Below are 57,671 nucleotides of genomic sequence, written 5' to 3'. Positions count from 1 at the left end.
ATTAACAGTGTCAAAAATAATACTGTTAAAATTCATCATAAATTAATTATAGCAGGGATGGATTAATTATATTGAATGCAATTATTAGACTCAGAATAGGGATGAAGCTAATTATTTATCACCGGTAAACCTAAATCAAAATGGACAACTATAGATTAGGATTTTTAGAGTAAACCTTGTCCTAGGCTTAGGGCTTAAGGTTAGGACAAGGACAAGGTTTACTTGTATTTGGCTAACCTATGCTACTAACAACAGCTGTTATTCCATCTATTAGCATTTGAACTCCTATTACTGACAGAATTAGCCCCATCAGGCGAGTCACTATGCTCAGTCCATTCTCACCGATTGCAGCTATGATCTTAGAGGAAAAAACAAAACAGATAAAAGTGATAATACACAGGGCTGCAAACGCGAGAACTGTAACCGTAATTTCTCCCCATCCTCCAGCCGCCGAATAGTTCATTGCGGTAGCAATGGTTCCTGGCCCTGCAAGCAACGGCACTGCCAGCGGTGATACCGCGATATCTGATTCGCTATCTGCTGCAGCGGTATGCAGCTTTGAGCTTTTTCCATGCAGCATATGGTATCCGACTAGAAATACCAGAATACCGCCCGCGATCCGCAATGCTGGCAGGGTAATTCCAAACAGGTTGAAGATTGATTTACCTAAAAGCGAAAAAAGTACAATGATAATAAAAGTGATGGTTAACGACTTTATTGCGGTTTTAGTTTGCTCAGATTTGCTCATACTGGCAGTTAATCCAGCAAAGACGGTTGTATTTGCAATCGGATTCATAATGGCAAAAAAGGCCATGAAAACCGCTAATGAATGCGCAAGTAATTGACTCATTTGTTTCTCTTCCTTGGTTTGTTAACGGCCTAAGTCGTTCTGTGGTATCAGTGTAAAAGCGTTGCTTTCTGAAAGAGTAGGCAGTGGTATTGATACTCTTATAGAACACCCATAACGGGAGTGAAAGTAAACTCTATTCTATTGCTTTAAAGGAAGCTAGTCGGCGACCAATATTAGCAAATTGTAGGGATGCACTGATTATTAATGGCGGATGACGACTTGAGATGCAGAGTTAGCCGCGGATGTTTAGCAATCGAGAGCTAAAAAGTCACTGATATAATACCCGTTGCATTAAAAGTTTGACCATTCAGCGGGAATTAAAAGCCCTGTAGGCGAGATGGGGGATTGAAGCTAATAGTTAATCCAATTGGTATAAATCCATAACTGCACAATATAGCGTTCTGCAGTCGTTACTCTTTATATGGAAATAGGACTCGCGGCCAGAGAAGCCGCTTACCTGTATCTCTTGGGGGAAAGTCCTAGATTAGCAAGGTATGGAGGCTAGGTGAGCTCAGTATTTTACGCTGAATTCACCTATGACCGCTTATGATGAAGCGTATTAGCGTTAGCAATTGATGATTACTTCCACCAGATGCTTATCTAGGGAGGGCATTGCTCACTTCTGCGCTGCTGCCGAAGAAACGCTCACGCAGCAGGTCATAACACCAGTTGTAGACAATTGCGTATACCAAGAAGAAAATGACAACGCCGATATCCATGATAAATACGGTCCAAAAATCTAGCTGTAGCACCCACATCATCAAGGGGAGTGTGACAACAATCATGCCTAACTCAAAACCAAGCCCATGGCCTATGCGCATTTTAAATGTACGCTCAATACGATTGTTTCCGAATATGCGGTCAAATCCTAAGTTGTAAACGTAATTCCAACACATGGCTATTAACGACAGGCCGATAGCTAAACCGGTCACCGATGTTACCCCTGCATCGGTAAAAATGCTGGCGGCAGTGATCACAAATACTAAGGCAATCGCTTCAAATAATATGCTGTGGAAAATACGCTCTTTTGTGTTCATAGTCAGTCTCATTTAGGTTGTTCAATGCTTCTTGGTTGCTATAATCATCAATTATTGCGTAAGAATAAAGTCAGTTACTATCAGGAAAAGTGATATGTATAATTTAGAACAGCTAAGAATGTTTGTTGAAACGGCACAATCAGGGTCATTCTCAGCATGTGCTCGTAAGCTGGGTAAAGTGCAGTCAGCGGTGAGTCAGGGGATCGCAAACCTTGAGATTGAGCTCAATACCACGCTGTTTGATCGTAGCAGCCGCAAACCCTCATTAACGGCTCATGGTGAGAGGCTATTGCCGTTTGCTCAAGCTATCCTGCAACAAACTTATGAACTCGACTCTGTGACTAGCGCCTTAAATTCATCACATGAAACACAGATAAAAATGGCAGTAGATGATGCGTTACTGCCGGTGGTGACGAGTTTGTTGAACACTTTTGCAACGCGTTTCCCAGGTACCATCTTGGAGCTTTATGCCGTTTCAACCCCCGATGTGTTAACGCTAGTACATACGGAACGAGCTGATTTAGGTTTGATGTTTGCCAGTAACGATTTTCCTCAAGAGGTGGATTTGTGTTACGTCGGTAGCTTGCCGTTCAATGGCGTAGTGAACCCAGCGCATCCACTGGCAAAAATGGATATCATCACTGCGGCAGATTTGATCCCACAACGTCAATTATTGATCCGTGGCCTTGAAGGACAAGCCTTGGCACACAGTCCTGAGATCTCTGCACATATCTGGTGGGGAAATAGCTTTAATGCGATTAACAGCATGGTAAAGGAAGGGCTGGGATGGAGTTATATTCCAGCTTATATGGCAGAGCGATATGAGCATCAGGGAGAAATGGTGCGCATGAATTTAAGCTTTGATCATAAGCCATGGCGAGTGCCGATTGATCGTGTGATGGCAAAACAAAAAGCCAGAGGCCCTGCTTTAATGTGGTTGGCTGATGCGGTCACTAATTTGTTGGATGAATAGGGGCTGCACCAAAAAGTAGATTATTGGCATTCTCGTCACAAGGACTTATCAGGGGGACTGCACTCGATCATAGACAATTGATAAATGACTTAGGTAACGGATAATCTAACACTCGTTAAACCGAAAGTTTGATATTCGCTTCGGTAAACGTTTCTCGTAATAACTGTACTAATACACGGGTTTTCTCTGGCAAAAATTCACGTGATGGATAGATCAAAGTCAATTTTATATCAGTGAATTTTTCCCGAGGTAGAATCGTCACCAGTTCACCGGCTTTGAACGCATCTTGGAGTAAAGATATTGGCAACAAGGCCACCCCTTTACCAGAGGTTGCCATGTGCTGTATCAATCCTAAATCATCGGAGCAGAGTCGGATCTTCAGATTGTCTGGTAACGCTGTCATGTTATATCGGCTCACCATAATGGGATGGTCATACAGATGAGATAGCTCTGTAATTGCAGCATGACTATTGAGGTAATCGGCAGAGGCGACTAAGCAGCTCGGAAACCGCAACAAATTTTGTTGAACATAATCCTCATTGGTCACTTTTACCCCTTTAGGTAATAGCTGCATATCGATGTTTTCACGCCTTAAATCGAGACTTTCCTGACTATTAACCACATCGAGCAATACATCGGGAAAGCGTTCGAGATAATCTTCCAATAAAGAGGTAAACAGATTGGAGGTGATGAGTGCAGCAGGAACGGCTATGCGTAACGCACCTTGTAATGACTTATGTTGATTTGTCAGTAAGTTCGCAGCCTGTGCCACACTGCTGAGTGGCTGATTAACTTGTTCGTATAGCAATCGACCATCTTCAGTTAATTCAATTTTGCGTGTGGTGCGGATCAATAATTGACAACCTAACGCTTTTTCAAGTTCTTGTAAGCGTCGACTCACTTTAGAACGTTGAAGGCAGTGGTGTTTCGCCGCCGCGCTGATCCCACCATGTCGAACCGTGAGTACAAACAGGTATAGATCATCCATACTTAGCTTCATTGTCCTGCCTATAGGTTGTAAGTGTCTTGTTTGTCATTCTACTTAATCTAATCCACTGTTTCTATAATAGCGTCCCTTTCAGGTTACTGTGGACCGTTTAATGCAAACTGCCGAACATGCTTTTCGCCGTTGGATGCAAAGTCTTATTATTCTTTTTATTGTTCTTCTTGGCTATATTGTGATTGCCGATCGTTATGCCCCGTTAACGACCGAGAGCCGAGTACAAGGGTATGTCATTCAGATAGCATCTGAAGTCAGTGGTAACGTCATCGGTGTACAGGTTGAAAATAATCAGCAGGTCAGTAAGGGAGATAGCCTCTTTACGATTGATAAGCGTAAATACCAACTGGCAGTCAATAAGGCCAATGTGGCGCTAGAGCAGGCCCACGAGCAAGAAAGTGCTTTATACGCCAAAGTTGAAGCGGGTGACGCCAATGTGGCTACCACCCAAGCGGCATTTGATAATGCCAGCAGTGAATATCAACGTATTCGGCAGCTTGCTGGTAAAAAACTGGTATCAGCCTCGCTGCTTGATAGTTCTCTGGCGAATAACAATGTGTCGTTATCTAACCTGCATGCCGCTCAGCAAGAACGACGAGCACTGCGCGTGCAGTTAGGCACGTCACCTGGGCAAAGCAGTATGGTACGCGCAGCGAATAACAGCTTAGAGCAAGCAGAGCTCAATCTATCACATACACAAATAATGGCCCCCAGTGATGGCGTTATTACCAATCTACAGCTAGAAGTCGGCAGCACAGCCAGTACTAACCAGCCCTTAATGACCTTTATCCCGACGGGTTCATTGTGGATAGCGGCTGATTTTCGCGAAAAAGCGGTGGCACTATTAGATGAGGGAACCGCTGCATTAGTGGCTTTCGATGCTTTTCCTGGTGAAGTTTATTCGTTGAAAATACAGAGCCGTGATTTTGGGGTCGCAGCAGCGCAGCAAAGCCCGAATGGTCAATTGACCAACATAGAAACCAACAACCGCTGGGTGCGTGATGCGCAACGAGTGCGGGTCAATTTAGTCAGTAATATTGCATTGCCTAAGCAACTGTTTATCGGTTCGCGCGCCACTGTCGTGCTGTATCCCAGAGACAACTGGCTATGGGCATTGTTAGGCCAAGCTCAAATTAAGACGGTGAGTTTTCTGCATTACATCTATTAATCTATCTAGCGCCAAGGAACCCCTCTTTTGAAAGTAGATACTTTAAGAAAAACCCAGCGTATATGGTTTGGCAGTGTGACAGGCTTAGCCGTGACGCTGGTTTTTGGTTGGTGGTATGGTCTTTTTGCCGCATTGTTGCCAATGTTCGTCCTGACTAAAATTGATCGATGGAATAGTGGCATTATCATGCAATTGATCATTAGCGTTGTTTGGATCTGTATTCAAGTGACGTTAATCGTTGGTTTTTTACAACCTTATCCTCTGCTTATGACGCTCGCGGTAGGGCTGATGCTGATGTTTAAATGTATCGCGATGACCCATAAAAGCACTTATCTTTTCGGTTATATCGGGCTATTAATCGGCTCTATTTTACTGAATTTTGCTAGCTACAATGGATTTGATCTTGAAGAGTTCGTTATGGGGCTGATTGCGTCAACATTAGTCACAGCGCCCATTGTTGGCTTGGCGTTTTATCTGTTTCCTGAGCAAAATATATTGCCTGCTTCGGCGTTCACTGCTGAACCTACAGCAGCAAAGAGCAGGGCACATGTTGATACCCAGCGTAAAGATCACAATGGTTTGGTGCGTCAGGCGTTATTAGGTTGGTTGATTGCAATGGCGGCATTCATTCTGTTTCAAGTTGCAGATTTAAATGATTCGCTGTCAGCACAGGCATCAATCTTTATCGTGCTAACGCCTATGACGTTGATTGGATCATTAGCGGTCGCAAAGATCCGTATTATTGGCACGTTTCTCGGCTGCTTTGCGGGAATGTTGATCCAACTGACGCTATATACTTGGTCTAATAATGCGCTATTGTTTTTGTTAGCCTATGCCATTGCCGCCGGGATTTTTTGTCGATGGCTAGCGTTAGGGGACATCAAAGCGGGTATCGGTTTTTCAGCCATGTCGGCCTTAACGGTGCCACTGACAACATCGTTTGTTCCCGAGCAAAAAGATGCATTCTTCTCTATCTGCTACCGCTTTAGCTCCATTTTGATGGCGGTAGTCTGCACTTCTTTGGCTATTTGGATTACTCATCATTTTCTGGTACGTATCATTAAAGCTAAGCCTCTAAAGAAAGCGACGGATAACGGAACGCTGCGCTCAGGGATAACGGAACGCTGCGCTGACGGATAACGGAACGCTGTGCTGACGGATAACGGAACGCTGCGCTGACGGATAACAGAACGCTGCGCTGACGGATAACGGAGCGCTGCGCTGACGGATAACGGAACGCTGTGCTGACGGATAACGGAACGCTGTGCTGACGGATAACGGAACGCTGCGCTGACGGATAACGGAACGCTGCGCTCACGGATAACGGAACGCTGCGCTCACGGATAACGGAACGCTGCGCTCACGGATAATAGACTCTGCTATTGAGCTTCTGCTGTGGTTGGCCGAGGCGTAACAACTTGTTCAATAACTTCATTCTCTAACATCGGTTGAGATGTTTCGGCAACGGGGGCTGGTTCACTGAGCATATACCTAGCGAGCCAAGCCGTAAGAGGAATCGTTAATACAATGCCGACACTGCCAGCCAACGCATGAATGATACTCAACGCGATAATGGGGGTATTGATAAACTGAGTCAGTGGCATATCCAAACCCCAAACCATCATAATGGTGGTTAAAGAGCTACCCGCAAAGGCGAGTATCAAGGTGTTGGTCATGGTGCCCATGATATCTCGTCCGATATTCATACTGGCTTTCATCAGCTGCTTTGGGCTGAGCTTTGGATCGGCAATTTTCAGTTCGTTATAGGCGGAGGCAATAGAAATGGCCACATCCATCACTGCGCCAAGGGCTGAAATCATGATGGCGACAAACATTAACCAGCGGATCTGAATTGGTTGAGTGGCCAAATAGATAACATCTTCGCCTTTATCTAAATAGATGCCGGAAAGGTGAGCAAACTCGCCAAATACCTGCGCCATAATGCCGGCCGCAATGACGCCAAGCAAGGTGCCACCCATGGCGCAGAAGCTCTTTTTGTTATAACCAGATACCAGAATGAAATTAACTACAATCTTCAATCCCATCAGGATGATGGTGATAAGTACTGGATTCCACCCGGCAAAAATAGCCGGGATCAAGACTCCGATGATCAGTGCCGCGGTAAAGTAGAGCGACACCACAGAATTTAATCCCTCTTTCTTGCCGAAAGAGAGCAGCAACAGCAGGAAGGCAAAACACATCCAGTAGATAGCCGTCGATCGCTTGTGGTTGTAGGCCCAATATACGGTGCCGTTAGAGGTATCTCTTATCATCATGATAAAGACGTCGCCTTCAGCGACCAGTACATTATGTTGCCTGCTAAGGGGGTTTTGCACTTCGACCACTTTACCGCTTTCTTCTCCCTCTAATATTTCGGCGGTGATCACCTGTAGGCCCGTCAATATGGAGGGCACTCTGGCATCAGGGGCCAGATTGTTTGAGAGCACAGCGACAACGCGAGCTTCTACAAATTCTTGCTGCAGCGGCGTCTTAGGTTTCAAGCTGTCGCTCAAACTGGGAGAAATATAGAAAATTAAGGTTGAAACAATGGCGATGAATAGGGTGAATCGATAGTCTTTTAACATAAGTTTTTTAATATAGATTGTCAGTAACTAAGTGAGCAAAAATATCTTAAGGCCGTCTAACACACCAGTCATTACCGATAATGACAGATTAGCCTGAACAGAAAAAAGGCCTGTTACCAGGCCTTTGTTGAGTGCGATTTAATCAGTGACACAACCTGCATAATCTTGAGTCGGATTGACAAAGTATGAGTTCACGTCATTAACATTGACCGCGTCCAAAATCCCTGGATATTTAGGGTTGTCTGGGTCAATGTTGACACAGATTTCTTTGCTAATCAGTCTATTCCACAGTGCCTGGCCTTCGGCCTTGTCTGTGCGTAGTAAGGTGATAGCGCCATTATCCTGATACTGTTTAATTTCCCAGTTAGGATTGGTGAAGTCGCTGGCATCAACGCCTTTATTGTCCTCAACATATTCAGTTAGCATGTCACGGATAGCGTAAACAGACTCGTTGACTGAGTCATAATAAACATCGTCACCCGTTGCCCAACCAAACTTCTTGATGTTTGAGCCCCAACGATAGCTGTTTAAAGCAACCTTGTATGTCGCAGTCGCATCGAATGGCTTACCATCGATTTCGATGATCTCGATACGGTTACCTTCATTGGTGACTGTATTGTTTTCATCCATGGTTAATGCATCGCCAGCGAGGTCGACAACGAAGTCAATCTTACCGTCGAACTGATCATACATGTAAGCTTTAGCACCTTTCTTAAACGATACGGTAATGTCGCCGTCTTCATAGGTATTAAAGTAAGTGTAAGACCACTCCATATAACGCTTCAGGTTTGCACCCGTCATGTTTATACCGATAAGGGTATTGTCATATTTGTACAGATTAGTGGAATCTTTCTTCGCGTACTCTTGACCGTCAATCAGGTTAGAGCTATCAGAGAATAGAGATGCTGCAGAGACCACGGCTTTAGATTTTTTAATCTGGATTTGGTTAATGAAGTCCATCAACGGCGTATCCATGACTTTAGCAGTATGAATCGTTGAATATAGACGACCCGCTTCATGGTCGTAATCTTCATGCACGGCTTCATCGGCGCCAGTACCCGGGGTAAAGTCACCACCGACTAGACCCAGAACCAATTGAGCATCGGCCTTAGACATGTCATGAACATACTGGAACTGCGAACTTGTTATCTGACTTTCTTCGATATTTTTAGAGGTGACATTGCTCAGAGTTGTATCCACCATCTCCCACTTACCATCGGTGTTCTTCTTAAGCTTAATGTCAGCCTTAGCCAGAGCCCAACCCCACTTGCCCGGCTCGATGATCTTCACACTCTGGCCGCGGTTTGTTTCGTCATAAGTGCCAGACAGTGTCTTATCTTCAGCGGTATCACCGCCTTCAACAGAGATATCGGTTGCAGTGATCTCTTCGCCTGCTGCCGCTTTTTGGATGCTTTCGATATACGTTGCGTGTTCGTGTCCGGCAATAATGACATCGAACTTATCAGCCATTTCAGCCGCAATCTTATGGACACCGGCTCCACCTTCAGAGCTACGTCCGATATGGAAGGCACCAACGATGACATCAGGATTGAATTTTGCGATTAACTTATCAACTGCAGCGCGTGTGGATGCCAGCTCTTCATCAAATTTAAGACCTGCAAAGTGTCCAGGTGCAGACGCTTCCCAGTTAGGGATATTTGATGGGCTCACACCCACGATAGCAACTTTAGCACCATCGACTTCGAAGATTTGGAAAGCACGAATGTAGTTAACATCGTTTTCTTCCCATTTAATGTTGTTCGATACCACGGCACCATTGAAGTGATTCAGGTTACGGTCGATGAAGCTGCGTTCGAAGTTAAATTCATGGTTACCAGGAACCCAGAGATCGTAACCAAGTGAGTTTAAGGTAGACACGACAGGATGCGTTGGATCATCGTTGAACAGTTGAGCTGAGTTGCCTTGAACGGTATCACCGATATCGATCAAGATCATATTTGGGTTTTGTGCTTTTGCCGTCTCAAGCAAGGTAGAAATACGGGTTAAACCAGCATCAGAATCTACCGCATCGAGCGCATAATCATAGCCAAAAATACGGCCGTGGAGATCCGATGTTGCACCAATAGTGATGGTGACTTCGTCGACTTCGTTTTGGCTCTTTACAATGATGTCGGGTGTATTCGTGAGTGTTTTACCTTGTGTGGCTACTGGCGCATAACCACTGTCGGTATTAATTATTGTCTCATCATCGCTACAGCCAGCTAAAGCAGCAAGTACCGCTAAACACAGTACACTGCGAGTAGTTTTTTTCATATTCAACCCCGTATTATTTTAATTGTGCATTATTTGCACATCTATTGACTGAGGCGAGTGGTGACTAGTATTAATAATCAATCCCAATAAGTGATTAAAATTTTCGGTAACCAACCCATAATAAAATTATTTAAACTATTTATAGATAACCCATCTATAAGATAAAAGTGTCTAAATAAATCATTACACTATGTTGTTCCAAATATTTTAATAAAACGCCTCAGTATTTCAGTAAATTACTAAATGGTTAATTAGCTACTTTTTAATAACTTTTAATTAACTGAACTGAATTGTATCGGCTTCAATATTAATGGTCGTGATCAGGTTCACACATAATACGTTACAAAAAGAGACATCTAAGTTGTAAAAGCACACAGTTGAATATTGGGTAACTGATATTTAGTGCTTATAGGAAATTTTAGCGTAGCAGCGATGATATTAGAGCTAGGTGAACATTTGGTAATATCTCTAACATCACTCGAGATTTTTATTCATACATGCATAATGTATTAATTGCTAATATAGTGAGCGGGTATATATACTAAAACATGTACAATATACTATCTTCATAACGTCTGCGGAGTAAGCTGAGAAGCAACGTGTGGTGCATTACTGATAAGCCTAAATATTAAGTTGAAATAACGAGTTTGGGCTTATTAGCAGCTATTAAAAAAGCCAGACGGAGAGACCGACTGGCTTTTTTAATGGATAAATTCAAGTTATGGCAGTTTCAAGCTAACCATATCTTAATATCATCATTTTAACGAATGCGTCTTCTTAGCCCCAGTAACACCAATACCCCAATCCATAATGATCCCAGCGCCCCGCCTGATGACTCAGTGGTAGGTTTAGTGGGTTCTGTTGGCGTGGTTAAATCAGTATTTCTCACGGTGAGATTCACTGTTTTAGTGATCGTTTGATCGAGAGAGTCTTTAACGGTAAGGCTAAAGCTCACCATTGAATCAAGGCTCACACTTGGTGCAGTAAAAACTAACTCTGCTTGAGTGGTACTTGCCAAATTCACTTTAGGTCCAGCAGTCTGAGCCCATTGATAAGTGGGCTTATCGCCGTTACTTGAGCCAATAAGACTCACTTGCTGTGCTTCACTCACAACCGAAACGGCTGCAATATCTAATCTAAATGGAGAGGCTATAAACTTGTCTTTTACGGTAATACTAATTTCATTATTTGCTTTAGCATCCTGACTATCGGTAATCGTGACTTTAAATCCGAAATCCGTATCCATTGTCACTTTAGGTGCAATAAAAGTCAGCGTAGCACTGTCGGTATCTACAGGCTTAACATCAGCGCCTGATGTTTGCTCCCAAAGGAAGATGGCATCAGTAATATTTGCCGTCGCCGTTAAGGTCACGCTATCACCTTCAATCACAGGTTCTGTTGCTGCAATACTCACACTCGGAGTCACAGCTGGAATGTCACTACACTTGTTCTTATAAACAAAGTCAGTCCATTCTGGATGGTCGACATAAGGGTTACGGTTACCTTGATATTCAAATACTACATCATTACGATTGCGCTCAAAATTATCAACAGGATCGTTAGCATGCCACTCAAGCAAGGTACATAGTTTACCCATTTCGCCAGGTTTGGAGTTGTCACTGTTTGTGGCAGTCCCCGTTCTATCGACCAAGACAAGGTCAGGCATATCTGTATCACTGCCGACTTCATAACGAGTGTCCATATAGAACATCATGCGTGCGACATCACCTTTAACCGCTTCTCTTGGTTCCCACGAAATAGAGCCATTTTTAAGATTATCAGGCGCTTCAGCGACCGCACTGCCACCGTTATCAAAATCATTGTTACTACGCTGAGAATTCATCGACGTATCAGAAGGGCGCAGGTGATGAATGTCGGTATAGCCATGCTGAGAACTCTTAGGAAAACCATGACTCTTAGCCCATACGTGCTCACGGTTCCAGTAATCTGGATTATTAACACCTGATGCATTTTGATTTTTAGGAATAGAGTTGCCTTTGTAAAGCAAAATAACGTTATTGGCATTAGCAGGATCTTCATCGGTGAAGGTCAATGCCGTCCACACTTCAGCATAACTTAACTGCTTATGACGGGCAGAAATATCCTTGTTAATGGCCTTTTTAAATTCAACCATATCAGTGTTATCAGCGGCATTAGCTGACGCATAATAAGTTGTTATATCAAAATCGGCACGATTAGCAATAGGAGTAATATCAGGGCAATTGGTACAGATATCCCCTTTCGCTGCATAGGCTGAGCTGACAGAGAGAAAGGCGGTTAACAATAATAGTCTTTTCATTATACAGAATTCAGTGTTTCCAAATTGAACAGTAATTAAATCATAATTGAGAGGCTAAAGTAGGCCTTAAGACTGATAACTAGGGGCATATTTGTGAAATAGATCCCACTTTTAGAACGCAAACCTCAACCTTAAGCTGACATGTTAAAAACAATTACTATTAATTAGTTTTACCTAATGACATTCAAGCGGTTACGTGGGCAACATTATGGTAACGCTATTTATCTATTCAGCCGTCGCTAAAGAGAAAAAGAGCACATAAAATGGTTTGTAGGTGTTTTGCTGTAAATTAACACTAAAGGTTTTTTTACCGCCATCCTTGCTTCAGATGGCTTTAGGGATTGTGGTTGGCCGCTGAGAATGGTGTTTTAAACATCTATCCGTTGACGTTCTCAGCGAGCGGAGGGGTATTTTTGCTGCGCTTGTGTTGGTACATACGTGCATCGGCAAGGGCGAGGCATTCAGATTGATTGCTACTTTCCCGCGCGTGCGCTATTCCATAACTGATCCCAGAGTGTGGCCATTTCGACTGCATTGCGCTTTGACAATGCATCATCATCCGGCCAATGTCCTCTACCGCTGACGGCATATCGCTAAACAATTGAGCATTGAGTAACCACACAAACTCATCACCGCCAGTACGAAATACTTCACCTTTACTATCAAGGGCATTTGTCATGGTTTTAGCACCATAGCGTAATAAGGCATCGCCCTGGTTGTGGCCGATCTCGTCATTAACTAATTTCATTCCATCGTAATCGATAAAGGTAATAATGTAGTTGTCATCGACCTTAGCTAATGCTTCGCTCAGGGCGTAGCGGTTGCCTATATGCGTTAAGGGGTCGATTCTGGCTTGATAATAGGTGCGGGAGTAATCTTGTTTTTTCTGTTGTAACCAAGCCGCTAGAGAGAGCAGTATACAAAAACAATCGCCAGTTAAGGCCAGCATAACGATGAGTTCGGCATGTCGTTGTCCCGTTAATACATCGCTATGAGACAAGATATAGTAAAGCATGGACAGGCCATACATGAGGTTACCCAGTAGATAGTATTTGGCTCTGAAATCATTAGAAGCCAGCATTTTTATGCCAATAACAATGGCAAGCGGCACCCAGATTAGCGCGATGATATGGGAAATAGTAAATGCGATTGAAAAGCTTAACAACGGCAAGATAAAGCCAATAATCAGGCAAACGATAGACAGGCCATTAAAGAGTTTTTCCAGACGCTTATGCAGAGAGTCAAAGTTAAATAATAACTTAGTAAATTGACTGGCCGAAGCGATGGCAAAAGGAAATATCACGATACCAAGATAGCTGGTATTAATAGTTTGGATGTTAAATATATCATCGATTAAGCCTGAGGCTGCAGCCCAACCTAAACCGTGTAACCCAATATAAGCCGAACAGGCAAGGGTGACGATTAAGCGTGTTTTGACATACAGAATTAAAGCAATGGTGGCCAGCGTGAGCATGGTGGCAATAGAAAAGAGTGTCACCGTGTTAGTGATAAATTGCTTGTGGTAAAAACTGGCGCTGTTAGTGATATCAACCGACAGTGGCAACGCAAAATGCTCAGCGTTAATGTAGAGCCAAAGGTAACCACTCTCTTGCTGACTTAAAGGTAATTCAAACGCCTGAGTGTGCATTAGCACAGGGGTGTTGTTATCCCCATGTTGTGAAAAGTTAATCACTGCAGTATTTAGGTATTGTTCAGACTCCCAAAATCCAAGCCCCTGATCGACAAAATTAGCATTGATCCTGACGAACCAGTTTGCTGGTAATGCAGCCTGATTATTCAGCTTTAGCCGGGCGGCATAGGTACCCGATTGGTTAACCAATGAGGTTTTGATGGGAGTTGATGCTTGGTATAAATGTTTAAGCGTTTCAAGTGATACAGGGAGAGAGTCAGGCACTGTGTTAATTTTGCGCCAAATCGCAGTATCTTGAATGACAATGTCTGTGGTGTTTGTTAGCTGGGTTTCAAACTCAGCAGAGTTTGAAAAAGAGCTAAAAAAAACCATTATCCAGAGCAAGATTAATGCCGAGACACGCTTGATTTTCATGTTGTTATTTTGTTGCTATTAAGTGTGTAGTCACATTAACATAGATGCTCAACGACCAAGTAGTGTTTAAAGACAGAAAGTGCCTTATCGAGAGACTAAAATGGCATGTCTTTTAGACCATCCGCCGTCAATCAAAAAAGCGCCGCGTTTTAGGGGCACTTATTGCTAGGCTAACAAGGATAGAATTGGACTGAGTGGCCTAATGATTTCTTTTTTAGAGAGAACGATATGAAAAAAATAGCCTTCAACTTAATCGTCGCTAGCCTCCTATATGCCGCGACTCCCGCTTTAGCAGGCGACAGTGCAGTTTTATTAGACAAGGATGTAGCTGTAGGCGAAAACACCCCCAGTGATTTTTTCTCTCTGAGTGAAATAAAAACCGCACCGCAGACAACCATCCCCTCGCTCGACTATGTTGCCGCCAGCGATGATGAAAAACTGGCACTACGCGCTTACTTACCTAGCGACCCCAAAGCGGTGGTGATCTTTTATCATGGTGCAGGCGCCCACAGTGGCCTTATTTATCCCCATGTTGGCGCAGGCTTACGTGATGAATTTAACATTGCGGTATTCACACCGGATCTTCGTGGTCACGGCTCATCATCTGGTCCTAGGGGCGATGCCCCCGATAAGGAACAAGTGTGGCAAGACATTAATAGTGTCATTGAATATGCACGCCAACGCTACCCAAGCTTGCCACTCTATATGGCTGGTCATTCATCGGGATCTGGGCTAATACTCAATTACTCAAGCTGGGATCAACACGCCTCTGTCGATGGCTACTTCTTTATTGCACCGTATTTTGGTTTCCGTTCAGAAACGGATCATGATGAACCAAAGCCGTTTTCGTTTAGCACTGTCAGCGTTTCCTCTTTTGTGACTAATGCGATGAGTGGCGGTTTATTGATGGGGCATTCAAAGGCGGTTCAATATCATTTCCCGCAACAGGTCTTAGATGACAACCCTAAGATCGTATCGTTTAATACCGTTAATATGTCTAATGCCCTGACTCCCGAAGCGCCCGATGAACAGCTAGCACAGCTTCAACGATACGATTTATGGATTGGTGATAAAGACGAAGCCTTTGACGCTAATAAAGTCATCGCCTTTGCCGAGGCCAACCCTCCACAATATGCCGCTCATACATTACAAAAAGTGACTAACGAAAATCATTTTTCTATTCTGTTAAACGCTCATCAATATATCGGCAACTCAATTTTAGACCGACTTAAAGCGAGTGAAATAGACGTTAAAAAACAGAAGTAGCCCAAGAGTCAGGATTGTTGGCGCTCATTTTATAGTGAGTGAGCCGCCTTGGCTGAACTTTGGCAATTCCATCCCCACAACAATATTGGGACTATAAAAGCGACGGCAGATAGGTTAATGGCTAATTCGACTCCCAATATCTAAGTTTACTCTCGCTCCACTTAATACAAGCGCATGAGTTATTACAAAGGGGTCTATCTAAAACACGCTATAGCGATAGACAGAAACAGCTATATTCACCACAATCTGCAACCTAAATGGCAGGAATGCCAAAGCGTTTGAAAAATATAACGTTTTGTTTGTTTTTTGTTTGAAACTTGTTATTAAATATAGTTGGTTAGTGTTGTGGTTATAAATAAGAATCAAGCGGTGATGGCCGTAACAATTTTACTGTTGACGTTAGTGGTTGGCGCGACTCAATTAGCCAATGACGGGCTCTTTTTACGCTTGTTATTAGGGCTCAGTTTAGGCTTTGCCTTAGCCAAAGGCGCCGTTGGTTTTGCCGGTAGTATTAACCGAGCTTACCGCCGTGGTTCAACGCAGTTACTGCAAACCCTAATGTTTATGTTTGTCATCACAGCAATCATCAATGCCGGTTTACTGCTTAATGCTGGCAGCCAGCAATATGATTTATGGATTAATCCTATCAATGCAGGGCTGCTTATTGGCGGCATCATGTTTGGCGCAGGCATGAGCTTATCAAGCTGCTGCGCAACCGGCATGATGGTGGAGTTTGTCAGTGATGTCCCAAGAGCTGCAACGACACTGGTGTTTTTTGGTGCCGGCGTCTTCTTTGGTTTTCCATTACAAAGCAGCCAAAGCTGGATAACCGATTCGTGGTTTTCGTCAGCAAGCTATCAAGGTAAAGGCGTGTTTTTACCGGACTTGTTTGCTGGTACACCGCTGAATGGTTATTTTATGTCTATATTAGTGACCCTGTTTTTAGCATTAAGCGTGGTGGTTATTGCCAAAAAGTATGAAAACTATCGCCGTCGCAATGGCTCATATTTAGGTGTGTCGGGTGAAATTGAGCGACAGAATATTCAACGCCAAAGTAATCAAAATGGCGAAGATAACTCATTCACATTATTCAGCCGTGAAACATATCAAAACTGGTTCGCTAACCTCTGGCAAATGCGCACCACCGCGTTAGTCATCGCGGTTATCTTTGGCATCATGATGGCAAGTACCGGCGCAGGCTGGGGAGCATCGACACCCTTTGGTATTTGGTTTGCAAAGGGATTGATGTTATTTGGGGTTGAATTAAACACCATTACTGAGATAAGCCAGCGACCAGAGGCGATGTTTACCACGCCGTTTTTTGAACATGGCGTGTCAGTGCAAAACTTTGCGATTTTATTAGGCACCTTAATTGCGGTGTTGTTTATGGGAAAATTTAAGTTTTCATTTACTCTAAACCACTCCGCTAAACAGCTGGCGCTTTTTGCTTTAGGTGGATTATTAATGGGATTTGGTACTCGTTTTGCCAATGGCTGTAATGTCGGAGCATTGTTCACCCCTATTGCTAACTTCTCATTATCTGGATGGGTGTATTTACTGGTAATGATTGGTGGTGCTATCGCTGGCAACCGTTTCCAACAAGCAGTGATGAAGTAACATCGTTAGAGTGCTATTGAAGTATATTAATGGTTGATGAAGCAGGCTGAATCATCAACCATTAAAGATATGGATAGGGGAGGAGTAAACGGCTCGAATGCCATCTTGCCTTTTCGAAAGGACAGTGCTTCGTGGTAAGAATATTCTTTCTCTTTGTTACACATCATGCAAAAGCGATTCGCTAGGAAGAGCATGTGACAAAGGCAGAAGATATGACTGTTCGTCTTTCACTTTGATTGTAATTCAGGGTAATGGATGTAGTGCATTGCTATAGGCCTTTCCTTTACACCACTTCCCGTTTTGATGCTGCCTTTTAAACTCACACATCGCGTCCCAACGACCGCTAATACCACTGTATTGACGACGAAACTCTTTCGCTGACGTTATCCAGGTATCAGGTGAGATACCTAGACAATCGAGTAGTTTAGGGCGACTTGAGTCTATAAACCCTCTCTTATCTGGTCTGATAGCTTTGCCAGTCCAATCGATAAGTTCCAGATAATCACAAAAGTGAAATGGAATACCTGATTGAGTTGTAAGGTGGGTTGAACCATTAAATTCGGCGAGGGGCTTTAATGATTGCTCATTTGAATGTTCTGAGTGCTTTGCAGAGTCTGTCTCGGTCGTATTAAGTTCAGTCATTCGCTCTTGGATTGAGGTGAAGTCAGAGGTTTGCACGCTATCAGCAATCCCTGCTCTGATGGGGTTTAAATCAACATACATCATGCATGCTAGCAGTGCTTGTTCATCGAGTAAGGCTTGAGATTTGAAACGTCCCTCCCAGAAAGCGCCTTTACACTCATCTTCTCGATTTGCCCTGCGGGCTATCTCTTCATTTAGGCACCTCATAAACCAAGAAATGCTAGATAAACGCTCATGCCACTCAGCAAGTAAGCCATCAAGGAGCATACGTTCCCCTTCAATCAAGGTGTCACCATTCAAATACTTAGTCGCTACATCATGACCTTTGGTCACCTGACACCACCGAGTAATGACTTCGCGGTGACTCAAAGACTTGGCTTTATCAACGTCAATCTTAAGCACTAAATGGTAGTGATTGTTCATTACGGCATAAGCGCATATATCAATACAAAAGATGTTTGAAAGCGCTTTAATTTTATCAATAATCCAACCCCGCCTATGCTCGAAGCTCTTACCCGAGACTTTATCTTCACCGCAGAGATAGGCTCGTCTGACACAACGATTAATGATGTGATAAAAAGGCGTCGTTTCAGCATCTATTAGGGTTCTTCTTGCGGAGGTCATAATGACAATCCTTCACTAGGCAGTACCAGTTCGGTCATTAAAGCCTAGTAGAGGATGGTTTAAAGTACAAAAGATATGGCTGTCCTGTCTTTTCCTGTCTTTTACTGTCTTTTCTGATAATTGGTATCACAACACGGCTTGATAATTTGAACTGAGGAGTTTACGGCGAAATATTATGCTACTGATATTTTATTTTATTTATACAGCAGAACACTAAAGGTGATAGTCATCTTTATTTACAATAGCTTGATGATATTCGAACTCGCAGCCCCTATCCAATAAGGGGTGAAGGGTTTTACAGGAAATTAAATTGTACCTATAGTTATTGAATAAGCAGTTTATGAAGTGTGTTGTTTGTGTTTAACCTGACGTTTTTATAACGAATAAAGACGATAGTTAATTTATCAACTGATAAGCCTGATACAAACAACAAGTTTATTAATTGGAGCTGTATATGACTTCTAACAAAAGTAAGGTAGAGCTATTCCCCTTACTTCATTTACTTGATGATTTTAGCCAATTTCAGCTACAGGGTGGCTTCGTCCAAACATTAGCTGAAAAAGACTTACGCCTTCAGGCTCCGCCCTCAGCTAGGGGTGATGAATTATCAAATATCCCTTGTGTGAGTGTTTATGATGCTCCACTTCATACCGATATTGCTGACTTACAACGGTATTTTTGTGCCAAAAGTAAAGATAACCAATTAGTCAGCCATGAGATATTTAAAAATCTTGTATCTGTTAACCCTATATCGCGAAATAGGCATCAAAGACAATATCAATTAGTGGCTTTTTTAGAGGAGAAGAAGCAAACACCAGTGGCATTTGTGACCTTTAATGTTGGCTTGCTCGACTCTTGGTATACGGATGGTCAACCCAGTGATGAGAGGCATGTTGGTGTTTGCTGCTATTTATTGTATGCCTACGTCGTACCGGAGTTCCGTCATCTTGGTATCGGTAGCTGCCTTTTTCACCTGATTTCGAATTTATTTTGGTCTCAGCTGCAGTTCATCGATGCACAGACGCAGGCTCATGAACTCACGATGGTACCTTTGGTTTATGAGAGTTCGGCAGCAAAAGGAGCCGAAGGATTACTGCATCAAGTTGAAAGAAATATTAATCAATATAAGGCACTACTATTAACTAATAATACCTCTTTGAAAATTGACTCTTGCATGAGTAACTTTTCTTAGTTTATGGCGCAGGAGTGCATAGCTAGGTTTTTCCTTAGTGGATTTCGTATGCAGGAGAAGTGATGATGTGAGGGCGTTTATTGCTAGCCTAGAGCCCCATAGCAAACGGGTTGCTTTGAGGTTCTAGACTCGCTCCGAAATTACTCTGGATCATAATCCAACACTGGTGCCAACCACCTCTCCGTATCCTCAATACTCATCCCCTTACGCTCAGCATAATCCTCAACCTGATCGCGGCCAATATTGGTCACGCCAAAGTAACGCGACTTAGGATGGGCAAAGTACCAACCCGATACCGCTGCGGTTGGGAACATGGCATAGCTTTCGGTGATGTTAAGGTTGATAGTCTCGTCAGGCTTGAGTAAATCCCACAGCAAGCCTTTCTCAGTGTGATCTGGGCAAGCGGGGTAGCCTGGTGCAGGACGAATACCTTTGTACTTTTCACGAATAAGCGACTCGTTATCGAGTACCTCGTCGCTTGCATAACCCCAAAACTCTTTACGTACTCGCTCATGCATACGCTCGGCAAAGGCTTCGGCTAAACGGTCAGCCAAGCATTTGAGCATGATGGCGCTGTAGTCATCGTGATCTGCTTCAAAACGGGCGACATGCTCGTCAATGCCATGACCTGTCGTGACGGCAAAGCCGCCCATGTAATCGGCCACGCCGCTGTCTTTTGGCGCGACAAAGTCAGACAGACAGAAGTTGTCGTTGCCGACGCGTTCAATCTGCATCCGCAGGTGATGAGTGGTTAGCTCAAGCTCGGTGCGCGTCTCATCGGTGTAAAGTTCAATGTCGTCATGGTTAACGGTATTGGCTGGAAACAGGCCGATAACCGCTTTAGCGGTGAGCCACTTTTCATCGATGATCTGTTTAAGCATGGCTTTGCCATCGGCAAATAGCTTAGTCGCCTCTTCGCCAACCACCTTATCGGTTAATATTTGCGGGAAATGACCGTGTAACTCCCAGCTGCGGAAAAATGGCGTCCAGTCGATACGTGCCACTAAATCCTCTAACGGATAGTCATCAAACACTTGACGGCCAAGGACGTTAGGCACAAACGGGGTGTAGTTTTCCCAGTCATGCTGACAGCGATTTTCACGCGCCGCTTCAATGGAGGTGATGATCTTACGTTTGGTTTGTGACAGGCGCTTTTCGCGCATCACGTCATATTCTTGATAAGCCGCGTCGATAGTGGCTTGACGCGTTTGGTTATTAATCAGCTTCGACACCATAGGCACGGCGCGTGAAGCATCGGCGATATAGATGGCGCCTGTCGGTGCATGCGGCGCAATCTTGACCGCAGTATGGATTTTAGAGCAAGTTGCGCCACCAATAATCGACGGTATGGTTAAGCCCGCTTTATGGAAGGCTTTAACGTTATGCACCATTTCGTCGAGACTCGGGGTAATGAGCCCTGACATGCCGATGATGTCGACGTTTTCACGCACGGCGACATCGATGATCTTCTCAACCGGCACCATTACGCCTAAATCAATGACTTCATAGCCGTTACAGGCTAATACCACGCCGACAATGTTCTTGCCGATATCGTGCACATCACCTTTTACGGTGACCATTAAAATCTTACCGTTTGACTGCCCAGGGGTTTTCTCGAGTTCGATATAGGGGTTAAGGTACGCGACTGCTTTTTTCATTACGCGGGCAGATTTGACCACTTGTGGCAGGAACATCTTGCCGGAGCCAAACAGGTCGCCAACCACGTTCATGCCGTCCATCAAGGCACCTTCAATGACATCCAGTGGGCGCGTGGCAGCGGCTCGAGCCTCTTCGGTGTCTTCATCGATAAAGTCAGTAATGCCTTTAACCAGCGCATGAGACAGACGTTTGTTCACGTCCCAGCTACGCCACTCTAAATCTTCTTTCTTAGCGACTTGGCTACCGTCGCCACGAAACTTTTCGGCAACTTCTAACAGCAGTTCGGTGTTGTTGGTCAGTTCACCGTTGGCATCGAGTGCAGTGCAAGGTAGGTTTTGCACTATGGCCTCGACTCTCTCCTTTAACTCGGGATCAATATCATCATAAATTGCCAGCTGACCGGCGTTAACAATCCCCATGTCCATGCCCGCTTGAATAGCGTGATAGAGGAACACGGCGTGAATGGCTTCGCGCACTGGGTTGTTACCCCTGAACGAGAATGACACATTCGACACACCGCCGGAGATCATGGCATGGGGCAGGGTGCGTTTGATTTCGGCTGTCGCTTCAATAAAGTCGACGGCGTAGTTGTCGTGCTCTTCAATCCCGGTGGCGATGGCAAAAATGTTGGGGTCGAAGATAATATCTTCTGGCGGAAAGCCCACTTTATCGACCAGCACGCGATAGGCGCGGGTACAAATTTCAATTTTACGCGCTTTAGTGTCGGCTTGGCCCTGTTCATCGAACGCCATGATAATTGCCGCGGCGCCATAGCGTTTGACTAAGGTGGCTTGCTGGATAAACTTGGCTTCGCCCTCTTTAAGGGAGATGGAATTAACGATGCCTTTACCCTGAATACACTTAAGCCCGGCTTCAATCACTTCCCACTTAGAGGAGTCGATCATGATCGGCACCCGTGATATGTCGGGCTCAGAGGCGATAAGGTTGAGGAATTTGTGCATCATCTCGGCACCATCGAGCATGCCTTCATCCATGTTGATATCGATGATCTGCGCGCCGCTCTCGACTTGCTCGCGGGCAACACTGAGGGCTTCTTCATATTCGCCAGTTTTAATCAGCCGCAAAAATTTGGCAGAACCAGTGACGTTGGTACGCTCACCGACGTTTAAAAACAGCGAGTTTTCATCAATGGTCAGCGGCTCAAGCCCTGATAAACGGCAAGCCACTGCGATGTCTGGTAGTACGCGGGCGTCATGCCTAATCACGGCATCACGGATAGCGCGGATATGCTCTGGCGTGCTGCCGCAGCAACCGCCAATAATGTTTAAAAAGCCCTCTTCAGCCCACTCTTCAATGACTTCTGCCATCTGCTCTGGGGTTTCATCGTAGCCGCCAAATTCGTTGGGTAGACCGGCATTAGGGTGCGCCGACACATAGCATTCAGAGATTTTTGATAGCTCTTCGACATAAGCGCGCAGCTCTTTTGGCCCTAATGCACAGTTAAGACCAATCGATAGTGGCTTAACATGGCGCAGTGAGTTGTAAAAGGCTTCGGTGGTTTGTCCGGTTAAGGTACGCCCTGATGCATCGGTGATGGTGCCTGAGATCATGATTGGCAGGCGGAAACCTTGAGTGTCGTATACGGTTTCAATGGCAAACAGTGCGGCTTTGGCGTTAAGGGTATCGAAAATGGTCTCAACCATAATGATATCCGCGCCGCCAGCGATGAGGGCATCTATCGATTCAACATAGGCTTCAACCAGCTCGTCAAAACTGACGTTACGGTAGCCGGGATCGTTGACATCGGGGCTGATTGAACAAGTGCGGTTGGTTGGGCCGAGTACACCCGCCACAAAACATTGGCGACCTGTTTCTGCTTCAACTTCATTGGCCGCTTCTCGGGCAAGGCGCGCTCCGGCTAAGTTTATCGCGGCTGAATGCTCCTGCATGTCGTAGTCAGCCATGGCAATACGGGTTGCATTGAAGGTATTGGTTTCAATGATGTCGGAGCCAGCCAATAAATAATCTTTATGGATCTGCTTAATCGCAGCTGACTGAGTGAGCACCAGCATGTCATTGTTGCCCTTTACATCGCAATGCCAGTCTTTAAATGGTTCGCCGCGAAAGTCTTCCTCTTCAAATTTGCGATCTTGGATCATGGTGCCCATTGCACCATCAAGCAGCAGGATCTCTTGCTGTAATTTTTGGGTTAGCACCGCTAGCACTTTTTTAGCCGTGTCTTGAGTATGCGGGGCAGTTGTTGGGGTACGTGTTGCCATAGAATATTCCTACCAATTACAGAGTCGCAAAATATAAATTTCAGTAAACGTTGTCCGTGTTTATCAGTTAAGTATTTGCGATACTTGCGTGACATTATTTTGTTTGGACATTTATACGTATAGACGTCCATAATACGTGAGTCGATGTCAGAAGTGCAAGTACTAAAAGTTGATAATTTTTCAGTGTGAATTGATGATAATTTTTATGTAAGTCACTGATAAATATAATATGTGGAATGTTGCAATGCAAAATACTAGAGTGGTTTTACTGCGGCACGGTGCTTGTGAAGGTGGTAATATTTTACGCGGTCATACCGACGTCATGCTGAATTTAGCCGGAAAAGAGCAGCTAAATAGGGCTATATCGAGGCTGTTAACAAGCAAAACCGGGGTCGCGGCGCAAAACAAGATAGCGGATCTGGTGGTCAGTTCGCCGCTATTGCGTTGTGCTTTACCCGCGAAGATATTTGCACAGCAGTACGGTATCGATTTTATTGAGCAGGCCGCTTTTATGGAGCTCAATTTTGGCGATTGGGATGGCCAATCTTTTAGCGCACTTTATCAGCAGTATAGTAGCGAGCTTGATGCTTATTGGGCTAACCCTTGGCAACATACTCCGCCCAATGGCGAGACGATGCAGGTCTTTGAAGCTAGAATTGATACTGCGTGGCGGTCACTCGTTGAGCTGCACCAAGGTAAGGTGATTGTATTAGTGACTCATGGCGGCGTGATCAGGCACTTAATGGCAAAATCGTTGCAATTAAAACAGTGCGCGGGGATCTACAGCGCGTTGAAACTGCCCTATGCCGCAACCGTGGTGATTGATGTATTGCATGATGGCGAGCAACAGCACTTAAGCCTTAATTGGGGGCTGGAATAGCGACTTATATGGGATAAGTTTGATGCAATAGCATGGAAATTGAGCCATCAGCCAAATAGTAATTGATCAAGTTCAATTACTATTTGGGTGAGCGTGGTAAACTGCGTGATACTCGCGTAAAAATACGCTAGAGAACACACTTATTAAGTGGGTCATTAAGAACGAGTCATCAAGTTAGGTGCTTAACCGCATCAATTGGGAACCGGTAGCTTAAGCAATACAAGCTAATAGTCCGGACTGTACCCGCAACTGTATGAGCGCTAGAGCAATATTTTAGCCCTCAAGTCAGATACCAGCCTAACTTTTGATAGATAAGCACTTCACACTAGATAACAACTTGAGCGGGCGTCTCAAGGGAGTTTATTCAATAATGTTTTATGGTTTATTCAATGTCTAAGCAGGCATTAGAAACAGTACTGGCAGTGAGCGGTTTAGGCTGGCAGTTAAATGGCCAAGCCATTTTGTCTGACATCAATTTTAGTTTAGCGAAAGGGCAGATGCTGGGCATTATTGGCCCTAATGGCGCGGGTAAGTCGAGTCTGCTGCGCTGCCTATATCGTTTTATTAAACCGACCACTGGCCACATTCAGCTGTTTGGTGAAGATATCTCGGTGTTATCTGCCAAAGCATTTGCCAAGCAAATTGCCGTGGTGCTGCAAGACACGCCACATCACTTTGAGATGACAACCACTCAGTTGGTTAGCCTCGGGTTAACACCGCATAAGGGCGCCTTTGAATTTACCAATGCCAGCGATCGCCAAGTGGTGACGCAGGCGCTGGTTAAAGTCGGCTTAACGCATAAAGCGCATCAAGCGTATGAAAGCCTATCTGGCGGTGAAAAGCAGCGTGCATTAATTGCTCGTGCAATAGTACAGCGACCACAACTGCTTATATTAGATGAGCCCACCAATCACCTCGATATTCGTTATCAAATCCAAACATTAGAGCTACTGCACACGCTTAATATTACCGTGATCACCTCTATTCATGATCTCAATTTAGCGAGTGCGCTTTGCGATGAGTTATTGCTGCTTGATAAGGGCCGCTGCTTGGCAAAAGGGACGCCCAAAGCGGTGTTGACTGAACAACGTATTGGTGAGGTATTTGATGTGTGCTGCGAAGTTAAAGCCCATCCGCAACATGGTAATCCTTTGATTAGTTACTTTTATGGTTATACCCGCAGTGACGTTATATCGGCCGCTGAAGCAAAAGCCGTTGCGAGTGCAGTGACTCATTCAGTGACCGTAGATAAAGGAACAACTGATGCCTAGGTCATTAGGAGTGGCTCCGCAAGCGACGGGTTGGAAACAGCCACTTGATGTATTGCTGCTGTCTGGCTTGCTGTTGCTGGGGTTAATCACCCCGTTCGCGGCAACCAGTTTTGGCGCCGCAAGTATTACCAGTGGCGATGTGTTGCAGGTCTTCAGCCATAAGATTTTTGGAATGGGTGGCTCCATGGGCGTGACCGAACGCATTGTGTGGGAACTGAGATTACCGCGAGTAATATTGGCGTTTATTGCGGGGGCAGGATTGTCGATTGCCGGCAGCGTACTGCAAACCGTGACCCGTAATCCGTTAGCCGACCCCTATCTATTTGGCATCTCTTCTGGCGCATCATTTGGCGCGGTAGTGGTACTAACCCTTTTTAGTCAGAGCATATTGTGGCTGAGCTTGCCGTTGGGCGCATTTATCGGCGCTAGCCTGTCGGTATTAATGGTGCTCAGTTTATGTGGCCGCAATTTAACGACTCAGGTTGAGCGTATGCTGCTCTCTGGGGTGGCGATATCCTTTATGTTTGGCGCGATGGCGAGTCTGTTGCTGTATTTTTCAAGCCCTCAAGCTGCCGCTTCGGTGCTGTTTTGGAGCTTAGGCAGCTTTGCTAAAGCCAGTTGGTTTGGATTGATATTACCGGCGATTATCGTGTCGGTATGTACTGTGATTATTCTGCTTTTTAAACGTCAAATTGTGGCGATGCGTGCGGGGGATGAAACCGCGCATACGTTAGGGATTAACGTAGGACGATTGCGTTTATCGATGTTGCTACTGTGTTCACTCATCACCGCCATTTTAGTCGCCAATTGTGGTGGCATTGGTTTTATCGGTTTGATGGTGCCACACACAGTACGATTACTGTTTCCAGGAAGATATCCGCTATTGCTTACCGCCGCGGTTGGCGGATTATTTATGGTGTGGGTTGATGTATTGGCGCGGACTTTATTGAGTTACCAAGAGCTACCAGTGGGCATTATAACCTCGGTGATGGGTAGCGTATTTTTCCTATTTATTTTAGGCGGCCGCAGTGCAAAGCGGATTTAAGCTGAGCCGTTGTATTAATTTGTCCTTGTTCGGGATGATGGGAGTATAAGATTAGATGTTTAATATTAAGCCATTGAGTGCAGAATTTGATGCCGAAATTCAACACAAGATTGACACGAAAACCAAGCCCCTTGGCGCGCTTGGTGATCTAGAGGCGCTTGCATTACAGATTGCAAAAGTGCTCGGTAAAGATAGTCCCAGCATCACTAATCCTAAGTTGATTGTATTTGCAGCCGACCACGGTATTGCTAATTCTGGTGTATCGATAGCGCCAAGTGAAGTGACCTGCCAAATGGTGAGAAACTTTATGGCCGGCGGCGCCGCGATAAATGTATTTACTCGCCAAGTGGGCCTAGATCTTGAGGTGATTGACTGTGGTGTTTTACAGCCATTTGATCGCGACAGCGGTGTTATTGATCAACGTTTAGGCGCGGGAACTGGGCCTATCCATAAACGTGCAGCCATGACGCTTGGCGCCGTGAAGCAAGGCTTTGACATGGCGACGGCGCGTATTCAGCTGCACCATGAAAATGGCTGTAACTTAATTGCGCTGGGCGAGATGGGGATAGGTAACACCTCTTCTGCAGCCGCGATTATGTCGGTGTTAACCGGAATTCCGGCGGCTGAATGTGTAGGGCGTGGTACTGGGATTGATGCGTCGACATTTAAACGCAAGCAGATGCTCGTTGAGCAAGCGATGCTATTACATCACAGCGAGCTTGACGATCCAATGCAGGTGTTGGCTTGTATCGGTGGCTTTGAAATTGTGCAGATGACGGGGGCAATTTTGGCCGCAGCCGAGCGGAGTATGCTGGTGGTTATTGACGGCTTTATAGCCTCTGCGGCGGCATTAGTGGCGATTAATATCAATGCTGCTTGCCGCGATTATATGATCTTCTCTCATCAATCAGACGAGAAGGGCCACTACTTAATGCTGGAGTGTATGCAGGCCAAACCCTTGCTCAAATTGGGCATGAAATTGGGCGAAGGCACCGGCGCAGCATTAGCGTTCCCATTGATCCAAGCGGCTGCAAATTTTTACAACGAAATGGCCAGCTTTGAAGAAGCAGGGATAGAGATTTAAAAGTCGATTAAGAGCCGGATAGTGCTGAGACGGTGATAATCGATTAAGAGCCGATTTAAAGCCGGATAGTGCTGAGACGGTACGAGCAGAGACGAAACAGGCTGAGACGGTACAAGCTGAGACGGTACAAGCTGAGACGGTGATAATCGATTAAGAGCCGGATAGTGCGAGCAGAGACGGTACAGGCTGAGACGATTCAAGCTTTTTAGGTCTTTTCTCGGCTCTTCCTCGTCTTTGCTTTTATCGGCTCTTATTCTGCTCTCAACCGTCTTCTAATCGGCTTTTAATCTATTACTTTAAGGATATTTCTAAATGCAGCCTTGGCTCAAACAGCTTAATCTGTTTTTTATCGCGATGGGGTTCTTTACTCGGATCCCGATGCCAAAATGGATTGAGGTAGATGCAGATAAACTCAATCAAGCCAGTCGCTATTTTGGGTTGGTGGGTACCTTAATTGGGGGACTGAGCGCGTTAGTTTATAGCGTGATGCTCTATTGGGTGTCACCGACGATTGCGATTGTATTTGCCATGATTGCTAGCGTCTTGCTAACGGGTGGGTTTCATGAAGATGGTTTAGCCGATAGCGCCGATGGTTTAGGTGGCGGCTGGACGGTTGAAGCAAAACTGAGCATCATGAAAGACTCTCGCTTAGGCAGTTACGGTGCGTTAGCACTGGTATTGGCATTGTTACTCAAGTGGCAATTGCTCAGCGAATTAGCGTTATTTTCCCCTAGCAGTGTCAGCTTAGCGTTGATTATCGGTCATACCCTGAGCCGAGTCACTGCGGCCAGTTTAATATATTCAGAGCAGTACGTTTCTGAAGATGCCAGCAGTAAAAGCAAGCCGTTGGCCATGCATCAAGGCGTTAATGAGTTATCGATTTTATTAGCTAGCGGCGCAGTATTGCTGCTGCTCTTAACGCTGATGCAAGCAATTGTGATTGTTTCCGGTCTATTTATTGTGCGATTTGCCTTGGCGGGATGGTTTAGAAAGCAGATTGGCGGTTATACCGGCGATACCCTCGGCGCTACGCAGCAGATAGCTGAGCTGGCTTGTTATCTGCTGCTGTTAATTTTAGGAGTGTCTTGGTGATCCATTTGGTTTTGGGTGGTGCCCGCAGCGGCAAAAGTCGCTTTGCTGAATCACTCGTGATTCGGCGTCTAGCGGAGAGTCAAAATGGCGCTGAGTTAGAGTGTCTCTATTTTGCGACCGCTGAGGCGCTCGACAGTGAGATGAGCGAACGTATCGCTCAGCATCAATCTCAGCGTAATAACCATGCCATAACGTGGCGCACGATTGAGTCGCCATTGGCGCTTTCGGCGGCATTAACAGCCAATGTAAAGGTCAATAGTATTGTGTTAGTTGACTGCTTAACGCTGTGGCTGACGAATCATTTACTGCAATCGTCTAGCGATTGGCAAACGACTAAAACTGAGTTTTTACAAGCTATTGCCGCGCTATCTGCAGAGGTTATTTTAGTCAGTAACGAAGTGGGCTGCGGTATTGTGCCCATGGGCGAGATCAGTCGTCGCTTTGTTGATGAAGCGGGTTGGCTGCATCAAGATATTGCTGCTATTGCAGATAAAGTCACTTTGGTAACAGCGGGTTTACCGCTGAGTCTGAAAGGCTAAAGGAGAAGTGTTGTGGCGACGTTAGATAACAATAATAACAATAAAAAAGCCAAAGTATTAATGGTGCAAGGGACGACGTCCGATGCGGGTAAAAGTACCTTGGTCGCAGGTTTGTGCCGTTTGTTTGTTAGAGCTGGGCATAAGGTTGCCCCATTTAAGCCGCAAAACATGGCGCTTAATAGCGCAGTGACAATCGATGGCGGCGAAATTGGCCGCGCGCAAGCATTGCAAGCGGTGGCCTGTAGACTAGAGCCTCAAATCGATTTTAACCCGGTATTGTTAAAACCCAGTTCAGATACTGGTTCGCAAGTGATTGTGCACGGTAAAGCCTTAATGAAGATGGAGGCGCAGGACTACTTTGGCAAAAATGCCGACGGTTATCGGGTCAAAGCGATGGCTGCGGTTAAGCAGTCGTTTCAGCGCTTATGTGATGATTACGAAGTGGTGTTTGTCGAGGGCGCTGGCAGTCCGGCTGAGATCAATCTGCGCGAAGGCGATATCGCCAATATGGGCTTTGCCGAAGAAGTTGATTGCCCAGTGATTATTATTGCTGATATCGATAAAGGCGGTGTGTTTGCACACTTAGTGGGAACATTGGCGCTATTAAGTGAATCAGAACAGGCTCGGGTGAAAGGCTTTGTTATCAACCGATTTCGCGGCGATATTAGCTTGTTGCAATCGGGCTTAGATTGGCTGGAAGATTACACCAAAAAGCCGGTGTTGGGAGTTCTGCCATATTTGCACGATCTGCATTTAGATGCCGAAGATGCGCTAATCGCAGCGCCAGAAAAGAGCGCTCAAACAAGATTAAAAGTACTGGTGCTAGTGTTGCCTCGCATCAGTAACCACACCGACTTTGACCCATTACGACTCAACCCCCAGATCGATTTCAATTATGTGTCACTGCAAACTCAATCTCAAAGCCAATCGCAGAAAAATGACCATACGGCCCACTCATGTTTACCGCCTGCTGATTTAATCATTATTCCAGGCAGTAAGAATGTGCGCGCCGATCTCGACTTTATTCGAGAGCAAGGTTGGGACAGTGAACTAGAAAAGCACCTACGTTATGGCGGCAAGGTGTTGGGCATTTGTGGTGGTTATCAAATGCTAGGGCATTTGATTGATGACCCTGATGGCGTTGAAGGCAGTATTGGCTGCTCTGAAGGCTTAGGTTTACTGCCGCTGGTGACTGAACTGACCAATGATAAAGTGCTGCTGCAAGTTGAAGGCGTGTTGTCGCTGCTTGAACAGCAAGTGGAGGTCAAGGGATATGAAATTCACTGTGGTCGCTCTAAACCGCTAATGACATTGGAGCAGCCATTAACGCTAACGCGGCGAGTCAATGACGCTGAACAAACCCAGCCTCAGCGTTGGCAGAGTGAAGGTATGTTATCTGCTGATAATCAAATTCTTGGCACCTATATGCACGGTTTATTTGATTCACCTGCAGCTTGCCAACTGCTACTGCAATGGGCGGGGATGCAAGATGCCAACAGCATTGATGTTGACCAGATAAGAGAGCAGCAGCTGAACCGTTTAGCCGACGTACTAGAGCAACATTTAGATGTTGATGCGTTGACTGATATTTGGAATTAGCGGTATTTGAACACCGCAGAAATAAACAGTATTGAACATCAAAATTCACTTTTTAATTAACACTATGTGCAAATGAAAATGCACAAGTAACCCTATGCACAAGGATATGTAATGAGCGATTCAAACGAGCCTGAAAGCGGCGAAAATAAGTCCGTAGAAAAGATTAAAGCAGAGCGTCACAAAGCGCGTCAGCAACGCCTTAAAGAGGGTGTTGATGCCAAAATAGCTAAAGCTCAAGAGGAGAAAGGTATTCTTCTGGTGCTAACCGGTAACGGTAAAGGTAAATCGACTTCAGGGTTTGGCACCGTAGCACGCGCCGTGGGTCATGGAAAAAAAGCGGCTGTAGTACAGTTTATTAAAGGCAACTGGGAGTGCGGTGAACGTACCTTGCTAGAAGGCGCTGGCGTCGACTTTCATGTAATGGGAACCGGCTTTACTTGGGAAACCCAAGACAAAGAAAAAGACACCGCAGCCGCAGTGAAAGCATGGGACCAAGCTGAAAAGTTACTGCAAGATGAAAGCATAGATTTGGTCATGTTAGATGAACTGACCTACATGGTGAGCTACCACTATTTAGACGTGGAACGGGTGATTAAAGCATTACAAAATCGCCCTAAAATGCAGCATGTCATCGTGACGGGCAGAGCCTGCCACCGAGCGATTATAGAGATAGCCGATACCGTGAGCGAAGTGCAGCCGATAAAGCATGCGTTTGATGCAGGCATCAAAGCCCAACCCGGCTTCGATTACTAAATTTCTTCCTGTTTGAAATGATGACTGCATTGTCTTCTTTTTCCTACCCCATCACATACTACTCGTATGCTCAGGGGGAGCACGGTTTAAAGCCGAAATGAGCTAAGACGGTAGAAGCTGAGACGGTTTGAAGCCGGGAAAGCTAAGAGGGTAGAAGCAGATTAAGAGTCGATTAGAGGCAGATTAAGAGCCAATTTGAGGTCGATTTGAAGCTGGAAAAGCTAAGATGATAGAAAGCCGATGAAAATACTTTGTATTTTTCATCTTTGCCGTTATCGGCTCTTCCGTCTTGGCTAGTATCGTCTTAGCTTTAACCGGCTTTAATCAGTTTTAACCTATATTTAAAAGGATTTTATGAACATCTTGTCTAAATTTTTATTAGCGGTTGTGGCTGGAGTATGTGTATCCACTGCTGCGTTATCAACGGTATCGGTTGCCTATGCTGCGGATTCTGAGCCGGCTAAACGCATTGTGGCATTATCGCCACATGCGGTTGAGATGCTGTATGCCATTGGTGCTGGGGAGTCGATATTGGCGACCACAGATCATGCCGACTATCCAGAAGCGGCGTTACAAATCCCTCGTATTGGTGGTTATTATGGTATTCAAATTGAGCGGGTGCTTGAGCTAAACCCTGACTTGGTTGTGGTGTGGCAAGACGGTAATAAAGCGGAAGATATTGAGCGTATCAAAGAGCTGGGTTTCAAGGTGTTTAATAGTAATCCTAAAACTCTTGAAGCGGTGGCTGCTGAATTAGAGGCGTTAGGTGAGCTGACGGGTCATAAAACTCAGGCGCATAGCGTGGCAACCAATTACCTCAAACAGCTTAAATTACTGCGCAGTGATAACGCTGCTAAACCTGAAGTAAAAGTCTTCTATCAGCTTTGGTCAACTCCCATGATGACGGTCGCTAAAAACAGTTGGATCCAACAGATTATTACGGTGTGCCATGGTGATAATGTGTTCGTAGACTCGGCTAATGATTACCCTCAAGTGAGTTTAGAAAGCGTTTTGCTTAAAATGCCGCAGGTGATTTTACAGAGCCAGGATGAAGGTAACATCATTGGTGTGGATTGGAGCCAATGGCCGGAGATCCCTGCAGTAAAGAACCAACACATCTATCAACTCAATGCTGACTTGTTGCACCGGGCTGCACCACGGGCACTGCTGGGCGTTGAAGCGTTATGCGCTGCACTTGATAAAGTGAGATAGTGAGATAGTTTACAGCTGAACAGAGCGCCGACATAAAGAACGATCTGTTGTGATTCAATGTTGTCATTAACGATTGTGATTAATGCTGCTGATTCAATAGCGAGGCGCCGTGAACAAAATTATAGGGGCTTTGCTATCATATTTAGGATGATGCTAATTCACCTTAATCGATGCAGCTAGTTGATTTTGTTTTTTGTAGGCGTTGTGGTTTAAATTTAAAAAAATAGCGCCTTATAAGGCGCTATTTTTATGGGCGAACTTAAATTTTATTGAAAGACTCTCGGGCTTGTTGGCACTTTTTAAGCGTAGCCTGTAGAGGCTTGAGCGCCGAGTGCAGCTTCCTTTTGGTGTTGTTTGCATACATTTTTGCGACAACTAACACGACAACAAAAAATAGACTAAATAGCACCATAGGTGTGTAGTTAATGGGCAGAGTGAGTAAATTAGTTAAACCAAATACCAAATTCCATATAAGCTCAGGCACCAGTGGGCCAACAATATTCATTATATCGTGGAAGTAAATAGTACTAGCAACTGCAAGCGCTAACATCAATATGACGATGGTTTGGCTTTTACTCGATACTCGCCCCCAACTGGTTAGAGACTCTGGTTCGATAAGGTTATCTTTGCTGATATTATAATAGAACTCATCATAGCCAATTTTGTCGGTTGTACTTTCAATTTTACTGGAGCCTAACAGTATCCAGTCACCGACATCGGTAGAGCCCAGCAGCGATCTTACCGCTTTAAAGCTATGCACTTCACCTTCGGGAGTTTCAACGATAAGTTCACCGTATAAATTGGAGTTTCTTTGCCTATGGCTTGATGTCTCTGTTTTATATTCAGAGCGCACATTGCCGTAACCATTTCTGTAATCGGTACGGGTTGTTGTTGTGGTGAAATTGGTATCATCACTCACGCTAGTACCAACCTCTTTGTCTGTTACGCGAACAATGTTTGATGAGGTTGATAAGACACATTGATAGTTCTTGGCGAAGATGTGCTTATGTTGATGCTCTGTTTTTTCAACAGTGGCGAACGGTGCACAGACTTGAATTATCTTGTCGCGTCGAGTCATACGTTGACCGTTCGCTTTTGTGATTGGGGTGACGTTTACGCTATTGGCTGCTAATGCATGGGATTGTATAGCTACGTTTGTATCATTATGCCCAAGGTTTGTTTGGTTTTCTAAGGCATTCTGAGCTAATCGCGAGGGTTCTTCAGCCATAACTGAAACTTGAGATTCACCACAGCAGTGACAATAGTGGTAGTTGCTGTCTAGCAGGTGTTCGCATCGAATACAGTAAACATCGCTATGGTTACTGGGGCGGTCTCTACGGTCGTAACCCATGCCGGTGACAGAGACACTCAGAATGCGCTTGATGGTGCATTCAATTTCATCAAGCCTTGTGGTTTCAGCCTTAAATGTTTTAGTTTTACTGCTGATACGGTAGGTAGACCAAACCAGCGTGACGAGGGCGGCGAGAGTTGCAGCTATTTCAATAGTATATAACTCAAAAAACATGCCAGAAGCTGCAGCTGCGCAACTCCAGAAGAGTGTGCTGAGTAAGATTGAAAACGTCGAAAACTCTTCAACGTCATAGGCAGATTCAAGGATTGACTCTTGTCCTGAATCGCGATGGAAGACAACGGCAGTGGCAGCTTCGTTATGAGTGACTATATTACGGTCAGCATCATTGGCTAACTTGTAATTTAAGCTATAGCTGGTGGGCTGCAAAAACGTCATGACATCGCCCTTTGCGACACTATCAAATGAACTGTCTTCAGAGCTAATACTGATGGTCATTGGCTCGTTTTGTTCGTTATTCAGCGTTAAAAACCAGTATGAATAGTATAAGGTTTGGCTATCGTTACCTCCGCTGCGATAAACTCTTTGGTAGTGGTGTGTTTTCTCTACCCAACCAGTATAAACACTGGCATAGGGGCAGTGAGTTTTTAAGTTATCGAGGATATCAGGGATCTGCTGAGTGAGCGGCTTAATCGACGGTGGAGTTTCAATTTTATCACCACAATCTGGGCAAAAAATGTCATTAATAAAAAGTGGGCTAGAACAGTGTGGCATCGATAGTCCTTTAAATATTGTTTATCCGTATAAAATGGCTTTCGTCGCCATTATACTGCTTATAGACTTTGAGCTAGATTCAGCTAGGCATTTATAGGGGCTCATTATTAATCCTTTGGAATAAAAGTCAATAAAACTAGTCGCTTTAGCTGTTTATTGTTTATTGAAATTTGATGTTTGTCATAAGAGGCAGGTTTAATGCTTAGCGGTGTTTAATACGCTTGCCCATGTTATGGTGCTGAGTAGATTGAAAATATACAATAATAACTTTGCATTTTAATCTTCGTGAAATAGCATTCAAGTGTGGGTTTGTAAATATGGGCATTAAGCTTTCAAATATTAACGCTCAACAACATTAGCGTTCAAATAAAAATTAAAAAAGGGATTTAAGCATGACCACTTTACTTATCTGTTTACTCATTGGCATGTTGTTGCCTTACTTTGCCAAGGGGCCGGTGGCTATCGCGATGGCGAAACTCGGTGGGTATGACAATAGCCACCCGCGTGACCAGCAATCAAAGTTAACGGGATTTGGTGCTAGAGCGGTTGCGGGGCATCAAAATGCCTTCGAATCATTGCTTATTTTTGGCATTGCGGTGTTAGCAGTATTAGCGACGGGAAAAGTCAATATGGTCGCCGAAATTGCGGCTATTGTGCATGTTATTGCACGTGTGGCTTACCAAATACTTTATTTAAAGGATAAAGGCACATTAAGAAGTTTATCTTGGTTTGTTGCCATTATTGCTAGCTTCACTATTTTTTGCCAAGCATTTTAAGGTTGTTGATTTAAAGCTCTCTATTTGAATCTTATCTATTTCAAAGATCAGCTGCTAATGGCTTTAATAAGCTCACGATCCTTATTTCAGTAAGCTGATACCTTTTGTTTCAAATATAAAAACTGAAGCCAAGTGCTTCAGTTTTTTTATGCCTGCTACCGTCCGTATGTAAACGGACACTTTCCTCATATCGGACAATCAAATTGATGAGCGGACACTTTTAAGCAGTGACCGCGGACACTTTCAGCTGTCCATCTCTAACTGAACCCATCTTAGCTCATGTTATTAAAGACTTTTTGTTTTTTGGCACGGCGTTTGTATTAATTAGCCTATTGAAACAGTTTTTGTAGATAACGGACACCATAGGGAAAGCAGATGATTCAGGATACCAGCGCACAAGATACAGTTAAGCAGCCAAGTAAGGTGAACCAGTTTAAACGCCCTGCAATGCTAGGTATTGCTGCGCTATTGGTGTCAGGTTTAGTTTGGTCAAGTATCGACAGTGATTCTGTGGCAACGTCAATCAAGCGTTCTGAACTTAGGTTCGCCACGTTAGAGCAAGGCACTCTCACTCGGGATATCGCCACCACAGGTAAGATTGTTGCGGCCAACGCCCCTATCCTTTACAGCACAGACCAAGGCACGGTGACTCTGCTGGCAAATCCGGGCGACAGAGTCGAGTTAGGTGATGTGGTTGCGACCATAGAGAGCCATAAATTAACCAACAGTCTTAAGCAGCAAGAAGCTTTACTGGAAGGTATGCAGAGTTCATTGGAACGAGCCCGTCTTGATGCCCGCCGTCAGCAACTTAAAGCACAACAAACATTGGATATCGCCAAGGTCGACCTTGAAGCCGCCGACAGAGAGAGTCGTCGTGGCGATGAGTTGATTCAAAATAAACTCATCTCAAAAATAGATTTTGAAAAAAGTAAAGATGATCTGCATAAGGCCAAGCTGCTTTCTGCCCATGCAAAACAAGAAGCTGAGCTGATGCGAGATACCTTAGCGTTCGAAATAAAAAATAAAGCCTCTGAGGTCAATCGTCAAAACTTGGTGGTGAGTGAACTTGTGCGTCAAGTGGCTGCATTAAACATTACGGCACCGGTTGGCGGCATTATCGGTAACTGGTTAACCGAGCAGAAAGCCCGGATCGGTCAGAGCCAACCTATATTAACCGTGGTTGATTTGAGTGCTTTTGAAGCTGAATTAGCCGTGCCGGAGTCTTATGCCGATGAGTTAGGACTTGGCATGAATGTGGAACTGAGCTTTGGTGCCTTGACCTTGATTGGTGAGTTGTCGTCGATTTCACCTGAGGTGAGAAACCGTGAAGTGACCGCTCGAGTTAGATTTAAGCAAGATGACCGCCTCCACCTACGTCAGAACCAGCGTCTATCAGCGCGGGTACTACTGGAAAACAGACCCAATGTGTTGATGGTGAAACGTGGCGCATTTGTGTCAACGGGCGCGGGTATTGAGGTGTATGCCATGCACGAAGATATCGCGGAGCAAACAAGTATACAGCTTGGGGCTCGCAGTATGAGTCATGTCGAAGTGCTACAAGGCGGTAAGGCCGGTGATGTTTGGGTTATCTCGAGCATTCAAGCCTTCAAAAAAGCAGAACAAGTGCTAGTACGTTAAGGAGAGCAAGATGAACATATTGAATAAAAATATTAACCAGAACAGCTTCAGCGTCGCAACAGCCTTGAGTGTGTTAAGAGCCGTTAGCGTACAAAAAGTGATTACGGTAGCAGCATTATTACTCTTGCTCATTGCGGTGCAGGTTTCGACTCAGAGTGCTGGTGACTGGTTTGTATTGGGATTGAATGTATTAGAGATGGCAGAGCCCGTTAATTTGCTCGTTAGCGATATCTCCAATGTCAGCATGCATTTAAGCGAACAATTGGATGCCGTATTTGCGAATGGCTTGGGTCACTTAAGCGAAATAATTTGGCAGCAACTCAACGCATTCATTGACTGTACGTTCGGCTAGAGCCGCTGCTACTCAGTGCTATAACGAATTAAACGATAAAAAATTAAACGATAAAAATAGGGAATATTAATATGTTATCGATGAAGAATATCAGCAAAGTTTTTCAAACAGACCTAGTCGAAACTCATGCACTGCGTGATTTTAATTTAGAAGTGCAAGAGGGCGAGTTTGTTGCGGTAACAGGCCCTTCAGGATCGGGTAAAACTACCTTTCTTAATATTGCGGGCCTATTAGAGGGCTTCACCCACGGTGACTACTTTCTCGATGGTGTGAACATCTCTAATTTGAACGATAACAAGAGTGCGACAATTCGAAATGAGAAAATTGGTTTTATTTTCCAGGGCTTCAATTTAATCCCAGACCTTAATTTAGCCGAAAATGTCGAAGTGCCTTTACGCTATCGCGGTTTTAACGCGGCGGAACGTAAACGCCGAGTACAGCATGCACTTGAGCAAGTCGGCCTTGCTGCGCGTATGAAACATCTTCCTTCACAGCTTTCAGGTGGCCAGCAGCAGCGCGTGGCGATTGCTCGTGCACTTGCCGGTGAGCCAAGATTCCTGCTTGCCGATGAGCCAACGGGTAACTTAGACAGCATGATGGCGCGTCAAGTAATGGAGCTGCTTGAAAATATTAATAAAGCTGGCACCACGATTATCATGGTGACCCACGATGCCGAGCTTGCGCGCCGTGCTCAGCGTAATATTCAAATTGTCGATGGCCAAGTCTGTGATTTTACCATGTACCAAGGTGGAGCAGGGCAGCAAGGCATGGGCACTAAAGCAGACAAGCCGCATTTAGTGACAGATGCAGATAAGCCGAGTGATGAGTCTGAGCAGGCTCAAACTGAACAAGCGGCAAGCTAAGGAGCATCACTATGTTTTTTTATTATTTGGATCTTGCTTGGCGCAGCATTAAAAAAACGCCATTTTTGTCACTGCTGATGGTGTTAGCTATCTCAATTGGTATCGGCATTACCATTACTACCTTAAATGTATACCAGTTAATGTCGGAGAATCCTGCTGGCGAGCGCACGGACAAATTGGTTGCAGTGCAGCTTTGGAGCCAAGATAAAGATGCGTGGAAAGAGTTCAATGCACAACTGACTTATCAAGACGCTTATAATCTGCGTCAAAGTGATGTGCCAGTGCGTCAAACGGCCATGTTTGTCACCGGCTTAGCAGTACAAACGGAAGACCCTGATTTCGTGCCTTTGTTAGAGGCTGTTCGCGTCACCGATAGCGACTTTTTCGACATGTTTTCGGTGCCCTTTATCTACGGTAAAGCCTGGGATAAGAGCGTCGATACCGAAGCGGTTTATCAAGTCGTTATTAATGAAGCCCTTAATCAGCAGTTATTCGCGGGTGAGGACAGTATTGGTAAAACCTTATATCTGGACAGCAAGCCTTATCAAATTGTCGGCGTGACTAAGACTTGGAGCCCAAGCCCACTCTATTATGATATCACCACTGGTGCATTTAAAGATTCAGCGCAAATATTTGTGCCCTTTTCACTCGCGCCTATTGAGGAGTTTCAGAGCTGGGGAAATAATCAAAGCTGGAAAAGAGAGCCGATTAATACCTACAACCAACGTTTAAGCTCTGAGATGCATTGGATCCAGTACTGGGCAGAGGTGCAAGACGACGCACAGCGTGATGAATATGCACAGTGGTTGAAACGTTATGTGGAGCAGCAACAGCTTTTAGGACGCTTTGATAGCCCTGAAGCTGCAGCAAAGCTTTCGAATGTTGAGCAATGGCTGGAAATCAATGAAGTGGTACCAGAAGACAACAAGATTTTGGTTGGCCTCAGTGGGCTATTTCTGCTGGTTTGTTTGGTTAACATGTTAGGTCTACTGCTGGCCAAGTTTCTTAAGCGAGCGCCTGAAGTCGGTGTACGTCGCGCCATTGGCGCCAGTCGTGCACAGATATTTGCTCAACATATGGTTGAGGTAGGTTTGATAGGCTTCGGTGGTGGAGTGCTGGGGCTTTTATGGGCTTGGGGATCACTGTCTATGTTGTCGGCTCACTTTGATCTGGAAGCTGCGCTAACACAGTTGGATCTGACGATGTGGGTGTTAGCACCGACTATCGCTATTGCCGCCGCACTTATTGCAGGGGTATATCCAGCGTGGCGAATATGTTCGACCAATCCTAGCGTTCACCTGAAGAGTCAGTAAAAGGAATTTATTATGTTACAGATTAAACCAATTTTAAGTACGCTAATGCGTAATAAAAGTGGCCCTATACTGCTGCTTATTCAGATAATTCTCTCGGTCGCGATTGTGGCAAATGCCAGCTTTATCATTAGTGAACGACTCACTTTGATGGACAGAGCATCGGGTACGGCTGAAGAGCAAGTTTTTGACTTCCGTCTTTATAGCTTCGATAAAAACATCGATCTTGAGTCTCAAATTCAACGTGATATGCGTGCTATTCGAGACTTGCCCGGTGTTATCGACGCTTCAACAACCAGTATGGTGCCATTAAGTGGCGGTGGCTGGTCATCGGGTTACACCGTCGGAAGCAGCGAAGAAACGGCTAAAGATACAGAAAATACTGCCGTCTATTATGGTGACGAACATATGCTCAATACCTTAGGTGTGGAGTTGATAGAAGGTCGTAATTTCTATGAAGAGGAAGTGCTGACGGGAAGTCCAGATCTTGCAACTCATGGCATAGTGTCAAAAGCATTCGCTAAAGCGACCTGGGGAGATGACACCGCGATTGGAAAAACCATGTATGCAGGGGATTTTGGTAACATGCCAATCAAGGTGGTCGGCGTGGTCGACAAGCTTCAAGGCGCATGGGTTAATAGTGACTCTCTGGATAACAGCGTCATCTTAAACATAAAACTGGTTAATGTGTTTACCAAGGTATTAGTGCGTGCTGAGGTTGGGACTTTAGCTCAACTGAAACAAGAGATAACGACGACCTTGCTTAAAGACAACCGTAATCGTGTTGTTGAAAATTTCACCCTTATTAGTGAGCATCGAAAACGCGTTTACCGTAACCATGAGTTGATGGCGACGGTACTGTCGATGATGGTGATCCTCTTGTTACTTATCACATCACTCGGTCTTGCAGGTATGGTGATGTTCAATATTGAACGTCGTACTAAGCAGATAGGTACCCGCCGTGCATTAGGGGCTAAGAAGCGAGATATTATCAGCTTCTTCCTGGTTGAAAACTATATTATCTGCGTGGTTGGTGGAGTGATTGGTGGTCTGGTTGCGGTGCAATTAGGGCAACAATTAATGACGGTTTATAGCCTGCCTAAACTCGAGCTTATCTACCCGATAGCGACGATAGCAGGACTATTGGTGCTCACGACCATTGCGGTTATTCTGCCAGCCAGGAAGGCGGCAAATATCTCTCCGGCAATCGCAACGCGCAGTGTTTAGTTACTGAGCCTGAAGGAAGAGAATGATATCAATGGGTATTAACCTTTAATTCTCTTTCTTTTTCAGTTAGCTTTAACAGCCGAGCATCTAGATTTCAACAGCATAAAACAAGAATAAAAGCATGGATACGATTCTCATTGTCGACGATAACCAAGCCGTGTGTAATGCATTGGCACTGATGTTAGAGCTTAACGGCTTTAATACGCTCACCTGTCTCTCTCCTGAAGTCGCCCTTGAGCTGATTACATTACATGATATTGTCTTAGTGGTTCAGGATATGAATTTCACACAAGACACCACGTCGGGTGAAGAGGGCAAAACCCTATTTTATGCGATCAGAAAGATACAGCCTGAGTTACCCATTGTGCTGCTCACTGCATGGACCCAACTTGAGATCGCCGTTGAGCTGGTCAAAGAGGGCGCGGTAGATTACATGGGCAAACCTTGGGACGATGCCAAGCTGTTGACCAGTGTGGGTAACCTGATCTCTCTGCATACCCTATCTAAAGCCAATGCTAAGTTATCAAGAGTCGATAATCAGCGTATGGCGGTAATAAAAGATGCCGATCTATGCGGCATTATTTTTAGTAGCGGTGCGATGCAGCGTTGCGTGGATTTAGCATTACAGATAGCCCGTAGCGATGTGTCTGTATTGGTGACAGGGCCTAATGGTGCGGGTAAAGATAAGCTGGCCGATATTATTCACGCTAACTCAAATTTAAAGCATAAACCTTTTATCAAAGTTAATATTGGCGCATTGCCAATGGAGCTTCTTGAAGCTGAACTGTTTGGCGCAGAGGCCGGGGCATTTACTGGTGCGACTAAAACCCGCATTGGTCGTTTCGAGGCTGCCGACGGTGGCACCCTGTTTTTAGACGAGATTGGTAATCTTCCGCTTTCTGGACAGGTCAAACTGCTGCGAGTGCTGCAAACGGGTGAGTTTGAGCGCCTAGGCAGCCATCAAACTCATAAAGTGAATGTGCGGGTGATAAGCGCAACCAATGCTGATTTGATTGAAGATATCCAGGCTGGACGTTTCAGAGAAGATCTGTTTTACCGGCTTAACGTGATTGAGTTGGCTTTACCTGCATTAAATGAGCGCATAGATGATGTATTGCCTTTAGTCAGCCATTTCGTTGGCGCTGAATATTCCTTGGATAAGCACACTCAACAAACGTTAGAGGCACATCACTGGCCAGGCAATGTGCGTGAGCTTGAAAATGCCTGCAAACGTGCGGTGATATTGGCTGAAAGCAGCCGTTTAACCGCGGATGATTTTGGTTTGATGGATATCACGGCAAAACCGAGCCCCCAGAATGTGACTAATGGCGGCACCGTTTATGGCAGCACAGTGTCTAGTCGCACGGTGCAACCACAAACTCCTCCCGCAGTAGTGAGTGCTGAAACAGCATTTGACCACCGGGTGCCTGTTAGCTCAACAGATGAAAAAGCCGATATTGAAGCGGCATTAGATAACCATAAAGGGGTCATCGCCCGCGTGGCTAAGTCTTTAGGGTTAAGTCGACAAGCACTGTATCGACGCATGGAAAAGTATGGCATTGAAAAATAAGCTTACCGCCGCATTCGCTGGTATTTCGCTGCGAGCTAAGCTGATTGTAGGCAGTGCGTTGGCGACAGGTATCGGACTCATGCTGTCGCTTAGCTTGCTATTATGGTTTGCTGATGTGGATTTATCGCAGGCGATTGCTAAGCAGTTTAATCTGTTGTTGATGATATTTTTTGCTGCAATAGGCCTGACGATTACAGTGAGTTATGTGTCTTCTCGGCATCTAGCCACAAGTTTAATGGCGCTTGAAGTTGGCCTACTTAATTTTAAAGACAACGACTTTAGTGTCACTCTTCCAGTGGGCGGAGATAAGCAATTGCAGGCGTTGGCGGTATTGTTTAATGACTCGGCAGAAGCGCTGAGAAAAGAGCGCCAATATATTTACCAACGTGAATTACTGCTCGATAAAGTGATCCAAAGTTCGCCTAATGTCATGTTATTGCTCGATGATGACAAGCGCGTCATCTACGCCAACGATGCCGCAAGGCACTTGTTTAATCATGGGCAGAGAATTGAAGGGATACCGCTTCGTGAGCTGGTGGAGCAGGTTGCCGATGAGTTAGGGGCCGCACTTGAAAACCCCAAGGATGGTTTGTTTTCACTGAGCGCCAAAGACAGTGAAGATGAGCTCGAAACGTGGCATCTGTCGCGGGGACAATTTCTACTGAACGGCCAGTTTCATCATCTTGTTTTACTTAAACAGATGACGCGGGAACTCAATCGTCAAGAGGTCGCAGTATGGAAAAAAGTGATCCGAATTATTAGCCATGAGCTTAATAACTCCGTGGCGCCAATAGCCTCAATGGTCAATTCTGGTCGGATAATAACTAAAGATCTTGATGATCCTAAACTCAAACTTATTTTTGATACCATCGAAGATCGTACCAGCCACTTGAGTCAGTTTATTTTCAATTATGCTCGTTTTGCCAAGTTGCCGTTACCCAAGAAAAGTCCCGTAGACTGGCTTAAATTAACCGAACAATTGAAGCAGCATTACTCGTTTTTTCTTGAAAATGAATTACCTAACTCAGTTGTGGAGCTTGATTTGATTCAGATGGAGCAAGTGCTGCTTAATCTGTTGAAAAATGCGCATGAATCAGCTTCTGCTGTCGATAAAGTCAGTTTGTCGATTGTTGATTCTAGCCTGTCGGATGGCACCGAAGGTGTGTACATTGAGGTAAAGGATGAAGGCTCTGGAATGCCACCAGAAGTGCTGCGCCAAGCTCTACTCCCTTTCTATTCCACTAAGCAATCAGGCACGGGCTTAGGCTTGCCATTATGCCGTGAAATTGTAGAAGCTCACGATGGGCGTATAAGCTTGCAAAATCGCGATAAAAAAGGGCTTTGCGTTAGGTTGTGGTTACCTAAACAACGTTAACTATCAAGTTAGGCTTTGGTTTGCTGATTGATGTTTTCGTTGAGCTTACAAGGACCCTTTCTTTTATAAAGAGCAGCAGCGAGCCTCAGTTGCGTCTGCACATGCGCCGACCGCAGGTCATTGGAACCACTATGGGCCGAAGCTAACTCACTTACGCTACAATGCTTGCTAGTCGATTTATTAGACTTAGCTTTTTACCGTAAGAAAAGTCAAAGTCGTGGCGCTTCGCCCACACCCAAGCCAAGGGTCAAAGCGCTTGCGCCCCTTGGCAATCCCTCAGCGCCCCGGCGAAATTTAAAAAGCAAAATTTCCAACGGGGGAGATTTGATTCTGTGATTACAGTTTATTCTGTTTGATAATATCGTTTAATTTAAGGCTTGTGTCTTTAAATTAAAAGCACAAATGCTGAGAGTTTGCGCTTTTCTAATCCAGTGTAGATGCGGCTGAGGCCTTCGAAAACAGGCCAATTATGTTACGGACAGAATTTGGCATTGCCTCCCCTCCTAGAGTTCAGATGTTTAATTGAGCTTACTCATAAGAAGTCGATACTTTCTGCAAAGAGTTTTTTTATTCTAGTAATGAAGATACTCTACCGATAGAAGAAAATGTCACGTTAACTGTATTACAGGAGTAAACAAATGAACCGCAATTTAATGATGTTTGGAGCTGCAATTGTTTTTCTTGCTGGTTGTAGCTCTTCATATAAACACAATGAATTTCAATCACCAGAAGTTAAATTAGATCAAAATTTTGCTGTACTAATTTCAACTCCTGAGAATGGTTGGTACGGTGAAACTGAATATAAACATTCGGGACAAATGACTGCTAATGCTATTAGAAGTGCGTTTTCTAAAAATACTAGAAAAGTCGCTATCACTGCAGATTGCAAAGGGAAAAATTGTTTAGATTCTATAGATTCGAGTCAGTATGGCTACTATGTCGAGCCCATTATTTTGCATTGGGAAGATAGAGCGACTGAGTGGTCTGGGAAGGCTGATAAAGTAGAAATTCAAATCATTACTTATGATACTAAAACAAAAAAAGAAATTGGTAACACGACCTACTCTGGTAAAAGTAAATGGTTAACATTCGGCGGAGATCACCCTCAAGACCTTCTTGAACAGCCCACTCATGAATATATCGGCACTTTATATAAGTAGCTTAAAAATAAATACTTAATCTTGAGTGTGTATTTTTACAGCATAAAAATGAACGTTTATATTTTAAAGCCCAGATACAATAAAGGTCAGCATGTGCTGACCTTTATGTTTCTAACGTTCGCTAGCTAAAGAGGGTGTTTTTAAGCTCGGCTGCGGGGATCTTAAACGGTTCTATTAATCTCGGCGGCCTAATGACTAAGGCGCCTTGGCAATTACTGCAGATGAAATGCATTTTTTCACTACAGCTCTTACAGTAAGTACATTCGAATGAGCAGATATAAGCGATCTCTTTTCGGGCTAGCTTGGTTTTACAGTGTTCGCACTCAGTCTTCATTCTTAACATAAATTCACTCCCTTGAATAACGTCTTTAAGTTTAAATCTACAGCGGTGGTAACAAGGGTTTATCTCTTCCATGAGCTTGTCACATAATATTTAGGCTCTCATGGCATTCCAAAACATGGAAAAGCTCGCCTGTTTGTGGACTACATCTTTCCACCTATCAGGGTGGTCTAGAAAGTACCTTGTCGCGGCCAAGTATTGTCCGTGACAACCTTCTAACATTAATGGTAGTGGATAATTAGCTAAAACGCCTAATTTTTGACCTTGAATTATTAGCTCACCCATAAAGCTAAGGATGCCGTTCATCGCTTGTTGTCTTATCTCTGAAGCGATGGAGGGAGACATTGAATACTGCTGAAAAAACTCCTGCTTTAGCGGGTTTTCTATTGCCCAATCAATAGCAACTTGCCACAGGTGTTCTGCATCAAGCTTTAGATCCCCTTTACTGCTCATTTTTGACTTGATTGCAGAAGCAAACTCTTGTTTTATTGAGATAAAAAGATGGTTCATCAATACATCTTTTGACGCAAAATGGTGAAAAAGCGTCCCGGTAGCGACCCCTGCCGTTTTGGCTATTGAGGCGGTAGACGTCGCATAAAACCCCTGGCTGACAAACAGTGTCAGCGCAGTGTCTAATATGGCTTGTTTTTTATCTATTCGGCTCATAAAAGCGATTACCTTGGTGTTTAACGCAAGAAGAATTTTACTAATAGGGTTTGTAACCAGCCGCCATAAGGAGGGTGGATCAGTTTACCGGTATTAAAATACTTACCGCGTTTAAGGATGGTTTTAGCATGGCTAAATGTTTGAAAGCCTTCTTTACCATGGTAATGCCCCATACCTGAAGGACCAACACCGCCAAAGGGGGCATCTTCTGCAGCAACATGAAATACCGTTTCATTGATACAAACACCTCCCGAATGGGTATGGGTCATGACTTGTTGCTGGGTATTTTTATCGAAACTCATCAAGTACAGCGCTAAGGGACGCGGACGTTGATTGATGTAGCTAATTGCTTCTTGCAAATTGTTATAAGGGATAACGGGTAATAGTGGGCCGAATATCTCATCTTGCAGTAACAGCATGTCATCGGTTGCGTCAGTGATAAGCTGAGTTGGCACTTTTTGATGTTCGATGTTAATCGCTTCATCATTGGCACTCATCACGGTAGCACCTTTGGCTTTAGCGTCTTCGAGAACCAGCATTATCCGGTCAAATTGGCGTTGGTTAATAATGCTGCCGTAGTCTTTGTTGTCACTGACTTGGCCATACATTTTGATGAATTTACGTTTGTAGGCTCGCACAAAATCGTTAAGTTTTTCGCTTGGAACCAATACGTAATCAGGCGCAACACATATCTGCCCAGAGTTGAGACACTTACCATAGATCATCCGCTCTACCGCAGTGTCCATGTCGATATCATCGGCAACAATCACCGGTGACTTTCCGCCAAGTTCAAGGGTCACTGGCGTCAGGTGTTGTGCCGCACTGCGCATTACGTGGCGGCCGACGGTGGTTGAACCGGTAAATAGTAGGTGGTCAAACGGCAGCGATGAAAACTCGGCGGCGACATCGGCTTCACCTTCAATGCAGGCAACATGGTTTTGATCAAAAATACTGGCAAGCATTGCGGTGAGAACGGTATTGGTTTCTGGGGTAAATTCAGACAGTTTTATCATCGCTCTGTTACCGGCAGCAAGTGCAGTGATAAGCGGGCCGACAGACAACATGATAGGAAAATTCCACGGTACAATAATACCGACAACGCCAAGTGGCTGGTATTGCACTTTAATACTGGCTGGAGCCAGTAATAATCCCGCATGACGGCGGCTTGGTTTCATCCACTTTTTCAGATGCTTTATGCTGTAATTGATATTGTTAACACAGGGCATGATGTCAGAAATAATGCTGTCATCCACTGAGCGATGACCATAGTCCCGATTCAATGCTTGTACTAGCTGCTCTTGATAGCTCAAAATTGCTTTTTTAAGACTTTTCAGGTGCTCGATTCTTGCTTCATAAGAGGGAGAAGGGTCTGCAAGGTAGTGGGTACGCTGATTGACTAAGACTTGAGACAGAGGCAATGCTGTTTGGGCTTGAATAGGCATGTTCATTTACGAAGCTCCTGAGAGTATGTTAATTAACCGACTGATTAGTCGGTCTGATGGTAATCCACTTTTGTGAAAAGGTCAAATATTCGTTTACTTTGTGAGCGAGATCAACTCGGCTTCGCTAAACTTCACTAGAATGAAATATGGACTGTTTTGAAGATTGCTCTTTAACGCTATCGTTAAAAGCCCTCTTTAATAGCTAACCTCTAAGGAGATTAAGGTGAGTGATAAAAGACACGGAATATCAATTGGAATTGAGCGCTTAGATAACCAGTTCTATTTGAACTTGGTTGCGAAAGGCAAGCTTACACATCAAGACTATCAATATATGGTGCCACTGCTTGAATCCGCTTTAGCGGGGGTTGAACATCCTGAAATCAATGTCCTCGCCGATTTGACCGAACTCGATGGCTGGGAATTAAGAGCGGCATGGGATGATCTTAAGCTAGGCTTGGCCCATGGACGTGCTTTTAAAAAGATAGCGATTGTCGGAGAGGGAAATTTGCAACAATGGATGGCGAAAATTGCAGATTGGTTTACCCCTTATGATGCTAAGTTTTTTGAGAGCACTACTGAAGCACATCAGTGGTTAAAAGACTAAGATTAACCTTGTTATCGTTAGGCGTGCTGCATCTGTGCTAACGGACTAAACAACGTTTGGAGGAATTAGTTATGCGTACTCGTCAAATATTATGCCCAACAGACTTTTCTGAAACGGCCTCTCATGCGCTTAAATATGCGATTGAAATGGCTAACCTTTACCATGTCGGATTGCGACTTGTTCATGTCATTGATCAGCCTGTAGGCTTAGAGAACTACCAAATACTCACTGTTACACCAGAAGAGCTAGCTCAAAGTATGGAGGAATCTGCTGCAGCGAAAATGCATTCGTTGCTGTCAGATCTTAAGAGTGAGCTGTCAGTGGAAAGTGTTATACGCCATGGCGTAGCGTCCGAGCAGATCCTTAAAGAGGCGGATGTGTCAGAAGCTGGCATGATAGTTATTGCTAGCCATGGTCGTTCAGGGCTGGCACACTTTCTACATACTAATGTGGCTGAAGCGGTGGCTAATGGCGCTATATGCCCGGTGTTGGTGGTGAAGTAACTAATAAGGTTAGCATTGCGGCTAAGGTGTTAAATTCGATTAAGGAGTCGCTATGCGATCTCGTCAAATATTATGTCCTACAGACTTTTCTATCACGGCGTCGCATGCGCTAAGTTATGCGGTGGAAATGGCTAATTTATATGGGGTTGGTGTTCGGTTGTTACACGTAGTGAGTGAACCATTCAGTGATCATCATTATGGGCTAGCGGTAGAATCTGCTGCTGAACTTGAGCAACAGATAACCTCGTTTGCGACTGAAAGCTTAATGAAAATTCAGCTCGAAGTGCAGCAAGAGCTTAATGCAGGGCTGACCGTTAAAACCGTTATTCGCAGTGGACTGGTACTAAGAGAAATTCTGGCAGAAGCGGAGGAAGGCGAGATTGGTATGATTGTTATTGCGAGTCATGGACGACAGGGGATTTCGCATCTGCTCAATCCCAATATCGGCGAAGCTTTAGCTTATAAAGCAAAGTGCCCAGTATTAGTGGTTAAATAAGCCCTTTTGCGTGGATTAGAACGTATGCTATTTAGCGCTTAAAAGCTCGATCCTGGCTGAGTTAAAAAGGCTATTTCGGCTTCAGTAGAGCTGCGTTCTAAAATTGCATTACGATGTGGATAGCGACCAAACTGCTCAATAATAGCCTTATGTCGACGCTCAAATTCGAGATTGCCTTGCGCAGCTTCACGACTGAATAATCGCATCGCAACCTCATGTATCGGCAGTGACTCACTGTGCATATATGGCATTAATAAAAACGGCACTTGCTTGGCTTTCAGTTCGCTATCACTATTTAAGGCGACTGCCTCTTGTGCTAATACTAGAGCAATAGGGTCCGCGGCAAAAGATTGCGGTGTGTCTCGGTAGATATTACGCGAGAATTGATCTAACACGATAATCTCGGCAAGACGCCCCTCTGGAGTCGCTCGCCAATGGTAGAGTTCACCGGCCATGGCTTGAGTTAGAACACCTTCGAATCGCTGCTTAATCAAAGCGTCAAACTCTGTGTCTTTTACCCACCATAGTTTCGGCTCAATTTCTTCAAACCAAAAGGTCAGGATGGTATTGGGTGTCACAGGCGTCTGCTCTGCTAATGGATGACTGTTTTGTGGGCTCATAATTATATCCAGTTGCGGTGATCATTGTGAATAAGCGTAAGAGAGCGCTCGGCGATATGGCGGGCATCTTCTACTGTTATATAGGGTAGCTTAATATTGCCACTGGCCAGCCCAATTTCTAAATTAGCCAGCTGACTACGTTTTTGATTCGGGCTTTGGGTAATGGCGACATGCTGCACTTTGGTTAATGCGATAAGTTGCCAGCTATGGCCCAATAGACCAGAATGGAACCAAAGATTATCACCTTCTATTACATAGCCATATTGGCGATATCTAAGGTAGATCCCTAAGCAAAAAATACTTGCACCGACCCACAATATCTCAGCGAAAATATCCAAACCGTGGAAATAAGTATTGATGGCCGGAACTAATAAAGGCAACCAGCCACGGCGCCAAAACCAACCTAGGTTGATATGTTGATAGCGATGGGGTAACTGGGTTGATGTCGCTTCAATACCTTTAAGCTTGGGGAGTAGCTCAAGAATATTATTGCGATTCATTGATGGCACTAACATATTGTTACTGCCTCGATGCTCAACTTCATGACCTTTTACTTGTTGAAAATACACGGTCCATAATTTAAAAAGTCGACCCACTAGTGGCTGATAAAACTTAACCACCTGAATACGCTTTATAGCCAATGCATCGTTTTGTTTGGCGATGATGCCACCAGTGCGATGTAACGTATTGCCACTGCGGGTTAAGCGATAAGGAGAGTATTTAAGGACTGCGGACGCTATAGAGAGCAATGAAAACAGTAAGTAGAATAGCGTCAACGCAAACATCGCGAATGCCAACTGCAACACCATGCTAACGGCTATATTGGTATCATACCAAGCCCAAAATGATTGCATCGATTGCAGGTTTTCCATCGACTCCCAATCTAGTTGGCCAAAAATAGGCCCAAGAATAACGGCCAACCAAATTGCGTTATTTTGATATAGGCCAAATAGCACTAACTCTTTTAGGCTTTTACGAGCAACGATATTGTGTTGATTCTCTGAATCTTCATTGGAGATAGCCTCTGTGTTAGCGGTTTGGCTGTGCTGATCCTGCTCTGCCATTAAGCGCTTTTTTAACGCTAATGCCTCTTTGTAATCGAGTGCTGAAAGCTCAGCTTCATTGCCTTTTGAGCCTGCTGTTTCAACCACAATGCTATAAAGCCCCATTGGGCGAAAATATAATGGCTGCTGTAAGCGCACATTTTGAATTTTATTGAAGGGGATCTCATCGACTTTTTTAAAGATGACACCGTGTTTAATATTGAGCTTATCCTTGTCAATTTTAAATCTAAACTTTAGCCATTGCAGCACACTATAAATAAGAATACTCAAAACACTCAGTACGGCGACCACAATCACCCAGGGGCTACTGAATCCTTGATTCCAACCAGTGTAAACCACAGGGATTAATGCATAGCCACTGCTAAAGACTTGTTTAATAGCAAACAGGGTAAAGCTAATAACAGACCAAGCCGACAGCGATGACCACTGTGAAAACTTATTGGTCATGATGAGCCTCTGCTTGTTTAGCGGTGGCCTCTGGGCTTATAGCATCTGCTGTTACAGCATCAGCCTCAACACTCACATTTTCAACATCAGTCGCTTCAGAACCAGCGGTAATCGTCTCAACGTCAGAGGTCTGAGGATCGGCTAAATGTACCTTCGCCGCTTGAGCAAGTAGGTGTTGGCGCAGATGTTCAGCAGTATGTTGCTCAATACCTGGGAGTTCTATTTCAGCACTGCCACTGCCAGCACTAAAGCACTTTAAGGTGAACAGGTTAAAGTGTCTCTCTAGTGGGCCTTGAGAAAGGCTGACGTGTTGCAGCCGAGAGTAGGGTAAGGACGTACGTTGTTGCCACCACAAACCTTGCTCCATAATAAACTCATGCTCACAAACCGCGTAGCTAAGCTTTTTTGCTTGTAAATACCTCAGGTAGGTAATACTGCTAAGTAACAGTAATAGCGTGGTTAACACCACAACAGCCATTACGACACTCAATGCAGCAGGTAAAATAATGCCTAAGGTTGCACCACTAAAGATAATTACCGCGACAAATAAGGACTCATAAAGCACCTGTGTATAGTGACGCTCATCAATGGGCTGCAGTGGGATTTGGTCGAACCCTTGCCACTGTGCTTGGCTGACAGTGTTATGCTGCTGGTAATCTGAGTGCTGTTGATTCAAAGCGCTCATTTGTTGGTTTTGGAGATCAGCTGTTGCAGTATCAGCTTTAGCTGCTGAAGATGTTGTATCAGTAGCCAAGTGTGAATTTTCCATTTCATTACTCATTATATGACGTATGTAAGACGCAGTTCCTCAATCGACTATATCAGTATGCGGTGATAAATCACCAGCCTGAGACATATTTGGCTACATTTTGTTTTAGAGATCAAAGGCCATATAATACAAATTAATTACCTTACTGCTTGAGCGATATACATGAACACTGAAAAAGTGGCGTCAAAACAGCAAATAGCCTTTTATCGAAAGCTCTACATCGCTTATCAGATTGAGCATGAGCAGCACAATTTACTGTCGCTGCATAAGCTGACAAGTATGCCCCGCAGAACCCTGCAAGATGCCATCGCGGCTTTTACCGATCTGGGTATCGAGTGTGAATTTGTACAAGATGGTGAGCGTAATAACGCTGGCTACTACCGAATTAATGACTGGGGGCCGATCAACCGAGTTTGGGTTGGCGAACACTTGGCGTTAATTGAAGCCGAACTGGGGTAACTTTACTTCAAAATTATGCTGGCGACAGTGCTCAACACTGAGTGGCTTGGTTAAGCCTCACAAAAGGTACAATTCAGTGATTAATGGTTGATTAATCGCTGAATTGTACCTTTTTTGCTTTCTATCTGGTTCGGAGAGCGTTTATCGGAAGCCCTTTAAGCAAGCATTCAATATTTCACCACTGCAGTGGCACACAACATTTTACGGTTAACACTTCAACTCTGTACTAACCGCGGTAACCAATACGTGGTAATTAACGTTTTGCCAGCGCACAGCTAGTGCAAAATTAACTGCGATTAATTAAGGTCAAATTAACTGTTACTGATTAAACTTCGCGATCCTTGTGCATTAAGGGATAATCAGCTTCTTTTACACATCTATTTTCGTTCTACTTGAGGGAACTGTAAGTGCTCGCCAATGTCTCCGTTTTACAATCAAAGTTAAAATTAATTGATAACAGCAAAGCGTTTCAGGGCTTTGTTATTTTCGTCATCTTAGTGTCAGCATTGTCGATTGGCGCGCACACATATCACCTGCCAAATTGGATGGAGAAGGGATTACTGCTGCTAGATATTGGCATCACGGTGTTCTTTGCGATTGAAATTATCATCCGTTTTCTCGCCAGTGATGGCCCGAAACGTTTTTTCAGTAGCGGCTGGAACATCTTCGATACCATTATTGTTATAGGTAGTTTAATTCCGGCTGGTGGTTCGGCCATCTTGCTGGCAAGACTACTGCGTATTTTCAGAGTATTACGCTTAGTGTCGATGATCCCAGAGCTTAGAATGCTGGTGAATGCATTGTTTAAAGCTATACCGAGAATGGGTTACATCGCACTCTTGATGTTCGTGATTTTTTATATCTACGGCGCTATCGGTAGCATGTTGTTTGCGGATATCAACGACTTCTTATGGGGCGATGTGTCAGTGGCGATGTTAACCCTGTTTAGGGTATCGACTTTTGAGTCTTGGACGTCGGTGATGTACGAAACCATGGCGGTCTACCCACTGAGTTGGATCTATTATTTAAGCTTTATCTTTCTGACTGCATTTGTTTTTTTGAATATGATGGTGGGCGCGGTGCTGGATGTGATGACGCAAGAAACCGCAGCCATGCGCGCTGAAGAAGAAGCAGAGTTAAGCGATGATGAAAAGCCTGCTAGTGTTGCGGACGTCGCTGAGCTTAAAGTACAAATCGAAGAGCTGAAATGCTTACTATTGCAGAGGGCGGGCTAACTTCGCCGTTCATATTTTTTCATATAGTTAATTTTTTGGTTAACAACTACTGCCAAAGTTATTAATAACTTGGGAGTAACCTTTGTCTCAAATAACATAACGAGATGATGAATATGAAAACTGCACACGCTTTAATGTTTGTAAGCTTAGCGGCTACGACCATGGGAACTGCATTTGCTGCTGACAATAATGACCTGTTTGGTGGCCAGCTCAGTGGTAACGTTAAGTTTGCCTCTGATTATGTTTTCCGCGGTGAGTCTGAAACGATGGATGGCGATGTTCCCGTAGTGCAAGGCACGTTAGGTTGGGGCAGTGATGAGGGTTGGTATACCGGTGTTTTTGCATCAAACGTCAAGTTTGCCGATCCTAACCTAGAGATTGTCACTGCGCCTTACATCGGTAAAGCTGGTGGCTTCGGTGATAGCGGTTTTACTTACGACGTGATGGTGTTTTCATATCTTTATCCCGGTGCATCATATTCTAACTACACCGAATTATGGATTAAAGTCGGTAAGCAATTTGGTCAAGCGAATGTCACGCTAGAAGTGACTCCCACTCTTGATGATTGGTTTGGTGTTGATGGTTGGCAAGGGGTTAACTACGCCGTGCATCCAAGTTATGACTTTAATAACGGCATTAAAGTATCTGGATCAATGGGCTACCAAGACCTAGACGGTGAAGGTGCTGAAGGTTGGACACACTGGAACTTGGGTGTCGAAGCGAGCTATGTCGGTTTAGTCTTTGATCTTCGTTACCACGGAAGTTCAGTTGATAAGTCACACTTAGTCTATGGCACACAAACTGAGATCTTTGATGATCGCGTTGTCTTTGGCTTAAGTAAGAGTTTCTAAGCCTACCGAACCTATATTGAAAAGCCGATTCTACAGAATCGGCTTTTTTGTTATTGAAGCTGAAACCAAGACCTCTTGCGGCAGATTGAGATCGCTGTAAGTGTATTAGCGGCTAATTATGTATATGATGTGGCGTTAAGAGCGATAAAGCGGTTATTCGCATGCCGCTGTTAGATAAATAAATGCGTGTTGGTTGAGGTGATGTATGGGCTACAGAGTGCTAGTTGTCGATGACGAAGCGGTCATTCGGGCTAGATTAAAAGGCTATTTTGAGAAAGAGGGCTATCAAGTCCTTGAAGCTCAAGATGGTGAGCAGATGTGGTATGAATTTAATCGCCAGCATATTGATTTAGTGATGCTCGACATTAACTTGCCCGGAACCGATGGCCTAAGCTTGGCGCGTGAACTACGCAGTCGCGGCGATGTAGGGATCATACTGGTGACTGGCCGTGATGAGACCATCGATAAAATTGTTGGTTTAGAGATGGGCGCCGATGACTACGTGACCAAACCCTTTGAGTTAAGGGAGTTGCTGGTGCGGGTTAAAAACTTATTGTGGCGTATCTCTTTGGTTCAAAAAGCGATTACTGAGAGTAGCGCACAAGCTGATCCCAATGACAATATTATTGCCTTTAATGACTATGTATTAGAGCTCAATAGCCGAAAACTGATTTGCAGTGGTGAGATTATTAAACTCACTAAAGCAGAGTTTGAACTATTGACTGCTTTTGCTCTTCACCCACAGCAAGTGTTGTCGCGCGACCGATTAATGCAGCAAACCAGTCACCGTAATCAGGACGTTAATGATCGCACTATCGATGTGATTATCAGACGCCTGCGCAACAAGTTATCTCCAGAGTTATTTGTCACCGTACATGGCGAAGGTTATCTGTTTGCCGCGAAGGTGAAAGACTAGGGGCTGTTAATATTTCACGGTTTTACTTGCCGCAGTTTATAGGCTCCGTTAGGTATTAATTTTCTGGGTTTACTCGATAGATAGGGTAATAGTCGGCCGGAGCTAAGCTGGTTTTTAACACCTGTGGATGAATATTTCCAATGACTTGGCTTTGTATTTTGGGACCAATATCGCCAAAGGGTTTAGCACCTTGCAGTTCCCTCACTACAACGTCAATGGCAAGCATGCCTTGCACGACGACCAAATCATCGTTACTGAACTCAACCCGCTCCCGATAGATCCCTCTGAGTATTGCGGGGGACAGATAGCTGCTGACTAATTTGACCTTATGTTCAAGCTGGTACTGCTTTAAAATTGAAACGCCCGCCTCGATAGCGACTGCGCTACCCAGAATATACTGCGGCGTTTGTGTCTTTAATAACGCCTCCATTTCATCGCGATATAAGTTGCGATTGTTATCAGCGTGACGTACTGCTGATATACTGACTTTACTGCCGATTAGAGCCGCTGTTAACCCTTGCTCAACCAAACCACTGCCACCTTGTTTATCGGGGCCGGCAAGTAGCGCGACTTGGGAACTGACTTGGGTGGTTTTATCTGTTTGCTGGCGAATAAATTGCCCTGCTTGAAAGCCCATTTGATACCAGTTAACGCCTACCCGTGTGGTGACCTGTTTATGGTCAAGGCGATTGACCAGCGCAATAATAGGTTTGTTAATAGGTGGCTTGTAAAATTCAAGTAGATCAGGGCGAACTCCCCCGAGTAATATGGCATCAAAATTGTGCTTCATGCAGTTATCGAGTTGGCTTAATTGTTTATCTAAGCCGTAATAGCTACCTGCTTCAAATAGTTCTACATGCAGTTTTAACTTCTTTGCTTGTTGTACTAGGCCATAGTTAATACCGGTCCAATAACTGTCTTTTAGATGAGGCATTAACACACAAATACGCCAGTCTTTTTTAGCGTTAGTCAGCGGCGTATATTGCACCTCTGTGCTGTGTTGGATTTTGTTATCGAAAGGCAATCTTTGTTCAAGTGACCAAGAGGGCACCGATATGGCCGCTTCCGCAAATGGACTGGCAAGCAATAGTGCGAGTAATACTTTTACCCACAATTGGAATGGTTTTGCCATAATTAACATACCCTTGATTCATGTTATATCAATTGCATTAAGTCAGCGTTGAAATCCAGCCTATGGGGAGCGTTCAGACATTGCACTTCTGCTTTCGTCGGCTCACAAAGGATTAACCATTATCTGGTCAAGGCGTCTTGAATTGAAAAGCTTGAGTGTTTCTGAATTGACTACCTATTTAATGCAATTGGTATTAATGTGTGAGTCAATATTGTAACAGCATAACGTAAAAGAGTGAGTGCTTTGTATTTGACTCCATCATCGCGACCCAGACTATCTTTATCAAGAAAGAGCCTTATAGGTCGCCTAATGCTGGCCTTTAGTTTATTGGCACTGCTGTTATTGCTGCTGGTGACGTTAGGCAGCTTAAGTTTGCACTGGGTACAGCAAGCCGATAAATACCTTTACGATAAAGCACTACCAGCATCAGAGGCGGCGCGTCAGTTGGTATTATCAAGTAATGCATTGGCCGAAAATGCCAAATTACTTGGACAATCTGAGTTTGAGTCTCAGCGGCAGTTGGTCGGTCGTAAACTGTCGATTAATAGCGCCGCAATGCTTAACGCGATTGGTGCGTTAAAAGCCTTGAATGTAAACTTTGACTTAAGCCTTGAACAGAGTGCATCGGATATCATTCTCGATTTGTCGCGTCTTGGAGAGCAAGTGGGACAGCGGATTTTGGCGGCTTATCAATTACAGCTCCAAGGTAAAGCGCTGGTGGACGCGTCAAACGAAAGCACTGACTTGTTATTGGCAGAGTTAGCCATCGTTGACTCGGGTATCTTATCCAAAATCAGTTTGGCATAT

49 protein-coding genes and 1 riboswitch (1 of these 50 running past the window's edge) are annotated in these 57,671 nt (G+C 44.6%); of the genes, 32 read left to right on the top strand and 17 right to left on the bottom strand.

Annotated features, from left to right (window positions below; genetic code table 11):
- Positions 1 to 232: 232 nt before the first annotated feature.
- Together CXF83_RS18945 and CXF83_RS18940 are read right to left on the bottom strand one after the other, a co-directional pair.
- Positions 233 to 850 (bottom strand): MarC family protein, encoded by a 618-nt coding sequence (locus tag CXF83_RS18945; RefSeq protein ID WP_101093146.1) that lies wholly within the window; start codon positions 848 to 850, stop codon positions 233 to 235.
- Positions 851 to 1,446: 596 nt separating this feature from the next.
- Positions 1,447 to 1,887, bottom strand: a complete 441-nt coding sequence (locus tag CXF83_RS18940; RefSeq protein WP_101093144.1) for a PACE efflux transporter — start codon at positions 1,885 to 1,887, stop codon at positions 1,447 to 1,449.
- 94 nt (positions 1,888 to 1,981) lie between these two features.
- On the opposite strand from CXF83_RS18940, the gene CXF83_RS18935 reads away from it, so the two are divergent.
- Positions 1,982 to 2,860: a LysR family transcriptional regulator gene (locus CXF83_RS18935; protein WP_101093142.1), complete on the top strand. Its 879-nt coding sequence runs from the start codon at positions 1,982 to 1,984 to the stop codon at positions 2,858 to 2,860.
- 115 nt (positions 2,861 to 2,975) lie between these two features.
- Here CXF83_RS18935 and CXF83_RS18930 read toward each other — a convergent pair whose 3' ends face one another.
- Complete coding sequence (locus CXF83_RS18930) at positions 2,976 to 3,860, bottom strand: LysR family transcriptional regulator (protein WP_101093141.1); 885 nt, start codon at positions 3,858 to 3,860, stop codon at positions 2,976 to 2,978.
- A gap of 100 nt (positions 3,861 to 3,960) precedes the next feature.
- Between CXF83_RS18930 and CXF83_RS18925 the strand changes: the two genes are divergently transcribed.
- Together CXF83_RS18925 and CXF83_RS18920 are read left to right on the top strand one after the other, a co-directional pair.
- Positions 3,961 to 5,028: an HlyD family secretion protein gene (locus tag CXF83_RS18925; protein ID WP_101093139.1), complete on the top strand. Its 1,068-nt coding sequence runs from the start codon at positions 3,961 to 3,963 to the stop codon at positions 5,026 to 5,028.
- Between the two features lie 27 nt (positions 5,029 to 5,055).
- Positions 5,056 to 6,168 (top strand): DUF2955 domain-containing protein, encoded by a 1,113-nt coding sequence (locus CXF83_RS18920; protein ID WP_101093137.1) that lies wholly within the window; start codon positions 5,056 to 5,058, stop codon positions 6,166 to 6,168.
- Positions 6,169 to 6,407: 239 nt separating this feature from the next.
- Here CXF83_RS18920 and CXF83_RS18915 read toward each other — a convergent pair whose 3' ends face one another.
- The 4 genes from CXF83_RS18915 to CXF83_RS18900 form a co-directional block, all read right to left on the bottom strand.
- A complete protein-coding gene (locus tag CXF83_RS18915; RefSeq protein ID WP_101093135.1) occupies positions 6,408 to 7,613 on the bottom strand; it encodes a YibE/F family protein in 1,206 nt (401 codons plus the stop codon).
- A gap of 138 nt (positions 7,614 to 7,751) precedes the next feature.
- Positions 7,752 to 9,887: a bifunctional metallophosphatase/5'-nucleotidase gene (locus CXF83_RS18910; protein WP_101093133.1), complete on the bottom strand. Its 2,136-nt coding sequence runs from the start codon at positions 9,885 to 9,887 to the stop codon at positions 7,752 to 7,754.
- A 760-nt stretch (positions 9,888 to 10,647) separates the two neighbouring features.
- Positions 10,648 to 12,186, bottom strand: coding sequence for an endonuclease (locus CXF83_RS18905; protein ID WP_101093131.1), 1,539 nt, complete (start codon positions 12,184 to 12,186; stop codon positions 10,648 to 10,650).
- Positions 12,187 to 12,562: 376 nt separating this feature from the next.
- On the bottom strand, positions 12,563 to 14,251 hold the full coding sequence (locus CXF83_RS18900; protein WP_101093129.1) for a sensor domain-containing diguanylate cyclase: 1,689 nt from the start codon (positions 14,249 to 14,251) through the stop codon (positions 12,563 to 12,565).
- A 228-nt stretch (positions 14,252 to 14,479) separates the two neighbouring features.
- Between CXF83_RS18900 and CXF83_RS18895 the strand changes: the two genes are divergently transcribed.
- Together CXF83_RS18895 and CXF83_RS18890 are read left to right on the top strand one after the other, a co-directional pair.
- Positions 14,480 to 15,517 carry an alpha/beta hydrolase gene (locus CXF83_RS18895; RefSeq protein ID WP_101093127.1) on the top strand — a complete coding sequence of 346 codons (1,038 nt, stop codon included), beginning with the start codon at positions 14,480 to 14,482 and terminating at the stop codon, positions 15,515 to 15,517.
- Between the two features lie 345 nt (positions 15,518 to 15,862).
- Complete coding sequence (locus tag CXF83_RS18890; protein ID WP_101093125.1) at positions 15,863 to 17,134, top strand: YeeE/YedE family protein; 1,272 nt, start codon at positions 15,863 to 15,865, stop codon at positions 17,132 to 17,134.
- Between the two features lie 243 nt (positions 17,135 to 17,377).
- Here the strand turns inward: CXF83_RS18890 and CXF83_RS18885 are convergent, their stop codons facing one another.
- Entirely contained in the window at positions 17,378 to 18,400 is a 1,023-nt protein-coding gene (locus tag CXF83_RS18885) for a transposase (RefSeq protein ID WP_101093123.1), read from the bottom strand.
- A 454-nt stretch (positions 18,401 to 18,854) separates the two neighbouring features.
- Here CXF83_RS18885 and CXF83_RS18880 point away from each other — a divergent pair, with 454 nt between their 5' ends.
- Positions 18,855 to 19,592, top strand: coding sequence for a hypothetical protein (locus CXF83_RS18880; protein ID WP_101093121.1), 738 nt, complete (start codon positions 18,855 to 18,857; stop codon positions 19,590 to 19,592).
- Positions 19,593 to 19,732: 140 nt separating this feature from the next.
- On the opposite strand, the gene metH is transcribed toward CXF83_RS18880, so the two are convergent.
- On the bottom strand, positions 19,733 to 23,491 hold the full coding sequence (gene metH, locus CXF83_RS18875; protein ID WP_101093120.1) for a methionine synthase: 3,759 nt from the start codon (positions 23,489 to 23,491) through the stop codon (positions 19,733 to 19,735).
- Between the two features lie 244 nt (positions 23,492 to 23,735).
- On the opposite strand from metH, the gene CXF83_RS18870 reads away from it, so the two are divergent.
- From CXF83_RS18870 to CXF83_RS18830, 9 genes are all read left to right on the top strand, one after another.
- The gene (locus CXF83_RS18870) at positions 23,736 to 24,371 is read left to right on the top strand and encodes a histidine phosphatase family protein (RefSeq protein WP_101093118.1); all 636 of its coding nucleotides are present in this window, start codon (positions 23,736 to 23,738) and stop codon (positions 24,369 to 24,371) included.
- A gap of 161 nt (positions 24,372 to 24,532) precedes the next feature.
- Positions 24,533 to 24,686: riboswitch (cobalamin riboswitch) on the top strand.
- A gap of 74 nt (positions 24,687 to 24,760) precedes the next feature.
- Entirely contained in the window at positions 24,761 to 25,642 is an 882-nt protein-coding gene (locus tag CXF83_RS18865) for an ABC transporter ATP-binding protein (RefSeq protein ID WP_232775148.1), read from the top strand.
- Complete coding sequence (locus tag CXF83_RS18860; RefSeq protein WP_101093114.1) at positions 25,635 to 26,687, top strand: FecCD family ABC transporter permease; 1,053 nt, start codon at positions 25,635 to 25,637, stop codon at positions 26,685 to 26,687. The genes CXF83_RS18865 and CXF83_RS18860 overlap by 8 nt, the downstream gene beginning before the upstream one ends.
- Positions 26,688 to 26,742: 55 nt before the next feature.
- Positions 26,743 to 27,771 carry a nicotinate-nucleotide--dimethylbenzimidazole phosphoribosyltransferase gene (gene cobT, locus CXF83_RS18855; protein WP_101093112.1) on the top strand — a complete coding sequence of 343 codons (1,029 nt, stop codon included), beginning with the start codon at positions 26,743 to 26,745 and terminating at the stop codon, positions 27,769 to 27,771.
- A 312-nt stretch (positions 27,772 to 28,083) separates the two neighbouring features.
- A complete protein-coding gene (locus CXF83_RS18850) occupies positions 28,084 to 28,863 on the top strand; it encodes an adenosylcobinamide-GDP ribazoletransferase (protein WP_101093109.1) in 780 nt (259 codons plus the stop codon).
- Positions 28,860 to 29,402: a bifunctional adenosylcobinamide kinase/adenosylcobinamide-phosphate guanylyltransferase gene (cobU, locus tag CXF83_RS18845; protein WP_101093107.1), complete on the top strand. Its 543-nt coding sequence runs from the start codon at positions 28,860 to 28,862 to the stop codon at positions 29,400 to 29,402. Before CXF83_RS18850 ends, cobU begins: the two co-directional genes overlap by 4 nt.
- A 60-nt stretch (positions 29,403 to 29,462) precedes the next feature.
- Positions 29,463 to 31,001 (top strand): cobyric acid synthase, encoded by a 1,539-nt coding sequence (locus tag CXF83_RS18840; protein WP_101093235.1) that lies wholly within the window; start codon positions 29,463 to 29,465, stop codon positions 30,999 to 31,001.
- A gap of 111 nt (positions 31,002 to 31,112) precedes the next feature.
- Positions 31,113 to 31,754 carry a cob(I)yrinic acid a,c-diamide adenosyltransferase gene (gene cobO, locus CXF83_RS18835; protein WP_101093105.1) on the top strand — a complete coding sequence of 214 codons (642 nt, stop codon included), beginning with the start codon at positions 31,113 to 31,115 and terminating at the stop codon, positions 31,752 to 31,754.
- A 468-nt stretch (positions 31,755 to 32,222) separates the two neighbouring features.
- Positions 32,223 to 32,966: a cobalamin-binding protein gene (locus tag CXF83_RS18830; protein WP_257982777.1), complete on the top strand. Its 744-nt coding sequence runs from the start codon at positions 32,223 to 32,225 to the stop codon at positions 32,964 to 32,966.
- Between the two features lie 259 nt (positions 32,967 to 33,225).
- On the opposite strand, the gene CXF83_RS18825 is transcribed toward CXF83_RS18830, so the two are convergent.
- Positions 33,226 to 35,049, bottom strand: coding sequence for a hypothetical protein (locus CXF83_RS18825; protein ID WP_101093101.1), 1,824 nt, complete (start codon positions 35,047 to 35,049; stop codon positions 33,226 to 33,228).
- A gap of 392 nt (positions 35,050 to 35,441) precedes the next feature.
- Here CXF83_RS18825 and CXF83_RS18820 point away from each other — a divergent pair, with 392 nt between their 5' ends.
- The 9 genes from CXF83_RS18820 to CXF83_RS18780 all read left to right on the top strand — a co-directional run bounded on the left by CXF83_RS18820 (position 35,442) and on the right by CXF83_RS18780 (position 45,320).
- Positions 35,442 to 35,825, top strand: coding sequence for an MAPEG family protein (locus tag CXF83_RS18820; protein ID WP_101093099.1), 384 nt, complete (start codon positions 35,442 to 35,444; stop codon positions 35,823 to 35,825).
- A gap of 375 nt (positions 35,826 to 36,200) precedes the next feature.
- A complete protein-coding gene (locus tag CXF83_RS18815; protein WP_101093097.1) occupies positions 36,201 to 37,463 on the top strand; it encodes an efflux RND transporter periplasmic adaptor subunit in 1,263 nt (420 codons plus the stop codon).
- Positions 37,464 to 37,473: 10 nt separating this feature from the next.
- A complete protein-coding gene (locus CXF83_RS18810; RefSeq protein ID WP_101093094.1) occupies positions 37,474 to 37,815 on the top strand; it encodes a hypothetical protein in 342 nt (113 codons plus the stop codon).
- A gap of 71 nt (positions 37,816 to 37,886) precedes the next feature.
- The gene (locus CXF83_RS18805) at positions 37,887 to 38,678 is read left to right on the top strand and encodes an ABC transporter ATP-binding protein (protein ID WP_101093092.1); all 792 of its coding nucleotides are present in this window, start codon (positions 37,887 to 37,889) and stop codon (positions 38,676 to 38,678) included.
- An 11-nt stretch (positions 38,679 to 38,689) separates the two neighbouring features.
- Positions 38,690 to 39,991: an ABC transporter permease gene (locus CXF83_RS18800; protein ID WP_101093090.1), complete on the top strand. Its 1,302-nt coding sequence runs from the start codon at positions 38,690 to 38,692 to the stop codon at positions 39,989 to 39,991.
- A gap of 12 nt (positions 39,992 to 40,003) precedes the next feature.
- Complete coding sequence (locus tag CXF83_RS18795; RefSeq protein ID WP_101093088.1) at positions 40,004 to 41,215, top strand: ABC transporter permease; 1,212 nt, start codon at positions 40,004 to 40,006, stop codon at positions 41,213 to 41,215.
- A gap of 121 nt (positions 41,216 to 41,336) precedes the next feature.
- The gene (locus CXF83_RS18790; protein WP_101093086.1) at positions 41,337 to 42,785 is read left to right on the top strand and encodes a sigma-54-dependent transcriptional regulator; all 1,449 of its coding nucleotides are present in this window, start codon (positions 41,337 to 41,339) and stop codon (positions 42,783 to 42,785) included.
- Complete coding sequence (locus tag CXF83_RS18785; protein WP_101093084.1) at positions 42,769 to 44,160, top strand: sensor histidine kinase; 1,392 nt, start codon at positions 42,769 to 42,771, stop codon at positions 44,158 to 44,160. Before CXF83_RS18790 ends, CXF83_RS18785 begins: the two co-directional genes overlap by 17 nt.
- A gap of 638 nt (positions 44,161 to 44,798) precedes the next feature.
- Positions 44,799 to 45,320 (top strand): DUF4823 domain-containing protein, encoded by a 522-nt coding sequence (locus CXF83_RS18780; RefSeq protein WP_101093082.1) that lies wholly within the window; start codon positions 44,799 to 44,801, stop codon positions 45,318 to 45,320.
- Positions 45,321 to 45,441: 121 nt separating this feature from the next.
- Here CXF83_RS18780 and CXF83_RS18775 read toward each other — a convergent pair whose 3' ends face one another.
- The 3 genes from CXF83_RS18775 to CXF83_RS18765 form a co-directional block, all read right to left on the bottom strand.
- The gene (locus tag CXF83_RS18775; RefSeq protein WP_101093080.1) at positions 45,442 to 45,663 is read right to left on the bottom strand and encodes a DUF1272 domain-containing protein; all 222 of its coding nucleotides are present in this window, start codon (positions 45,661 to 45,663) and stop codon (positions 45,442 to 45,444) included.
- Positions 45,664 to 45,753: 90 nt separating this feature from the next.
- Positions 45,754 to 46,326 (bottom strand): TetR/AcrR family transcriptional regulator, encoded by a 573-nt coding sequence (locus CXF83_RS18770; protein WP_101093078.1) that lies wholly within the window; start codon positions 46,324 to 46,326, stop codon positions 45,754 to 45,756.
- Positions 46,327 to 46,346: 20 nt separating this feature from the next.
- The gene (locus CXF83_RS18765) at positions 46,347 to 47,774 is read right to left on the bottom strand and encodes a coniferyl aldehyde dehydrogenase (protein ID WP_101093076.1); all 1,428 of its coding nucleotides are present in this window, start codon (positions 47,772 to 47,774) and stop codon (positions 46,347 to 46,349) included.
- A 217-nt stretch (positions 47,775 to 47,991) separates the two neighbouring features.
- Between CXF83_RS18765 and CXF83_RS18760 the strand changes: the two genes are divergently transcribed.
- The 3 genes from CXF83_RS18760 to CXF83_RS18750 all read left to right on the top strand — a co-directional run bounded on the left by CXF83_RS18760 (position 47,992) and on the right by CXF83_RS18750 (position 49,371).
- Positions 47,992 to 48,372: an STAS/SEC14 domain-containing protein gene (locus CXF83_RS18760; RefSeq protein WP_101093074.1), complete on the top strand. Its 381-nt coding sequence runs from the start codon at positions 47,992 to 47,994 to the stop codon at positions 48,370 to 48,372.
- Between the two features lie 71 nt (positions 48,373 to 48,443).
- Positions 48,444 to 48,875 carry a universal stress protein gene (locus CXF83_RS18755; protein WP_101093072.1) on the top strand — a complete coding sequence of 144 codons (432 nt, stop codon included), beginning with the start codon at positions 48,444 to 48,446 and terminating at the stop codon, positions 48,873 to 48,875.
- Positions 48,876 to 48,927: 52 nt separating this feature from the next.
- Complete coding sequence (locus CXF83_RS18750; protein ID WP_101093070.1) at positions 48,928 to 49,371, top strand: universal stress protein; 444 nt, start codon at positions 48,928 to 48,930, stop codon at positions 49,369 to 49,371.
- A gap of 38 nt (positions 49,372 to 49,409) precedes the next feature.
- Here CXF83_RS18750 and CXF83_RS18745 read toward each other — a convergent pair whose 3' ends face one another.
- The 3 genes from CXF83_RS18745 to CXF83_RS18735 are packed head-to-tail and all read right to left on the bottom strand — an operon-like array spanning position 49,410 to position 52,271.
- The gene (locus CXF83_RS18745; RefSeq protein ID WP_101093068.1) at positions 49,410 to 49,991 is read right to left on the bottom strand and encodes a DUF924 family protein; all 582 of its coding nucleotides are present in this window, start codon (positions 49,989 to 49,991) and stop codon (positions 49,410 to 49,412) included.
- A gap of 2 nt (positions 49,992 to 49,993) precedes the next feature.
- Entirely contained in the window at positions 49,994 to 51,502 is a 1,509-nt protein-coding gene (locus CXF83_RS18740) for a PH domain-containing protein (protein ID WP_101093066.1), read from the bottom strand.
- Positions 51,492 to 52,271, bottom strand: coding sequence for a PH domain-containing protein (locus CXF83_RS18735; protein ID WP_232775147.1), 780 nt, complete (start codon positions 52,269 to 52,271; stop codon positions 51,492 to 51,494). The genes CXF83_RS18740 and CXF83_RS18735 overlap by 11 nt, the downstream gene beginning before the upstream one ends.
- 162 nt (positions 52,272 to 52,433) lie before the next feature.
- Between CXF83_RS18735 and CXF83_RS18730 the strand changes: the two genes are divergently transcribed.
- The 4 genes from CXF83_RS18730 (at position 52,434) to torR (ending at position 55,732) form a co-directional block, all read left to right on the top strand.
- Positions 52,434 to 52,730 (top strand): winged helix-turn-helix domain-containing protein, encoded by a 297-nt coding sequence (locus CXF83_RS18730; RefSeq protein ID WP_101093064.1) that lies wholly within the window; start codon positions 52,434 to 52,436, stop codon positions 52,728 to 52,730.
- Positions 52,731 to 53,137: 407 nt separating this feature from the next.
- On the top strand, positions 53,138 to 53,965 hold the full coding sequence (locus CXF83_RS18725; protein WP_101093063.1) for an ion transporter: 828 nt from the start codon (positions 53,138 to 53,140) through the stop codon (positions 53,963 to 53,965).
- 113 nt (positions 53,966 to 54,078) lie between these two features.
- Positions 54,079 to 54,816 (top strand): TorF family putative porin, encoded by a 738-nt coding sequence (locus CXF83_RS18720; protein ID WP_101093061.1) that lies wholly within the window; start codon positions 54,079 to 54,081, stop codon positions 54,814 to 54,816.
- Between the two features lie 205 nt (positions 54,817 to 55,021).
- Positions 55,022 to 55,732 (top strand): two-component system response regulator TorR, encoded by a 711-nt coding sequence (torR, locus tag CXF83_RS18715; RefSeq protein WP_101093059.1) that lies wholly within the window; start codon positions 55,022 to 55,024, stop codon positions 55,730 to 55,732.
- 55 nt (positions 55,733 to 55,787) lie between these two features.
- Here torR and torT read toward each other — a convergent pair whose 3' ends face one another.
- Positions 55,788 to 56,864, bottom strand: coding sequence for a TMAO reductase system periplasmic protein TorT (gene torT, locus CXF83_RS18710; RefSeq protein ID WP_101093057.1), 1,077 nt, complete (start codon positions 56,862 to 56,864; stop codon positions 55,788 to 55,790).
- Between the two features lie 243 nt (positions 56,865 to 57,107).
- Here torT and torS point away from each other — a divergent pair, with 243 nt between their 5' ends.
- Positions 57,108 to 57,671, top strand: the 5' portion of a protein-coding gene (gene torS, locus CXF83_RS18705) for a TMAO reductase system sensor histidine kinase/response regulator TorS (RefSeq protein WP_101093055.1). 2,466 nt of this gene lie beyond the right edge of the window; 564 of the gene's 3,030 nt are visible here — the first part of the coding sequence; it begins with the start codon at positions 57,108 to 57,110; the stop codon falls past the right edge of the window.

The organism is Shewanella sp. Choline-02u-19, assembly GCF_002836205.1.
Classification (GTDB): domain Bacteria; phylum Pseudomonadota; class Gammaproteobacteria; order Enterobacterales; family Shewanellaceae; genus Shewanella.
The sequence above is the reverse complement of the archived record's forward strand: the minus strand, read 5'-3'. Positions and strand labels throughout refer to the sequence as shown.

Bases quoted from the DNA above. Each gene is read 5' to 3' on its own strand.
- CXF83_RS18720 (WP_101093061.1), top strand. From the start codon at position 54,079: ATGAAAACTGCACACGCTTTAATGTTTGTAAGCTTAGCGGCTACGACC.
- metH (WP_101093120.1), bottom strand. From the start codon at position 23,491: ATGGCAACACGTACCCCAACAACTGCCCCGCATACTCAAGACACGGCT.
- torT (WP_101093057.1), bottom strand. From the start codon at position 56,864: ATGGCAAAACCATTCCAATTGTGGGTAAAAGTATTACTCGCACTATTG.
- CXF83_RS18735 (WP_232775147.1), bottom strand. From the start codon at position 52,271: ATGGAAAATTCACACTTGGCTACTGATACAACATCTTCAGCAGCTAAA.
- CXF83_RS18770 (WP_101093078.1), bottom strand. From the start codon at position 46,326: ATGAGCCGAATAGATAAAAAACAAGCCATATTAGACACTGCGCTGACA.
- CXF83_RS18785 (WP_101093084.1), top strand. From the start codon at position 42,769: ATGGCATTGAAAAATAAGCTTACCGCCGCATTCGCTGGTATTTCGCTG.
- CXF83_RS18880 (WP_101093121.1), top strand. From the start codon at position 18,855: ATGACTTCTAACAAAAGTAAGGTAGAGCTATTCCCCTTACTTCATTTA.
- CXF83_RS18800 (WP_101093090.1), top strand. From the start codon at position 38,690: ATGTTTTTTTATTATTTGGATCTTGCTTGGCGCAGCATTAAAAAAACG.
- CXF83_RS18740 (WP_101093066.1), bottom strand. From the start codon at position 51,502: ATGACCAATAAGTTTTCACAGTGGTCATCGCTGTCGGCTTGGTCTGTT.
- CXF83_RS18865 (WP_232775148.1), top strand. From the start codon at position 24,761: ATGTCTAAGCAGGCATTAGAAACAGTACTGGCAGTGAGCGGTTTAGGC.
- CXF83_RS18900 (WP_101093129.1), bottom strand. From the start codon at position 14,251: ATGAAAATCAAGCGTGTCTCGGCATTAATCTTGCTCTGGATAATGGTT.
- cobO (WP_101093105.1), top strand. From the start codon at position 31,113: ATGAGCGATTCAAACGAGCCTGAAAGCGGCGAAAATAAGTCCGTAGAA.
- CXF83_RS18765 (WP_101093076.1), bottom strand. From the start codon at position 47,774: ATGAACATGCCTATTCAAGCCCAAACAGCATTGCCTCTGTCTCAAGTC.
- cobT (WP_101093112.1), top strand. From the start codon at position 26,743: ATGTTTAATATTAAGCCATTGAGTGCAGAATTTGATGCCGAAATTCAA.
- CXF83_RS18780 (WP_101093082.1), top strand. From the start codon at position 44,799: ATGAACCGCAATTTAATGATGTTTGGAGCTGCAATTGTTTTTCTTGCT.
- CXF83_RS18935 (WP_101093142.1), top strand. From the start codon at position 1,982: ATGTATAATTTAGAACAGCTAAGAATGTTTGTTGAAACGGCACAATCA.
- CXF83_RS18775 (WP_101093080.1), bottom strand. From the start codon at position 45,663: ATGTTAAGAATGAAGACTGAGTGCGAACACTGTAAAACCAAGCTAGCC.
- CXF83_RS18850 (WP_101093109.1), top strand. From the start codon at position 28,084: ATGCAGCCTTGGCTCAAACAGCTTAATCTGTTTTTTATCGCGATGGGG.
- CXF83_RS18895 (WP_101093127.1), top strand. From the start codon at position 14,480: ATGAAAAAAATAGCCTTCAACTTAATCGTCGCTAGCCTCCTATATGCC.
- CXF83_RS18930 (WP_101093141.1), bottom strand. From the start codon at position 3,860: ATGAAGCTAAGTATGGATGATCTATACCTGTTTGTACTCACGGTTCGA.
- CXF83_RS18820 (WP_101093099.1), top strand. From the start codon at position 35,442: ATGACCACTTTACTTATCTGTTTACTCATTGGCATGTTGTTGCCTTAC.
- CXF83_RS18945 (WP_101093146.1), bottom strand. From the start codon at position 850: ATGAGTCAATTACTTGCGCATTCATTAGCGGTTTTCATGGCCTTTTTT.
- CXF83_RS18730 (WP_101093064.1), top strand. From the start codon at position 52,434: ATGAACACTGAAAAAGTGGCGTCAAAACAGCAAATAGCCTTTTATCGA.
- CXF83_RS18805 (WP_101093092.1), top strand. From the start codon at position 37,887: ATGTTATCGATGAAGAATATCAGCAAAGTTTTTCAAACAGACCTAGTC.
- CXF83_RS18905 (WP_101093131.1), bottom strand. From the start codon at position 12,186: ATGAAAAGACTATTATTGTTAACCGCCTTTCTCTCTGTCAGCTCAGCC.
- CXF83_RS18815 (WP_101093097.1), top strand. From the start codon at position 36,201: ATGATTCAGGATACCAGCGCACAAGATACAGTTAAGCAGCCAAGTAAG.
- CXF83_RS18860 (WP_101093114.1), top strand. From the start codon at position 25,635: ATGCCTAGGTCATTAGGAGTGGCTCCGCAAGCGACGGGTTGGAAACAG.
- CXF83_RS18745 (WP_101093068.1), bottom strand. From the start codon at position 49,991: ATGAGCCCACAAAACAGTCATCCATTAGCAGAGCAGACGCCTGTGACA.
- CXF83_RS18940 (WP_101093144.1), bottom strand. From the start codon at position 1,887: ATGAACACAAAAGAGCGTATTTTCCACAGCATATTATTTGAAGCGATT.
- CXF83_RS18840 (WP_101093235.1), top strand. From the start codon at position 29,463: ATGGTGCAAGGGACGACGTCCGATGCGGGTAAAAGTACCTTGGTCGCA.
- CXF83_RS18810 (WP_101093094.1), top strand. From the start codon at position 37,474: ATGAACATATTGAATAAAAATATTAACCAGAACAGCTTCAGCGTCGCA.
- CXF83_RS18755 (WP_101093072.1), top strand. From the start codon at position 48,444: ATGCGTACTCGTCAAATATTATGCCCAACAGACTTTTCTGAAACGGCC.
- CXF83_RS18910 (WP_101093133.1), bottom strand. From the start codon at position 9,887: ATGAAAAAAACTACTCGCAGTGTACTGTGTTTAGCGGTACTTGCTGCT.
- CXF83_RS18870 (WP_101093118.1), top strand. From the start codon at position 23,736: ATGCAAAATACTAGAGTGGTTTTACTGCGGCACGGTGCTTGTGAAGGT.
- CXF83_RS18750 (WP_101093070.1), top strand. From the start codon at position 48,928: ATGCGATCTCGTCAAATATTATGTCCTACAGACTTTTCTATCACGGCG.
- CXF83_RS18795 (WP_101093088.1), top strand. From the start codon at position 40,004: ATGTTACAGATTAAACCAATTTTAAGTACGCTAATGCGTAATAAAAGT.
- CXF83_RS18915 (WP_101093135.1), bottom strand. From the start codon at position 7,613: ATGTTAAAAGACTATCGATTCACCCTATTCATCGCCATTGTTTCAACC.
- CXF83_RS18885 (WP_101093123.1), bottom strand. From the start codon at position 18,400: ATGACCTCCGCAAGAAGAACCCTAATAGATGCTGAAACGACGCCTTTT.
- torR (WP_101093059.1), top strand. From the start codon at position 55,022: ATGGGCTACAGAGTGCTAGTTGTCGATGACGAAGCGGTCATTCGGGCT.
- CXF83_RS18925 (WP_101093139.1), top strand. From the start codon at position 3,961: ATGCAAACTGCCGAACATGCTTTTCGCCGTTGGATGCAAAGTCTTATT.
- CXF83_RS18790 (WP_101093086.1), top strand. From the start codon at position 41,337: ATGGATACGATTCTCATTGTCGACGATAACCAAGCCGTGTGTAATGCA.
- CXF83_RS18825 (WP_101093101.1), bottom strand. From the start codon at position 35,049: ATGCCACACTGTTCTAGCCCACTTTTTATTAATGACATTTTTTGCCCA.